Genomic DNA, 57,671 nt, shown 5'->3' with positions numbered 1-57,671 from the left:
ATCTACTTGAAGATATTACTACAAAAACTTTAATTGAAGACTTAGCGACTGCTATGAAAACGAATTCATCCGGTGGAACTAGGGTTTATGATATAAATTTAGGTATAATAGAAGCCATATCAAACTATGAGGATGGTGCTAATGGTCGATTATATTGCGAGACTGATTATTCAACTACTTTTGCAGAACTAAAAACCCAAATTAATGGTAGATTTCCGTTTTTAGTTACTGTCTTAAACTGTACTGCAACTTCTCCAGCTTATCCTGATGGATTTGGAAATCATACTATGGCTTGTGTCGGATATAATATCAGTGGAACCAGTTCCTATATGGTTGTTCATGATACAAGTGTTGGTGGTAATGTTTATGTTAACTATGATGGTTCAGTAGTAGGAATTGTAACAGGGACATATGTTAGACCAGGCAAGACTAGCCAAGGATAAATGCCATAGTTACCATTTGTTTGGCATGATTTTATTATGATAAATTAGCAATTGTCTTAGTTTCAAAAATAACCTGAAGCAGCCACCCGAGGGGGATTTTGCATTTCAAGCAAGTTCTTACCTCAGATGGCTGTAATTAATAAATAATATTTTCAAAAAAGGGGTAGGGCCAACGAAATGACGTAAAACCCCACACTAAGACAACAATAAGCTGATTTTTCTAACCCTTCATAGAGTACGGGTTGTTCTGGTATATAGGCATAGTTTTTACTCTCTCCTGTGAATTCGACCTTACCATCCATCACTGGCAACAACCCCATGATCGCCTTAATCGTAGTGCTTTTCCCAGCTTCGGTAGGACCAATCAGTCCAACCAGTTCACCAGATTTTACTAACAAAGCCACGTTTTTGACGATATCCATGTTGTTGTCAGAATGCCCTGCGTGGTTAATTATATACACTAAGTAATTCCATCAATTTCATCACTTCTTTTTATTTTATCTGTCCTCGATTTGGAATTTCTAAGCAACGAATTGTCTCAGCAAACTCAATTCGACAGCTATGAATAATTTACCTTTTTAAAATTTGTGTCCTATAATGAGAATTACGTACATTTGCGACAATACCATTTCCTCGTTTTTAGTCAAATTTCTCCTTGACAGCCGATTTACATATTTTCGTTTTCTACAAATTTATATCCTAACAAGCGTGTTTTCACTTTAAGGATCAAAGTCCATTTCCTCTCACTAGCTTTGATTTACTAGGGTGTTCGTTTCAGTTTTTTTTGTTCGGATCATTCTCTATCCTTGAGCTATGGACTATTATCCAGGTTACGACTTGAGCGACGTTGGGGTGTATTGTATTTATTTTTTAACAATAAAGATGGTTTGCCTTAGAATGGGGAAAACTGGCTTCTTTTTGTTAAATATTGTCTTGCGAGTGTTTCGCGTCATTTGGTTGGCAGTACCCAAAAAGGTATAGTGAAAAGAAAGGAATTATTTTAAATCCCTTTCTTTTGCTTCGTATTCAGCTACTCTTCTATAAAATGTATTCCTCTTCATGCCGAGTAGCTCCAAGAATGTACAAAAGAAGTCCTCGGCTGGCTCTGCTGGGAATAAGTTCGGAAGGAGAAAAAACAATGAACGAATACCTTGTACATAGAGCAAAGGAACAGAATGAGGACTTGCAGACAGATAGGATAAGAAATGATTTAAAGGTCAGTCTTACTGATAAAGAGTATAGCAGTTTAAAACTACTGGCTTACAAAGCGGGATTCAAGAGTGCTGGAGAGCTTTTATCGTCTTTCGTTGGCGACTTAACTGATTGGCATACTAACGGATCTGATGAGAGTGACCTTGCCAGTGAGTGGTATGAGAGAGCCTTTGGTATGAGTGAATACTATACCAACTTTATTCACTACCTCTATAACAATGACTATACACTGGAAGACATTGCCGACATTCACGAAGATGAGGATTATTTTGAGGATGTATATGAAAGATACATCAATGAGGATGCGGGTAAGACAAACCAGACCAGGGAAGAGTGCATGAACATTATGAAAGAGCTGATAGCCAAGGCCTAAAGTGAAACGGGCTAAGTCCAAAACTGAGTCTATGAAAGCTATAAAAGAGAAGAAACCAGAACAGGGGTCAGAAGAATATGTGAAGGTCAATGAGACAACAAAATTAGGAACATCCAGCGCGTGCTGGGGAGAATTGAAATGTTCATCAAGTGTTATCTTACGCCCATCCGCCATGTTTACTGGTAGTAAAGGCCAGCTAGAGAGTACTGAGCGTATTTGTGGTTTTTAGCGACGGCCATCTCAAACCAATCCGCTGCTTCTTCGTAATTCTGAGGTGTTCCTAAAAGAAGAATTAGATAAAGTTAGAAAAAAATAAAACTACCACCCAAATGGGCAAGGTAGTTTTTTGTTTTTATATTCGACATTAATTATTACATTTCGACTGTGGGTGACATCTTGAAAAGACTTTGGGATATTGTAAATAAGGAAAATGTCAAAATTAGGTATAAGGACTTTTCGCAGTTACCAGAGAATATTCATGGTCTTTACCTTTACGATCACAGGCTCGGCCCAATAATTGTCCTGGATAAACAGCTCCTTCATACGCACCGGTTACACAAGTGCGTATTAGCAGAAGAGATAGGACACTTTTACACAGCAGCACGCACGAACCTTCTCTCGGTACATACTTCGGCCAATTTACAGACCATGGAGGCTCAAGATGAAAGGAAAGCTGCTCAATGGGCTACAGACTTCCTGATTCCCAACTGCGAACTTGTAAAGGCATTAGAATCTGGCATCTGCAGCTGCTTCGAATTAGCGGAACATTTTGATGTTACTGAATGGTTTATGTATCGTAAACTCGGTCTGCTAAAAATGGTTTTCGACAGACAGACTTTAAGTAAAGGGACAGGATTTATTTGATATTTGTATAAACCATGTCATTTTAGTCAGATATCCATATGTACTATTTAGTAACATACGAAGGAGGAATACAATTAATGACATCATTTAGGGAAGAACAAGAAACCTGGGAAAGAGATAATTTATGTGCAGCCGCCAAAAGGTCTTCGGATTCTAGGCGCTGGAAAGTTGAAGAACCAGATCCTTATAGAACTGAATATCAACGTGATATCGGTAGAATCTTATACTCAAATTGTTTCCGTCGGCTAAGAATGAAAACCCAGATTTTTAAAGCAAGTGGATCTGATCAACACAATAGGACTCGTTTAACTCATTCTTTAGAAGTCTCCCAAATTTCTAGATCTATTTCACGACCTTTAAAATTAAATGTAGATCTTACTGAAGCTATTGCTTTGGGGCATGATTTAGGACATACCCCTTACGGCCACGCTGGGGAAAAGGCTCTTCAGGATTGTCTAACAACTATGTCTTTTAACCACAATGTTCAAAGTGCCTGGATATTGCGTAATACTTTGTGTAATCGCCTTGATTTAAATGGAAAACCTTATCCTGGTTTTAACCTAACATATGATGTTGTTGAAGGAGTTCTGAAACATACGAAATGCAAAGTGCTTTTTAATGAGCTTCCAAGAATTGAACTTTTTAATTTAGATGAGCCCTCATCTCTTGAAGGACAAGTTGTAGACATTGCCGATGGAATTGCATACTTAAAGCATGATATTGATGACGGCATAAGGAATGATCTTATAACGGAATACGAATTTAGAAAATTATGGGACGACAACACTGATCTTCCCTTTAATAACAATTGGATTGATCACTTAATCCTCGACGTAATAAACTCTAGCAAAGACAAACACCAAATTACATTTAGTCCAGATTTTGAAAAGCTTCATGATAAGATCAAAAATTTTATTTTGAAGAATATCATACTTTCTCCAATGGTTCAGTCTAGAGATAAGGAAGGTATTGAAAAAATAAATGCCATATTCCATTTCTGCATGCAGAATCCTGAATTTATATTAAAAAGAAATTCGAAAGTTAATCAATATAAATTGGAGCACCATGGCTTAGAACGAGTGATCGTTGACTATATCCAATGGCTTGGCGATGAAAACGCTGACATGACTTATAAGAGTATAAAAGATAATATATACCATGATGATCAAATAAACGAATTAGATGATTACTTTGAAGAAAAATCAGCTATGTAAAAACCTATACTAAAACTAAATATTTATTAAGAACCTTAAATGATAAGCAACAGATGAAAAAGGTGATGGTTCGTGAACAAAATTCGTATCCGTGCAGCTCTCTATGCACGCTATAGCTCGGATAATCAGCGTGAAGAATCCACGATAGCCCAACTTCGAGCAGGACGGGAACATGCTAAGAAAAAAGGCTATTTGATTGTCGCAGAATATAAAGATGAAGAACTAACAGGTAGAAATGATCGAAGAGATGATTTTCAAAGGATGATTCGTGACGCAAAGCGTGGTCTTTTTGATGTAATTATCATACATAAATTTAATCGCTTTGCCCGCAATAGGTATGACTCAGCTATCTATAAGCGCATGCTAAAAAAGGCCGGAGTTCGCGTAGAAAGCGTACTCCAGCCTTTAGATGATTCCCCTGAATCAATCTTATTAGAAGCCCTACTGGAAGGAATGGATGAATACTATAGTTTAGACCTTGCTCGAGAAGTTATGAAAGGTATGTTTGAAAATGCGGACCAAGGAATACATACTGGAGGGCGACCTCCTTATGGACTCAAAGTTAATCCAGAAACCCGTAGATATGAGCTTGATGAGACTAGATATAAAGCTGTCCAAATCTATTTTGAAGGACGGAGAGACGGGATATCACGTAAGAACATTGCTGAAATGCTTAACAATTTAGGGTATAGGACACAAACCGGAAAAAAATTTACTAGAGACAGCTTTTATGGCTGGGATACTAATAGAAAATATAATGGGGACTACGTGTTTAATGTGGCAAGTTCTAAAGATGTCGACGGCCGGCGTAATACTAGCAAAAAGAAACCCATCGAAGAACAAGTTATCAAAGAGGGAATTATCCCTAAAGTTCTTAACTCTAACCTTTTTGGGGAAGTGAATGAATTGATAAACAAGAAGAAATATAAGCCCGGCCGAATGAAAGCTAAAGTAAACTATTTACTTACCGGAAAAGTCTTCTGCGGAAAATGTGGAGCTCCTTATAATGGGAACTCTTATAGGAATTCTAAAAGCAAAGAGAATACCCTTTTGTGTTATTACAAATGTTCCGGAAAATGCAAAAATTCTAGTATGCGGAAGGAGGATCTTGAACGCATAGTAATCGAGCAACTTGCCTTTCATTGTTTCTCACAAGTGGCCATGGATAGCATTGTCATAAGGGTCAAAGAACTTTATCAGGAGCGAAGAAAAGAAACTCAGGATGATATCGGCCCGATCAAGAAGGAGATAAAAGAGCTTGAGTCTACTATTGAAAATTGGATGCAGGCATTAGGTAAAGGTATAAAAGGGCTTGAGGAAAGAATTGTGGAAGCCCAAAATAAAGTTGAACTTCTTCGAGAAGAACTGGATCATATAAATATACTCCAAAAGGAAACAGAAATTAATGATAAAGCAATTTATAATTTATTAAAAGAAAAAAAGGATGCTCTCTATTCGAATGATGAAAACGAAAAGAAGAGAATCCTTCAAGAATATGTAGATAAGGTTATCGTTAACCCTTCAGATAATATTAACACTCTTGACGTAGAAATAACCTACAGGGTTTTTAATGGTGGAGGCGAGGGGACTTGCACCCCTGTATCGAAGAGCTGCCACATAAGCGTCTACGCGTGTGTCCTTTAATTTAAATTTCGCCAGTCTTGACTCCTAAAGGCAAGGATTCAGTTCAGGCTAGCTCGATAATCTTAGCTAATGTCTCCGAGCATTGACATTAGAGCGTCCTACTTAATTGACACCCTGGTTCTTCATCGTAGGTTCTGAAGGCAGGATGCTAGCGGCACTTAAGCAGCTAGAGCGTAATTATTTTCGTTAACTATTAGGTCCACCGTTTAACGAGACCAGGTGGAATCTCGACGCGCAACCTATGCCACCGCTTCCCCGAGCGAGTCTAAAACGCCCCCATGTAAAAGTTCCATATGCATAGTATAACACATTTAAGCATAAAGCAAAGCGAATATCCATGGAATCTTTACATTATTATGGAAAGATGCTCATTTAAGAATGCCTACATTCTTTTAGTTCAATCTTTCCCGCATTATCTTTTTTTGTTTGAACTAAATTTCATTTCTAGTAAGCTTTATTACGATCCCTTAGTGCCCGCTCAATGTCACGTTTACCTTCTCGTTCAGCAAGAGCCTGCCGTTTATCGTAATTTTTCTTTCCTTGACCAACCGCTAATTCTACTTTTGCCATACCCTTCTTTAAATATATTTTAATGGGGATCAGGGTTAGCCCTTGTTGCTGAATTTTGCCAATCAGTTTATTAATTTCGGCACGATGAAGTAAAAGTTTTCGCGGTCTAAGTGGATCATGATTATATCTGTTTCCCTGTTCATAAGGGCTAATATGCATCTGGTGAACCCAAACTTCGCCATTGTCCAAACGTGCATAACTATCTTTTAAATTTACCCGTCCGCTACGAATAGATTTAATTTCTGTTCCAGTAAGAATGATCCCGGCCTCCACTCGGTCTTCGATATGATAATCGTGGAAAGCCTTTCTATTGTCGGCAACAACTTTAATTCCTTCGGAAGGCATACTACTCCTCCTCTCATCTAGTATTTCAGTATATCACAAATTACCTATTTTAACCAAATAATGTTATTCTAGAATACTTGGGGTCCTCATGAATTATAGTTCCAAGGCCTCTGATATCCCCTGCATTGCTTCTAAGCCAAATCCCAAGAACTCTTCCAATGAAAGCCCTAGCTCACTACAGGTGAGAATCTGTTCCCGATTTGCTCCCTTCGCAAATGCTTTTTGATCGAATTTCTTACGAAGAAAGGGAACATCCACCCCCGAAAGCTTCTTATCTGGTCGAATTAGTGCTCCAGCGACAATGAGACCTGTCATAGGGTCAGTTGCGTAGAGGGCCTTATCTAATAAGGAGTTACGCAGGAGTCCGTGCCTCTCATTGTGAACTTTCACTGCATACACCAGCTCTTCCGAAAAACCCATATTCTCTAATATTTCTGCTCCTTTAAGGGAGTGTTCTTCCGGCAGTTCCTTTGTGTCCTCATAATCGATATCATGGAGAAGGCCCGCCATGCCCCACAAATCGGGGTCTTGATCAAAAAGCTTAGCCAAACGGATAAGGACTGCTTCTGTTGAGATCATATGTTTTAGTAAGTTTTTATTGTCAACATACTTCGTTAATTCCATATAAGCTTCTTCACGCGTCATCATATCCATCTCCAGCTCACTTTCCAAATCAAAATTATTTCCTTACTATAAGGACCTATTTCCCAATTATGTACCCTTTAACGGTAGCTATTATTGGGTTACACAATTACATCAGTTTATGTCTTTCAAAAATATCCGCTCATGACTGTTGTGATTCCTTCTTCTCGACAAACCTCTGAATAAATTCATGAACCTTTAGTACAACCTCATCTCGTTCCTGCCCAAGTGTTAAAATATGTCCGGATTTTTCCCAATAAATCACGCCTGGGTTAACCTGCTGAATTTTCTTCCTAATGATTTCAACACTGATAGGGTTAACTGTTAAATCTCTTGTACTTTGCATTAATAAAGCCGGGCACTTAATTGTATGAAGTTTACTGCGCACCTGGCGAATCCCTCTATTCAAAGAAATCAGGGCATCCACCGGAATCCGTTCATAGACAAAACGCTCCGCTTTTGGTTCCGTTACTGATGAGGCTGTTTTTGATTTAGCTACGGTTGCAACTGGTTTTGATTTTGGTTTTTCAACATACGTCATAAATGGTCTAACGAACCGGACGAAACGAGTTCTCCGGTCAGCAAGTATCATTGGAGCATTCATAGTAATCAGACCATCGATTATGCCTAGAGTCCCTAAATGAAGTGCTAACAATCCTCCCATCGACAGTCCTACTCCGATGACAATATCACAAGACTCCCTCAGCTTTCTAACCCCAACTTCTGCGTCTTTAGCCCAGTCCTCCCAGTTCGTTTTTGCCATCTCCTCAGGGCTTGTTCCATGCCCTGAAAGTTTCACTCCAAGGACTGACCATCCAAACTTAGTTAAACGTTCACCCATTAAACGCATTTCTGAAGGAGATCCCGAAAAGCCATGAATGAGCAAGCAGCCTACACGGTTTCCTAGGAAATAAAAGGGCTCTACTAAGCGTCTTTGTGGTTCCACCAAAGCACCTCCTTAGTCGATGTGCGATACCCGAATATCCGACCGGACTACTATTATTTTGTGTAAAAACTCGAGCAAACTCATTTAAACTCTCGGTTAAAGCTGAACATCGATGCGTCAATAACGCAGAATCAAATAAATGAATTTGCTAGAAGGATCTATGTGTTAGAGAAGCTATATCCTTCACCGCTAAGTTTTCTATGGATAGGCCTTGGCGATAACCTCCATTGGAGATCATCCTTACTTAAAACTATCCTTATTTAAGAAGTTCGAAACACATATTTTTATAGAAAAAATATTATCCGCAAGTGGATAAAGAATAGCACAGAAGGGCACCTCATACGAAGTGCCCCTCATTGATTTTGGTACAGTATAAAGAAGCAATCTAACCTCTTAGACTTAAGCAATAATAGCTAGGCCTAAAGAACTTAGTAAGAAGACACCCGCTAAAACTCCCGTGAGTTTGGCGAATAATTCATCCATACCTTTCTTCTTACCAAAGATAGCTTCGCCGGCGCCAGTAATAGTTCCTGATAATCCTGCACTTCTTCCAGACTGAAGCAGTACTGCTGCAATCAGTCCTATCGAACTGAGGATTAAAAGAATTATCAAAGCAATTTGCAAAATAATTCACCCCCCTAAGATAACCCTTTGTTATATATCACTACAACTTTGTAAATTATCAATAGGCTCATTTTAGCACAAGCGCCTGCAAAACTCAATCAATCCATGCATAGGGGGGTTGAATTGGGGTATGTATTTGCTTTCTGCTAACTTGCCTAGCTATTATCTCGCTAAAGCTTTGCGACCGCGATACACAGCGCTTTCTCCAAGTTCCTCTTCGATTCGGAGGAGCTCATTGTATTTGGCAACCCGTTCTGTCCGAGCAGGAGCCCCTGTTTTAATCATGCCCGCATTCACAGCCACGGCGATATGCGCTAGGGTAACGTCTTCAGTCTCACCGGAACGGTGTGAAACTACTGACGTATATCCTGCCCGTTTGGCCATTTCGATGGCATCCAAGGTTTCCGTCAGGGTTCCGATTTGGTTAAGCTTAATAAGAATCGAGTTGGCACACTTCTCTTCAATCCCACGGGCCAAGCGTTTTGGATTGGTAACAAACAAATCGTCACCGATAAGCTGCACCTTGTCTCCCAAGCGCTTAGTCAGGTTGTGCCAGCCTTCCCAATCCTCTTCATCCAGGCCGTCTTCAATGGAAAGAATCGGATAGCGCTCGATCAGACCCTCATAATAATCAATCATCTCGTCCGATGTCTTCTTAACCCCTTCCCCGGCTAAATTATAGATTCCATTTTCGTAAAGTTCTGTTGCTGCCACATCAAGGGCTAAAGCAACGTCTTCACCCGGCTGATACCCTGCTCTCTGAATGGCATCAACTATGCATAACAACGCATCTTCGTTGGACTCTAGACTAGGTGCAAAACCGCCTTCATCCCCAATTGCGGTGGCAAGAGATTTCTCCTTGAGAACCGCTTTAAGACTGTGGTACACTTCTGTCCCCATGCGAAGGGCCTCGGCAAAGCTTGACGCTCCGACGGGCATTATCATGAATTCTTGAATGTCCACATTATTATCAGCATGTTTACCACCGTTCAAGATGTTCATCAAAGGCACGGGCAGTTCTTTAGCATTTACCCCTCCTAAATATTGATAGAGAGGTATTCCTAACGACTCTGCTGCAGCTTTAGCTGCCGCTAAGGATACTCCGAGAATTGCATTGGCTCCAAAATTCCCTTTATTTTCAGTTCCGTCAAGTTCAATTAACACTCGATCTAAGCCGGGTTGGTCAAATGGATTTAGTCCCTCTACTTCTGGGGCGATTGTCAGATTAACATTCTCAACCGCCTTCAATACTCCTTTACCCATGTAACGGGTATCATCTTCATCCCTAAGTTCAACAGCTTCAAAAGCCCCTGTTGAAGCACCTGATGGAACCGCTGCACGACCTATAATTCCATCTGTGAGAACGACATCGACTTCTACTGTTGGATTCCCCCGTGAATCCAGAATCTCGCGTGCATAGACATCTGTAATAAAGCTCATTGATCAATGTCCCCCTTTTTTATTAGAAATCCCAACTGAGGAGTTTCTAGCTTAATTAAAATATAAGAAAAACTTAGCTAGCGAAAACCCAGGCGCAAGCGGCAGCCTTAGTTGCACTTATACGTTGGCCATGACTCGAACTTAATGTTCGGGATTAAAGGGCCGCAACGATGGCAAGGCGCCGTGATGGCTGAGTGCTTCTAGCGCCATTGAATGGATAGAACATATCTGCCTATGTCTTAAGCCTCGTGAATTCCAAGGCTAGTAAATAGCTTAAGATTCGAGCAATGGCTTTCCTGTCATTTCCTTAGGAATGGGAATCTGAAGTAGTTTTAAGATAGTGGGAGCCACATCGCACAATGCTCCACCCTTGCGCAGTGCTTGTCCTTTAACCCTTTCATCAACAAGAATAAACGGTACACAGTTAGTGGAGTGGGCAGTTATGGGGAACAATGTCTTAGGATCCACTTTTTCTTCAGCGTTCCCATGATCCGCAGTCACGAGGAGGGTAGCATTCATTTTTATAAGTTCCTCATAAATTTGGCCCAAACATTGGTCGACCACCTCTACTGCTTTGACTGTTGCCTCAAACATCCCCGTATGTCCCACCATATCGGGGTTAGCAAAATTCAGAATGACCACATCATACGTCGATTCCCGCAGCTGTTTAAGGACAGCTTGAGTTATTTCCGTGGCGCTCATCTCAGGCTGCAGGTTATAAGTAGCGACTTTTGGCGAAGGAATAAGGATTCTGTCTTCGCTTGGATAAGGTTCTTCGAGCCCGCCATTGAAGAAGAAGGTTACATGGGCATATTTTTCTGTCTCTGCAATTCTTAACTGCTTTAGCCCTTGATCTGAAAGCACTTCTCCTAAAGTGTTGTCCAAGTTCTGTTGAGGAAATGCTACAGGCGCAGGAATCGTCTCATCATACTGAGTCATACATACAAAGTGGACATGGGGGCGATTGGGTCGTTCAAATCCTGAAAACTCTTCATCTACAAAAGCACGTGTGATTTCACGAGCTCGGTCCGAACGGAAGTTATAGAAAAGGACACTGTCACCCTCTTGAACTCGGCCCACCGGGTTCCCTTCCTGATCGTCGATTACCGTAGGCAACACAAATTCATCGGTGACACGGGTATCATAGGAAAATTCCACTGCTGACAGGGCCCCTGCGGCGTGCTTCCCTTCCCCGTAAACTATCGCCCGATATCCTTTTTCTAGGCGTTCCCAACGCTCATCCCGGTCCATTACGTAGTAACGACCGCTTACTGATGCTATCTTTCCCACTTCCAGTTCTTTAATCTTCTCCTCGAGTTGGACAATATAGTCTTTGGCACTCTGAGGTAAGACGTCCCGGCCATCGAGAATAACGTGGATATACACCTTTTTTAAGTCCTTTTTCTTAGCCATCTCCAGCAGTGCGAATAAGTGATCAATATGAGAATGAACCCCGCCATCGGAGAGCAGGCCCATTAGATGAAGTCCCTTGTTATGTACTCGGGCCTGATCCATGGCCTCGAGCAGGACGGAATTCTCAAATAATGTTCCATCCTGAATCCCTTTGAAAATACGAGTTAACTCCTGATAGACGACCCGTCCTGCCCCCATGTTCAAGTGACCAACTTCAGAATTCCCCATCTGTCCGCCCGGCAGTCCTACGGCCTCTTCAGATGCCTGAAGGGTAGTATAAGGATAGTTACTTTCCAGATGTTTGAAATTAGGAATATTCGCCTGGGCAATAGCATTGCCTTCAACAGCGTCTCGGCAACCCCAGCCATCTAGAATCATGAGAAAAAGTGGTTTGGCAACTTCCATTACTATATTCCTTCCATGCGGGCCACGAGAGGACCTGCGTTTTTGATAAGCTTGGCAAAACTAAGCGGATCAAGACTTGCCCCACCGACTAGAGCCCCGTCGACATCAGGCTCTTTCATCAGTTCCCCTATATTTTCAGCCTTGACACTTCCGCCATAGAGAATAGGCACTTTCTCCGCGGTTCGTCCCATAAGTTCAGTCAGAGTGGCACGAATCGCGGCACACATTTCTTGGGCGTCTTGACTCGACGCTGTCTTCCCAGTGCCAATCGCCCAGATAGGCTCATATGCAACTATTATACGACTCAAATCTTCAATTGATAAGCCGGAAAGAGCGCGAGACACTTGACCTTGTACCCGCTCGACTGCCTGCCCTTCTTCACGAAGGTTCAAATTCTCTCCACAACAAAGAATGGGAGTTAATCCTACCGCTAAAGCTTGCTGCACTTTCTTAGCAATTTCCTGATCCGTTTCTCCGAACATTTCCCGCCGTTCCGAGTGGCCGAGTATGACATATGTACATGCTACATCAAGCAACATCTGAGCTGAGATTTCTCCAGTATAAGCACCCTGGTCTGCCCAGGCCATGTTTTGAGCACCTATGTGGACAATACTTTCTTCCAGTTCATTTTTAAGGGCATGAAGGGCTGTAAACGGAGCACAAAGGACTATATCCAGATCAGTAACATCCTTAACCTCATCCAAGAACTTTACTGCATAGTCCCCTGCTTCACTTATAGTTTTGAACATCTTCCAGTTGCCGGCAATAACCGGACGTCGATTAGCCACTTTGTTTGATACCTCCATCTTAATAGTAATTTGTATCTTTTGCATTTTAATTATGTAAATATGCTCAGTTCGATAACGGTTCTTCCCACTCTATGCACGAGGTGCAACAAAAGATCTCCATTCATATAATTAAACTTCAGATTATTCTTTGTCCTGCAGAGCTGCGACACCCGGCAACACTTTCCCTTCTAGAAACTCAAGTGAAGCTCCGCCCCCTGTAGAAATATGGGTCATGCGATCCGCTACTTTCATTTTCTCTACAGCTGCCACCGAATCTCCTCCGCCAACAATCGTGATCCCGCCGCAAGTTGCAACCGCTTGAGCGACTCGCTCAGTTCCTTTAGCGAAGGCCTCCATTTCAAAAACACCCATCGGGCCGTTCCAAATCACCGTTTTAGCCGTCGAAATGCGGGCCTCAAATTTCTCAGCACTGGCCGAACCTATATCTAGGGCCATTTCATCTTCCCCAATTTCAGACACTTTCACCGTACGATGAGGGGCATCCGCTTGAAAAGCAAGAGCTGCGACCACATCAATCGGTAGTTCCAATTCAATCCCTTTAGCCTTGGCCTTCTCAATGAGTTGCTTTGCCAACTCCACTTTTTCCTCTTCAAGAAGGGATTTTCCCACGTTAAATCCTTGAGCCTTAAGGAAGGTATTTGCCATCCCCCCACCGATGATCAGTGCGTCAACCTTTTCCAGAAGATTTTCAATGACGCCGATCTTGTCGCTTACTTTGGCACCGCCGATAATGGCTACAAAGGGACGTTCCGGCCGTTCCAGAGCATTGCCCATGAAGTCAACTTCTTTTTGCATCAGTAAACCGCAAACGGCTGGTATATAGTGCGTAACCCCTTCGGTTGAAGCATGGGCACGATGAGCGGTTCCAAAGGCATCATTGACAAACAACTCTGCCAACCCAGCTAATTCTTTCGCAAATGCAGGATCATTTTTCTCTTCTTCTGCATGGAAACGGACATTTTCTAGTAAGAGGACTTCCCCGTCTTGCAACGTACTGACAGCTTCCATCGCTACATCCCCAATACAGTCTTTAGCAAAGGGCACTGCTTGAGCCAGCTGTTCGCTTAAATGCTCAGCAACAGGCGCTAAAGAATACTTTGGATTAACTTGTCCTTTAGGGCGCCCCAAGTGAGAGGCAAGAATGACACGTGCTCCTTCTCTTACCAGATACAAAATAGTAGGGAGTGAGGCTTGTATTCGTTTATCATTAGTAATTTGTCCTTGCTCATTTAAAGGGACATTAAAGTCTACTCGAACAAGTACTCGTTTTCCACGTACCTCTACATCTTTTACACTCTTTTTGTTCATACAAAAATCCCCTTTCACCTTGATCCAAGGGTTCAGAATAAAGATAAAGAAAACTTGACTAACGCTAAGCCGTCAGGCGATGACCAAGGATTGCTACTTTACCCCAAGATTCATACTTTCTGACAGTACAAAAATATACCTTAGTATACCGTAGAAAGACCCTTCTTACTCCCCCGGGGAATTAATAATTCCAATTAACCCAACTTATACTAATTCTACACCAAGTTGCCGTTTCCTGCCCAGCAAGGACTAATCATACAGTTCTTCCTGCTCTGCACTGCTTTTAGCCGCCTTAGCGTGTGGATCATTTCACAATATTATAAAATACTAACCGTTCCCTCGTAAATAACCCCTGAAAGGGCATCTACTGTGATTCTTTGTCTCTCAGAAATCTTAGTCAGAGCATCTTGAATGCCTATAATGGCTGGAATACCGTATTCTAAAGCAGCAATAGCCGCATGTGAGGTCAAACCAGACTCTTTGATTACTAAGGCCCCTGCCTGAGCAATTAGCGGAATAAATCGAGCATCGGTAGAGCCAGCAACAAGAATGTCGCCCTTTTCAAAGGTATCCTGCTCAGGCTGATGGACTATCCGAGCAGTACCCATATATGATTTTCTGCCTATGCCAGTTCCTTTCGCCAAGATTCCACCTACCACTTGGACTTTAATCATATTAGTTGTGCCAACCTTACCTACCGGAACCCCTGCCGTAATCACGACAATATCCCCAGTTTTAATGTACTGTTGTTCAATCGCGGCAGTTACTGCCACTGACAATAATTGATCTGTCCCAGAACTTTCCTGAACCACTAACGGTTCTACTCCCCACTGCAAAGTGAGTTTTCGGGCGACCTCAGGAAAGGGAGTGGCCGCTACTATAAGGGCCTTTGGACGATATTTAGAAATCATCCTTGCAGTTAATCCAGATTGTGTCGGGGTTAGAATCGCGGTTGCATTAAGATCTCTGGCAATACTATAGCTGGCGCAACTAATAGATTCAGCTACATTAAGATGGGAATAGCGAGTTGTCTTATTGGCTAAAAGCGCCGTTTCTGTGCGTTTGGCAATCTTGTCCATCATAATTACTGCCTCAACCGGAAATTGTCCGGCAGCGGTTTCACCTGACAACATAATGGCATCTGCCCCGTCCAGGATAGCATTCGCCACATCGCTGGCCTCCGCTCTTGTTGGACGTGGTTGACGAATCATGGAATCAAGCATTTGAGTTGCTACAATAACTGGCTTACCGAGTAGATTACATTTACGAATCATCTCTTTTTGATAAACAGGGACTTCCTCTACCGGCACCTCAACTCCTAAGTCTCCGCGAGCAACCATCACCCCATCAACTACATCCAGAATTAAATCCAGATTATCTATTCCTTCCTGGCTTTCTATCTTAGCAATAATTTGAACAGTTGCTCCCATTTCCTCTACAATCTGGCGTACAGCCAAAATATCGCTTGCTTTTCTCGTAAATGAAGCAGCTATGAAGTCAATTCCCTGAGTAACACCAAAACGAATGTCGTCAATATCTTTTTCCGTAACACCAGGCAATTTAATCGATACTCCCGGGACATTGACACCCTTTTGTGATTTTAGAATCCCCCCATTACGCACTATGGTCTTAATCTCTTCTTGTTGTACCGCCAGAACTTCTAGATCCAACTGTCCGTCATCAATTAGAATATGGGTCCCCGGAACAACATCTAGCCATAATCTTTTATAAGTAATTCCTACTCTTTCCGATGAGCCAAGAGCAGTTTTCGTATCCAAAATAAACTCTGTACCTTTTTTAAGCGTAATTCCTGACTCAGAAACCCTACCTGTACGGATTTCCGGCCCTTTAGTATCAAGCAAGATTCCTAAATGTTTCCCCGCCTTTAACGCTTCCTCTTTTAAAACAGATATTCGCGAACCATGTTCTTCATGTGTTCCATGAGAAAAATTCAATCGTGCAACATTCATGCCTGCCGTAAATAAACGTTGGATTTTTTCTCTAGATTCGCAGGCCGGACCAATCGTACAAATAATTTTTGTCCTTCTCATTACAGTACCTTTCTTATACCATCCATATTATCCTTAGTGGGCAAGCTCAAAACATTCTATCGACAAAAGCCCACGGCCCTGTACGAAATACCATCGACCGAGAATTGATTTCGTCGAAGTTGCGAGGAACTTACCCGATTTTTTTAAGTAAAGTGGGAGAGCTCTTAATAGTCCATATCCCATAAATGCCGCAAACTGGTAGATACAGCATCAATCCCCTTTGACAAGGCAAGCCTTACGTCTTCTTCAGTTTTCAATAGACCTCCTCCGAGAACCGGGATACCCAGAGCATCCTTCATATCTTGAATTACAAAGCGCGGGACGGTTGCTGGTAAGATTTCAACCGCGTTCGGTTTCACTGTGGATGCCATCTTGATACCTGTTTTAACAGACTCTGAATCCAATACAAACAAGCGTTGTATTACTGTCATCCCTTCTGCGCTGGCAAATTTGACTAAGTTCGGTTTAGTCGTAACAAGCCCTCGCAGGCCCATTCTCGCAAGTAAGTGTATCCCTGCTTTATCCTTACCCACTCCTTCGAGCATATCGAGATGCACCATTAAAATCTTATTATCCGCTTGAATCTTTTTTATTATTGAGGGTAGTACATTAATGTCTGCACCCAAAAGAAATATTGTACCAATATTGGGGTGGTGAATTGCCTCATTCAGATCCTCTATTTTTCGAATCGTTGCGCCAATTTTCTTATCTAACATAATGGTTTTCAAAAAATCCATTTTGCCATCCCCCTAGCACTCAAATAAAGCTTCAATAACATAAGCTTTTCCGTACCTATCATGCAGAAACCCTTCGGAACGTCTTAGAACATTTTTCAAAAGGATACATACCCTAAAAACGCACTTTCTACTGGTAAATTCCGCAGGAACTATCTCCTTTGTATCTATTGTGCAGAATGGTTTACCCGCTAGCCTTTCGCGACAATCAGCTTGACTAAATCCAAAATGCGGTTCGAATAACCCCATTCATTATCATACCATGCCAACACTTTAACCATGCGTTCCCCAATCATCATCGTGGATAATCCATCGATGATTGAGCTGGCCGGGTTACCATTAAAGTCACGGGATACGAGGGGTAATTCCGTGTACTCGAGATATCCTTTTAATTTGCCCTCTGACGCTTCTCGTAAGGTTGAGTTTACTTCTTCTTTGCTTGTTGACTTGGATAAATTTGCGACGAAATCAACTAAAGAAACATTCGGTGTTGGAACTCTGACAGCTAATCCATTCATTTTGCCTGTTAATTCCGGAATGACTAACGTAACTGCTTTGGCCGCACCCGTGGTCGTCGGAATCATAGATTGATAAGCCGCTCGAGATCTGCGCCAATCTGAGTGTTCCAGGTCTAAAATTCGTTGATCATTGGTAACTGAATGAGTTGTAGTCATCATTCCTTGTTCGATCCCAAAAGCATCCAGTAGAACTTTGGCCACGGGCGCGAGACAATTTGTAGTACAAGAAGCATTAGAAATAATATGGTGGTTCAGTGGATCATAGTTATCATCGTTAACTCCCATGACAACAGTAATATCTTCGTTTTTGCCGGGAGCAGAAATAACAACTTTTTTAGCGCCGGCTGTTAAATGTTGAGCGGCAGCATCGCGCTTCGTGAAACGTCCGGTCGACTCAATGACAATATCTACTCCCAGCTTACGCCATGGTAAATCCAAAGGGTTTCTCTCAGCCAAAATTTCGATACTTTTCCCATCTACAATCATCCTGTTTTTATCAAGCTCCACCGAATTCGGAAGAACTCCGTGAACTGAATCATACTTGAACAAATGAGCTAATAAATCTGGACTTCCTAAATCATTAATCGCCACCACTTCAAACGGAAGGGATTTATTCAGGGCGGCTCGCAATGTAAGCCTACCAATTCTGCCAAAACCATTAATTGCTACTCGTACACTCATTTAAATAACCTCCTATTAATTTCAAACTTATTTTTCCATCACAACGATATATTCGTCTTTAATCTATCAGACGATATGCTTTAGCCAGGATGTGTACCGGATGCTCAGTAGGAATTCCAGTACCATGCACAATTTGCACTTTACACACACCACATTCTGTCGTCATACTTTGGAAATCGCCGTGTTGCGAACCTACATTTATTGCCTCAAAAAGGCTGCTTCCTATTTTCATAGCTTTTTTATATTTTTCAGCCTTAAAACCGTAGCTGCCCGATAAACCACAACACCCTGCATCGAGATTACGGATTTTCACTCCCGGGATTAACCCCAAAATCCGCAACGCTGGCGTTCCGATCCCTTGTGCCTTTAAGTGGCAGGGGGGGTGGTAACCGTAGGAAGCCCGGACCTCCTGAAAGTCAAGGGGCAGTTCCCCTTTTTCATGGAGTTGCCACAGGAATTCAAACAAATCATAGGCCTGCGCTCCAATGAGCTGAGCAGAACTTGTCTCCAATTTTGGATAATCTTCTTTCAGTGTTAAACCGCAACTCGTACAGGATGTAATAACCGGTATGCCTGCTTCTAGATAGGGCCGCATTAACTCTAAATTATAACGACCATTTTTGTCGGCCTTTCCAAACTGGCCGTTAGCCTCTAAGGGTAAACCACAACAATGGAAATCAGGAACTGTCGTTTTATATCCCAGATGCTCTAAGAGCCGAATTAGGATACGCCCTGTATCCCCTTCATTAAATCGCGTATAACAACCAGGGAAATAAACAACCTGTTTGTTGGTATTTGTACCAATTCCGACTTTATCCGGCTGTATTTTTAGTGGCTTTCCGTACGCAGGTAAAGGTCCATTCTTGCTGATAGACAGTGTTTTATCGAGAGCTAAACGCACTAATTTAATCTTTAAAACTTGATTAGTCAGAGTGGGCCATATAACTCCAAGCTTGCCAAGGTATTCATTCCGACCCAAAATATACCCTCTTAGGCCCAACCTTAATCCCATTGTATTTTTATGCCGTGCTTTACTAGCAGCTCTTCTTGCCCCGAGAATCATCTCCGTTATTTTGACGCCGGAAGGGCACGTTAACTCACAGGTCTTACAATTACTGCAATCATCCAACATTGTTTCATCTAGATTGATTTGACCCCTGCGAAAACGTTCCATATCCGGGCCTAAACCTTTTGGCCCAATGAAACGCGGGTTAACTTTAGCCACCGGGCATTGAGCAGTACACATATTACATTTTTGACAAGCATCCAGTCGAGCTGCCAATTCATCTCTTGAATCCACAGTCAAGGATCCCCCTTTCCTTTTAAATGCTTCGTCAAACTAAACTAATTCAGCTGCAACGTAACCAGATGTGACCGATACCCCTCCGCCACATCTTTGGGTCCAAGGATCCCAGTGGGCAAGCATTCTTCCGACGACATGGACATTATCCCACACCACTTCTCCACGTGCGGGATCAAGCGGACGCATTAATTCATCTGTTTCTACGCCGATCTGGGCAAACGGTTGAGAAGCAAAGAACTGGGGCTCACTCCATTCTTTCGGTACAAATAGAGGCAGATCAAAAACCCCTTCGTGTATCGATTTTCTTGCCATACCAACTTTGATTCCCCCTCCTAAGAGCCCGCCTGTAGCTAGGATAAACTTCTTGCCTTTTAAACAAAGCGATTTACCCTTGCTATTCACTATAACTTCCTGACACGTCCTAGCCTTATTTTCCGACGGTGACTCTTGGTTCAAAGATACTGCACGAGCCCCGATCATTAATTCACCGCCTAAATCAGTGAACCTATGCTTCAGATATTCAGCAAAATAACGGCCATGCGGACTAGGCACAAATGAACTCATTTCCAAGACCGGCAGAGAAAATTCCTCTATACAAGGTTTTGTGCGAGAAAAATCAACGTACTCCTTTACCAAACTAGGCAACACCACGACGATTTTCTCCTGCGGCTTGTTCCCAACTTGATACTGTCTTTTAATCTCTTCAATTTCATGGGCGAGAACTCTTTGACCCTCTTCTGACCTCCAGATAGCCGAATAATCTATGCTTGATACACTTTTACCCAGTTTGACCCACTCCGCAAGGGCATCCACTCGCATCCTCTTTGCACTTACCTGCCAACCCGGGAATTCTCTAGCCATGTTAGCAATAACAACCTCTGGAAAGAAATCTTTCAATCCTTCGGGCACTAAGAGTACGAACCTCCCCTGCTCCTGTCGATCCGGAAGAATCATGTTGCGAGGCATGAGATCGCCTTGACGCACGGTACCTAAGACAGTGAAGGCAGACTGTGGTGTTTCATTTATAATATACTCCGGACAGATTTCTTGAACGAAGTGTTGTCCCTGAGCAATTGCCTCTGAATTAAATAATGTATAGGGATGTTTGGGCAAATGACGCAAACCCTCGATATCTCCATAATCAAAAATCCCCGAGAAATAAAAGAGCGTTCCGACCCCTTCCGTGACTAAAAGCACCTTTTTACCCCGTTGGGCGGCTCGTATCCCTGCTATCCAACCGGCTAAGCCGCCCCCCACCACTACGGCATCCCACATCTCATTCACCCCTCACTCTCTTCAGCTTTTAGATCCAGAACGTTTAAAAATAAGGCACGTGCTAATTCACTTTCACGAAGTTGCTCACCCCAAAGTACTGGAGTAATCCCTCGCCAACGTTCTGCCAATAGAAGCCGATATTCTTTTACGGTTCTCTCCCACCCGCCGAAGGCTTCATGAATCATAGGGGTCGCTCTATAGGAGCAGTAGGCACCTTGACACGTTCCCATTCCCAATCTGGTCTGACGCCGAAGATCATCAAGCGAGTTAACTGCAGGATCTTGTAAGGCATGAATAACTTCCGCTTGAGTGACCATTTCACATTCGCAGACAAACTGCCCAAGCAGCGGTTGACGAGCTATCGCTTCAACGACGGCTCCAGCTTGTTCATTTAACCGTTCCATCATTTTGTCTGCAGCGGCAACCCCTATTAATTGACGAGCTTTATCCCAAACTTCTGCAGATTGTTCATTGAGCAAGGGTTCTTCTGCGGTTCGGCATGCTGTATGCACCCCTAATTTAGCGGCAACCCAATCTGAAACTTTCTCAGCCATCAAACGATAAGTCGTTAATTTACCACCTAGAATACTAACGAGCCCCTGAACTCCATCCATCTTTTGGTGATCTATGATTACAAAATTACGGCTAACCCCTCGCCCTTCCTGATCTTGGTCTTCAACACTTTCATACAAAGGGCGAATACCAGCGAACGACCGAACAATACGCTGTCGTTCAATCCCTTCCAACAAGTTTTGGCCCAATTCGATCAAATACGTTATATCTTGCTCATCGACCTGATGATCATCCGGCAATTCCACCGTATGTGAAGTCGTCCCAAAAACAGTCACCGTTTGATGTGGTACAAAAATATCACCATCACCCGGTACCCGCAAACGGTTAATCACTCGATTAAACAAGCGTTGGTTAAACACAAGCAGAGACCCTTTATCTTTTAGAACATCAACATTAAAACCTGACATTGCTGCGATTTCAGCAGACCAAGGACCCGCAGCATTTACTACAATTTCGCTGCGCACTCTCAGCGTTTCACCGGTGATGAGATCTTCGGCATAGACTCCAATCACTCGCCCATTTTCTAACCAAAGCGATTGAACTTTACAGTACGTTTGATACGTTCCTCCATATTTTTCTGCAGATTTCACGTTTGACCATAGCAATTTAAAACCATCAACAGTAGCATCGGGCACTTCGAAAATCCGTGCTGCCTTTCTTGTTAACAAAGGTTCCAGACGAAACCCCTCTTCAAGCGGAACCTCCCTAACAGGTATTCCCACTTGATCACACCCTTGAAGCCAAAGCTCCAAATAGTTTGGATCATCTCCCTTTAAAAATACAAACCAACCATAGGTATCTTCAATGCAGTGTGCTGCAATGGTTTTCAATATTATATTTTCCTCAATACACTCTTGAGCTGCTTTATCATCTTTGACTGCATAACGCCCGCCACTATGCAAAAGACCGTGAAATCGCGAACTCGTCCCATGTGCCAAGTCTCCTTGTTCTAACAAGAGCGCTGGTATTCCACGCATACTTAGGTCTCTCAATATACCAACCCCTGTTGCTCCTCCTCCGATTACTACAACTTGAGTACTGATCTCACGCATCCCTATTTCCTCCTTTGCTCGAAATTAAGAAGCACCAAAGAAACCGTTGTATCTCAATGGTTTCTTTGGTGGCTTCACTTATTCTCCGAGCCGCCTTATACAATTTTTTTCACTAACCTCAGATCTCTTGCCATCGCTTCAGCGTCAGAGTCTGCGTTTAGTGCTTAGTCATCTTCCCAATCCTTAGTTCGCTCAACTGCCTTCAGCCAGCCCTTATAGAGTTTCGCCTTCTTCTCTTCTTCCATATCAGGTTCAAAGCGCCTATCAAGTAACCAACGGCTCGCCAGCTCTTCTTTGCTCTTCCAGAAGCCAACGGCTAAACCGGCTAAATAGGCTGCTCCCAAGGCTGTTGTCTCAATGATTTCCGGTCTGTCCACTCGAGTTCCTAAAATATCTGCTTGGAACTGCATGAGCAGATTGTTGGCGACTGCGCCTCCATCGACTCTTAAGGACTTTAAGGATATTCCTGAATCGGCCTCCATGGAACCCAAGACATCTTTGGTTTGATAAGCCAAGGAATCCAAGGCCGCACGAATAATATGGTATTTTGTAGTTCCGCGAGTCAGTCCAAAAATACCTCCTCGAGCGCGCATATCCCAATAAGGAGCGCCCAGGCCAACAAACGCTGGAACAAAATAAACTCCATCTGAATCTTTAACTTTTTTAGCATAATACTCGGAATCTGGTGCAACATCAATTACTTTCAACCCATCGCGCAACCACTGGATCGCGGCACCGGCAATAAAGGTACTGCCCTCTAAGGCATATTCTACCTTACCATCAATGCCCCAAGCAATAGTGGTCAATAAGCCATGTTTCGAGGTGTAAATTTTACTTCCCGTATTCATGAGCATAAAGCAACCTGTGCCATAGGTATTCTTGGCATCCCCTGGCTCATAACACGCTTGCCCAAACAATGCCGCTTGTTGGTCACCGGCAACCCCTGCGATGGGAACCTCAAAACCCAAGAATACCCCTGCATCTGTATTACCATAGACTTCACTGGAATTATGAACCTCAGGCAAGATTTCCTGTGGCACATCAAGCATTTCCAACAGTTCTTTATCCCAATCCAACTCTCGGATGTTAAACATCATGGTTCGGGAGGCATTCGAATAATCTGTGACATGCACTTTTCCACCGGTAAGTTTCCAGATTAACCATGTATCCGTTGTACCAAACAGCAACTCGCCTTTCTCTGCTTTGACACGAGCTCCTTCAACATTATCTAAAATCCATTTTACCTTTGTTCCAGAAAAATAGGCGTCAACAACAAGACCTGTCTTTTCTCGAACCATATCTTCATAACCCTTATTTTTTAAATCATCGCAAATGGCCGTTATCCTTCGACACTGCCACACGATGGCGTTATAGACTGGTTTTCCCGTATTTTTATCCCAGACCACCGTCGTTTCACGTTGATTTGTGATCCCGATTGAAGCAATCTCATCGACTTTAATGCCAGTTTTTGCAATAAGTTCAGCAATAACTCCATACTGTGTGCTCCAAATTTCATCAGCATCATGCTCAACCCAACCTGCCTTAGGGTAGATCTGAGTGAACTCCTTTTGAGTCACTCCCACAATCTTACTTTCTTTGTCAAAAAGGATTGCTCGGCAACTAGTGGTTCCTTGATCAAGAGCCATAACATACTTTTTCATGGTGAATCCTCCTTGTTTAATTATATTGAAGGTTTTCAAGAGTTACTAGCCCAAGTACACTATTTTGTATAGAAAAGCGCCAAGCACTCCACCGATGACCGGACCGACAACAGGCACCCACGAGTATGCCCAATCCGATTTTCCTTTTCCCGCTATTGGCAATAAGAAGTGGGCAATTCTGGGTCCTAAATCACGAGCCGGATTGATTGCATAGCCCGTAGGCCCACCAAAGGATACCCCAAGTCCCCATACCAAGAATCCCCACAAAAGTGGATTAAGTCCTGTAGCCGTGGCTGTTTCAGAAATCCCAATAGCAAGTCCTACAAAAACCAAGATAAAAGTACCTATCATTTCAGTCAACAAGTTCGCAGGATAATTTCTGATTTGTGGTGCCGTACTAAAAACGCCCAATTTCAGGCCAGGATCTTCAGTTGCTTCCCATTGGTTCAGATAAGCTAAGTAAACTAACACTGCGCCGATAAATGCCCCCAAGAACTGAGCCGCAATATAGATTGGCACCTCTGCCCAAGGAAATTGCCCAATTGACGCTAAGGCAATCGTTACGGCCGGGTTTAAGTGTGCTCCACTGATTGGAGCTGTGGCATAAATCCCTAAAAGAACTCCGACTGCCCACCCTAAGGTAATCATAAATGCGCCGCCGTTATTTCCATTAGTCTTGTTTAATAAAACGTTAGCAACTACCCCCGAACCAAATAAAAGGATAATCATAGTACCTATCATCTCAGCTATAAATTTTGCTTCCATCTCAACATTCCTCCTCAATTTCAATTTTCGTCGGAATTTTAATTAATTTTTCCTCTAATTCCCCTTTTTTTAGAGCTTTGTTTTTAAATTATCTCCCCCTTCATCACGATTGGTACATCCTGGTTAAATAAGGATAAATCGTCCTAACCTAAGTCAACTGCTAGCAATACCGTTAGTTAGAAAAAATAAAAGCCGAATTATACTAGTCATTCGTCATTCGAATTTCTAGTATAATCCGGCTTCTCTAATACTCTAGCCTTAATATATAATTATATGAATTATATGAATTATTCTCTGGTCTTTAACGCTTGTATGACCGTCTCTAATATCAGTATATTCTATCTTTTCCTCTATTTCAATACCCTAACAACAAAAATTTCGGAAAATTTGCATTCCTTATTTTTCCTTAATTGAAGCCGTCTAATTATCCCTTGCCTAATCCTAATACCTCTTCCTGACCGTCGTCGCTGCAATTCCTAACTCATCACGGTACTTTGCAACTGTCCGTCTAGAAATCTCCATATCTCTAGCCTTTAGGAGGTCTGCTAATTTCTGATCAGAGTAAGGGCATTTAGGATTTTCTGAGGCGATAATGTCACGCAGAACTAATTTAATAACATCAGTAGTTACGCCTGAGTCATTTTGAGTACCACGCCCCATACTATTAGCAAAGAAGAATTTGAATTCGAAAATCCCACGGGGAGTTTGAACGTATTTATGGGCAGTTGCTCGGCTGACCGTCGACTCATGAACTCCAATTTCTTCTGCGATATCTCTTAAGGTAAGCGGTTTTAGATGACGAATTCCACTGCGGAGGAATTCATTTTGCCACTTTACAATAGCATCCGCTACTTTATAAAGAGTTAGACGTCGTTGCTCGATGCTTCGTATGAGCCAGGCAGCCGCGTTTAATTTCTGTTCGACAAATTTGCGAGTGTCAGTTCCCTCATCCTGGCTCAAGGCATCACGGTATGCCTTATTGACTCCTAAGCGCGGAACAGTAATATCATTAACAAGAATAATGAATTGGCCTTCAATCTCTTCAATAACTACATCAGGGACTATATAACGAACTTCCCCCGGGCCAGAAAAACGGAGACCCGGTTTAGGGTCGAGCTTCCTTATTGAGTCAGCCAATTCTTGAACTCGACTTAGGGAAACTTTCAAAGCGTGGGCAATCCGTTGCAACCGTCCTGCTGCCAAGTCTTCCAAATGCTTTAAAAACTCTGGTAATTCAGGAGGGCAATTTATCAGGAGAGGTAATTGCAACGATAGGCATTCCTCTAAATTCCGGGCCCCAACACCCAATGGGTCCAGACTCTGGACTGCTGTCAACGCGTCTTCGACCTCTGCGAGGGAAACATTCATTTCCCGAACAATATCGTCTAACGACAATGTAAGATATCCTTTGTCATTCAGATTCCCGATAATATATTCAGCGATATCTAAAGAACAGGTGACTCTTTGAACATGGAGTTGTTCTAGTAAATGTTCCTGAAGCGTCGGGGCAGCCGCAATAAAGGGATCAAACCGTTGTTTGTCTTCTGTAATCACTCGTTCTTGGCGAACCCGATTTTCATCCTGATCATGAAAATAATCCTGCCAGTCAACTTCCCATTTGTCAATGGGCGGACTTTCCTCCACCACAGGGGGCTCTGCTTCTACCTTACTGTCCGTACTCTCTTCAAGATTTTCCAGTAAAGGATTCTCCAAAAGCTGTTCCTCAACATACGTGGAAAGGTCAAGTGCGGACAACTGCAAAATCGTAATTGCCTGGCGCAATTCTGGGGTCATAATTAGTTTTTGGGTTTGCTCGAGACTCAGACCATATCCTAACCGCACCTTATTCCCCCCTATATCTATATTTATTCTATCCTTCCATTTTTTAAGTTCCCATCTTCTGGTTCCTGATTCGATCTGCTAACTCATCGATTTTTCTCATTCGATGATTGACTCCAGATTTCCCTACCTTAGGTCGCAACATTTCTCCAAGTTCTTTTAAACTGGCTTCCGAGTAAGCTAACCGCAACTCAGCTATCTCTCGCAAGGTGGGTGGCAAAGACTGAAGCCCAATCGTATCAGCTATAAATTGAATGTTCTCCAATTGGCGTACAGCAGCATCAACAATTTTATCAAGATTAGCAGTCTCGCAATTAACTAGGCGATTTACTTGATTACGCACGTCTTTAAGAACTCGAACATTTTCAAATTCTAGTAAAGCATGATGAGCTCCAATGAAACCAAGAAAATCCACAATGTGTTCACTCTCTTTGAGATATACCACATACCAATGCTTGCGCATGCTCACCTTGGCACCTAGTTTAAATCTATTGATTAATTGACATAACTCTTTGGCATGTTGTTCATCATTACTGACAATTTCAAGATGATAGGTACCTTCCGGATTGTTGATCGAACCCCCGGCTAAGAAAGCTCCTCTCAAATAGGCCTTTTGATCACAACGCTTTTTAATAAGACCCGGTGCAATTCCCAAGTAAATTTGGCCCTTACTATCAACCAGACCTAAGCTCTGTAAGTCCTCTAATCCGCGGGGATGGATTCTAACCAGGTATGAATTGTTTTTGCGAAGTCTCAGCTTGCGTCGTACCACAATATCCACCTGGCGCTTTAGAACATCTTTGGCTAAACGATAAATCTTACGAGCAACAGGTGCACTCTCTGTGATCACATTCAAAGTATATTGTTGATTTCCACTAATTTGCAGTGTTCCATCCATACGGACCAAAGCCGCCAATTCTACTAAATCACAACAGGGTCTCTGACTGTCTAAGCGGGCAAGTTCTTCTTTCGTAACAGCACTAAAGGACAATTCTCCAGCCCCCCTTTGATCGTGGTCGATGTTCAAATTCGCAGTTCGCCTAAGAATTCCGAGTATCGATTATCACACCAGAATTTATCCTATCTGTGTTCAACAAATCTACAGGTGCCTAAACTAAGTTCCTAATCTAACGGTTAATTTACGAATTTTTACGAAGTTTCCGAGTGAGCAAATAGGCATCGACTAAAGCAATACGCTCTCCTATTGGTTTTAAACGAAAAAGTAACCGAATGAGTTCCTTCGCTAGTCGATCCGAATCGTGACGTACGACATTCCTCTCCTGGACTAAATTCGCTTCAAAATACTTCGCCCCTAAATGCTGAACCATTTTAGGATCAGTAACCACCGGAACAGCTTCTTCCTTACTGTAGCGTTTTAAAAGCGGAGCAGTAATTTCACCACGAGAGGCAAGCACTGCATCTACAAAGCCTGCACCACAGTGATCCAGAATCGCTTGCAGGTGATCGGAGACTTTATAGCCATCTGTTTCCCCTTTTTCTGTCATAACATTACATACATAAACACAGGGAGCGCTGGCTTCTCGAATCTTTTCTCTAAGCCCTAGGACCAATAAATTTGGCAAAACACTGGTATAGAGACTTCCTGGCCCTAAAACTATAAGATCTGCTTCTTCAATTGCCTGTATGGCTTCTGGTAAAGGGGTACAATCACTAGGCTCCAGATATACTCTCTTAATTTTACCCTCAGTGACTCGAATCGAAGTTTCCCCAACTACACGGGTTCCGTCTTCTAAATCTGCCATAAGGACTACTTGATCCAAGGTAGTAGGAAACACCTTGCCACGGAGTGCAAACACTTTGCCGACCTGTTCAATTCCCTTTTGAAAATCACCAAAGGTATCGGTTAATCCTGCTAAAAGTAAGTTCCCCAAACTATGTCCTTCGAGTGCTCCACTTTCAAAGCGATAAGAAAAGAGAGTATCCATGATTTCCTCTGTCTCAGCCAATGCGACCATGCAATTGCGCACATCTCCGGGTGGTTGTATGCCCAATTCATCACGCAGTTTTCCAGAACTTCCTCCATCATCCGAAACTGTCACAATGGCAGTAAGATTACAGGTGTATTCCTTAAGACCACGCAAAAGGGCAGAAAGTCCTGTCCCTCCGCCAACCACTACAATCTTCGGTCCCCTTTTCAAATGATGGCGGGAATAGATCCTATCCACAATTCTCACTTCATTTTCCGGGAGCACAGAAGAAATAATCGAATAAAGCATGCGTTTAAAACCAACGATAATTGCAAAAATTCCCAGGGCGCTAATAATTGCGCCAGTCGGAACGGCAATATGCTTAGTACTTCCCGTCAATCGGTAAATAACCTCTCGGAATTGCAACTCCGCATAGCCGATAGCCACCCCATCATTCATGACGGAAAATCCTGTTGCAAAAAGGAAGATTCCCAGAACGGCGAGGATAAACCACCTTTTTACTTTCAAATCGGGGTAAAGCCATTTTAGATATCGATAAAAGGGTTCGTATCTTTTTGGGTTCATCGCGTTATTCCACGCTTTTGGTTTTTTATGGCATCCCTATGCTTAACAGTGATGGCATAATCACGTTCTATTAAAAAACTCCCTACTCTTTCTGCAATAGCAACGGAGCGATGTTGTCCACCCGTACAGCCAATCCCAATAACCAAGTGAGTTTTTCCTTCTCTAATATAATTGGGAAGGATGAACTCCAATAAATTCAAGTATTTTTCCATAAATTCCTGGGCCATTTGATTGCCAAAGACATAGTCTCTGACCAATTCATGTTCCCCAGTTAGAGGACGTAATGATTCCACGTAAAAAGGGTTCGGGAGAAACCGTACATCCATAACCAAGTCTGCATCCATGGGCATTCCATATTTAAAGCCAAAGGATATCACTGAAACAGCCATTTGGCCTAACCCCTGAGCTTTGCAAAAAAGCTCCGCTACTTGACTGCGAAGTTGCTGGGAACTCAAGTTGGAAGTATCTATAATGTTATCTGCCCGAATTCTAAGTTCTTCCAGTTGTTGCCGTTCAGCCTGAATTCCATCTAATACTCGCCCCTGAGGAGAGAGTGGGTGCCTGCGTCTTGATTCTTTATAACGACGAATTAAGGTTTCATCCGATGCATCTAGAAAGAGCACTTCCAGACGGAAGCCTTCCTTCTCCAGATTGTTTAAAGCTTCACTGAGCGAGGAAAAGAATTCCCCACCTCGCAGATCACAAACAATAGCTGCTTTAGAAACCTTGCCTCTGGACTGAGCGCAAAGCTCAGCAAATTTGACCAGAAACGTTGGGGGTAAATTATCTACACAGAAAAACCCTTGGTCTTCAAGGCTTTGCATTGCCTGAGTTCTTCCAGCTCCTGATAAGCCGGTAATAACAATAAGTTCTAATCCTTGTTTATTCATTTTTTCACCTCCTCTTATTATATTATGGCTGCCCCTTAACCGATAAAACTTTTCCAGCTTGCTCTTGGGCATTATTTAGCGCATCCTCAGGAGTGGCATTCCCTGCCAAGACATTACTCCATGCTTCATTTTGCAAGGGAATCAACTTCCATTCCTGTCCGTTCCCCTCCAAAACCCAGGCTTTGGTCAGAGCAATATTTGCCTGAGGAAAAACGCCTTTCTGAGCTTCTGGACGTCCATAATAACTCATATTAGCTGGAAGAAGACTTCCAGCAGTCTGCATCGCTGCTTCAACTTCTGGTGAGAGCAATGCCTTTTCAACCGTTTGAATAGCATCCAGCATCGCTGGAGTGGTTTTAATTGCAGAATTAGCAATTCCTAACGTTGTCCCTATAAGCGCTTGCCCTTGTCCACCCAACAAATCGGAAAGAGGCATGCTTCCCCAAGGGACATTTAATTGTGTCAAATGTTTTGCGGTACTGGCTCCTGCGATAACATAGGGTGTTTGACCATTAGCAAACGCGGTCAGAGCGGCCGGATCAATACGAAGGACATTCGTACTCCGCCAAGTTAAGATTTGTTGAAGAAACGCCAAATTGTTTGGTTCATTAAAACTAATGTTTCCGGCATTCATCAACCGCCCACCCTGCCCATTCCACCATGCTGAAAGTGTGGCGGTATCTGGAGAGGCAATAGAAATCCCATTGACTGAAAACAGCTCCGCCAGACTGGCAGGCACTGAAGCAGTATCCGTTCTAAAATAGAGCAAAGGAATATCCGTCATCCAAGGAAGTGCATAATCCACCTCTCCAAATCGAAAGGCGGCTAATGTTGCAGGAAATGCCTCTTTATCGTTATGCGCGGCAGGGGCCAATGCTCCTTGCCCATAAAGCTCATGGATAATATCTCTTGAAGCTATAAAAATCTCCGGGCCTTCCCCGCCTGCTTCTGCTTGGTAGGAAAAGGCGGCAAAGTTCTGAGCCGGCACATAGTTAAGTTTAACGATAACCTCAGGATTTGTCTTTACAATCGTTTGAACCTGACCCTCTAAGGCATCCGCCTCTGCCCCTTGCAAAGAATGCCAGATGTCCACAACTGAGGGGGCCGGTCCACCTGGTTGTCCCGTCTGAGGGGCAGACGAACACCCCGTGACAAGAATGAAACTGACTAGTATATAGAAAACTTGGCTGACGCCAAGCCGCCAGGCACTGTCCATGACTCGAACCGCACTCCATTCATGATTCTTCATATCGGTAGGCCTTCACTTTCCCCTGTTGATAGTGAAAAAGATACCAACAAGGTCTGTTGGATTCTTGCAATAAATCCGACGTAAAATATGCAATCGCTGTATTGCGATTCCACTGCCGCCGGTCCATTTTTTTAACCTCTGGAATTATTATCTCCCAATAAGCATCCTTGCGGATCTTATCCTGCATTGTCTTCCACTGATCTGTTCTCTTCTCCAGCTCCAGGCTGTTTTCATCTTCTAAATAGTCAGGGATGATATTCGGACGTTCCCACATGTAATAATCAAACCTCAGGGCGTCACGGATTATATTCCAACGAATGATGTCCATCCCTTCCCTTTTTTCGGCATCCTGTACGTCTTGGAGAAATTCCCACAGTTTATCAAAGAGGGCTTTGCCTTGCCACTGGCGAGAAAACCAATCCTTCTTGTGCCAAAGCTCTGCAAACTTATGATAAAAATCAAAGGGGGTCGGAAAGAGTTTGAGGACATATCGCAAGGCGTGCTCAAACTTCCCTGAATTATAATATTTATCTAAAATACTTTCCATGCGTTGCAATTGAAGTATTTCATTATGTGATAAGTCCTTAGTCTCTAAAATTGTATAGGGTGGGTCAGGTACAAACAAGAGTCCATAGCGACTGCTTTGCAGACGCAAACCAGATCCTTTAAGGACTTTGAGAAAGCCTAGCTGAAGCATATCCGGATCTGTCTCATATACCTCATTAAATGATGTCCGAAAGTTTAGCCAGTTTTCCTCAGGTAATCCAGCGATCAGGTCTAAGTGAAGCGGTATTCCAAAGCACCGCATTTCAGATATATATTTCTTCCACTCTTTAAACCTTTGTGGACGTGAAACTATCTTCAGAGTTGGCTGGTGTGTAGATTGTACTCCTATTTCTAATTGAACTAATCCCCGTGGATAATTTCTGAAGTAGTCCATCCATTCCGCATCTAATAAATCTCCTGCCATTTCGCAGTGAACTCGAATCGACTTGGCATCAGAGTGCAGCTCACTTTCCTCTCGTACAATGTCTAAAATTCCAAGAGCATGCCGTTTATTGGCATTGAAGGTTCGGTCCACAAACTTTATGGTTCGGGCACCATTTTTCAACAACTGACGGAACATCATTCGAAACCTCTCAGGCTCCAAAAAACGGACTCCTTGAAAAGTAGAGGATAAGCAATACTGACAGTTAAAAGGGCATCCCCTAGTCGTCTCAACATAGACCAACCGTCCTGTGAAGTCTTCGTCTTCAGTATAAGGAAACGGCAGATCGTTCATGCTAAGAGGGCTGACTGGAGCGGGATTAACCATAATTTTCCCGTCCTTTGTCCAAGCAATGCCTTGGACATGAGAGGGATCATGACCATCCTGCCACGTCTTTAACAGCTCTAAAAAGGTTTTTTCCCCTTCGCCAATAACAAGAGCATCTACTTCAGGATGCTCCAGAAGAAACTCCTCAGACTCGAAGGATACTTCCGGGCCCCCTAAAACAAATCGAATATTCGGACAGACCGGGTGAAGCTGTCTAATCACCTCCACGGTCTCTTTTAGGTTCCAAATATAACATGAAAAACCAACGACATCGGCCTTGGCTTCATAAATCTCCCCTGCAATCCGATCCAGGTGATCGTTAATGCTAAATTCTTTAAGCAAAACATCCGGGTATAACGTACGAACTCCCTCTCGCAAATAGCGAAGGGCTAAATTCGTATGAATATATTTCGCATTGAGGGCAACCAAAAGAATACGCAAAATCGCAACCCCCTTCGCCTTAAGTATAGCGGTTTAATGCTCCCAATGCAATTGTTATGCCAGATTGATAAGGCATAGCGAGACAACAATAAGGTCTTCAGAAAGATTAATTATTCTAGAACACGAGGCTGATTGTCCAATTATTTAGAATTAAGATACACACGCTTTGTACATTTCCCATTTCCGATCTTAATTCAATCCAGGATGTTAATTAGGGCTTGCTAACCAAACCCCTTTTTTTCTCTTAAGCAACCAGAATCTTGCGATTTTGGAGACAAGCCCGGCCGGGTCTGGCGATAACTATTTGGTTTACGATACATCGTTTTTAACCCCATGTGCACGGTTTGACGCCAAAGGCTGTTTTTTCATGCACATATATTACGCAGAACTACCCGTAAATCCGTGCAAAATCTAGACTCTTCGATAAATTAGCAAACCCTAATTATACGATTAAATCATTAGCAAACTAACTTCAAGGTTAGAACACCGTCACAACTTAAACAAGGATGGTGAAATGAAAACAAAAAAGGTGCCTATCAATAAATTGATACAGGCACCTTTTTCGTTCTCTTTATTGGCAAGTCGCAACTGCTAATTTTAGCTGTTAAATCCACCTGGAAAGAGAATTGGAGCAACTTTCGGCGTAATCTTACCGAAGGAGTATCCTTGTTCTTTTAAGAAATGAACAATCATCGGAAGCGCCTCAATGGTTGTAGTTTTACTTTTCGAATCATGCATTAAAATGATGACTCTTGTTTTGCCAGGCACTTGGGCCTCAATGTTTTTGACAAGTTGCTCGGTTAAAACAAGCGGTGCCGCCGCATCCCCACTGCTGACATTCCAATCATAAACCAAGTAGTCTTCAGCATCTAATGTATTGTAATAGTTTACATTGAAATGCCCCTGAGTACCTCCAGGCGCCCTTACCATTCGGGGGCGGATTCCAATAACCTTAAAAATGACTTCTTCAGCTTGTTTAATCTCTGCTAAAAAAGTCTCCGGACTATGATAAACCGAACTGTAATCGTGTGAATAGCTGTGGTTTCCAATCCCGTGTCCCTGTACATATTCGTCTTTCAGAAGTTCCGGATAACGCTCAGCCTGTCGCCCCAAAACGAAAAATGTTGCTTTAACACCTTCTTGTTGAAGAATTTTAAGAAGGTGAGGGGTCGTTTCCGGATAAGGACCATCATCAAATGTAAGGTAAGCAATTTTTTCAGGCTCTATAGCAAACTCTCTCTTCCGCATGGCAAGTCCTGGTGCACTCGGCGGAGTTCCGTCTAAACTATAAAATGGATGGATTGGAGTATCGGGAGGGGATTTTTCCGGCAAAGGGATGACGGGTTTTGCTTCAACTTTTTGATTGGGAACCGGCTTAGCAATTGGTTCAGGACCGGATTCTGTCTTTGGCTTATCTTGTGTATCTTGCGTTTTGGGGATAGAATTATCGTCCTCTTCACTAACTATGTCTGGCTGGGCGGATTCGATCGCTCCTGAGGAGGTAACGGATGCTTTGGGCAACTTATCTGATTGACATCCGCCTAGATATACACTCGTTAGAAGTATCAAAACTGCTAACGCTGCATTCCACATTCGGCAATGTTTTGTCCACATTATGTCTGTCCCACTTTCACGAGGTTCGATTTAGGTATTTTTGGCGCTAACTTAATTAGGTGGAGTTTTTTAATCTCCACCTAAATTAAGTTTTTTAAACTTAATTTTTCTCGATTTAAACTCGAAATAGTAATTTCTTTGATAACTAACTCGTAAAAGTTTTCCTTTTAAAAAAACACATCCATATCAATATTTTCAAGTGTTTGGCAGCCAGTCAGAACCATAGCCTGTTTTAGTTCATTCGTCATTCTCCTTATCGCTAAGGCAACTCCTTCTGCGCCTCCACCGTAACCAGCGATAATAAGGGGTCTCCCGATCATAACAGCATCTGCCCCTAAAGCTAACATCTTCAGAACATCAACTCCCGTACGGACTCCACCGTCAACAATCACCGGGATGCGTCCATCTACAGCCGCAGCGATTTCCGGCAAGACCTCCGCCGTTCCTGGAGTGTAATCAAGTACTCTTCCACCGTGGTTTGAAACGACAATTGCGGCAGCACCAACTTCAACAGCTATTTCGGCTTCCTCAACTGTCATGATTCCTTTAATAATGAAGGGTAATGACGTATTATCAATGATCGTTTTCAGATCTTCCTTGGTTTTTGGGCTGACAGGGATGGTAACTAAGCCTGCTGCATCTACATCCATACCCACTGCAAGAACTCCTGCTTCTTCTGCCAGACGCAGATAATCAAATACTTCCGGCAATTCCCGCGGTTTCATAAACGGAATACCTAAACCCTGGGCTTTCGCAACCACACCAAGACCTGCCTTATACATTGCGGGGTCAGGCGCATCACCTGTAGATCCCATGGCCCCTGAAGATAGGCAACCTTGAATCATAGCCTCAGCCCATTCTTCTTCATTCAAAGCCCCGCCCATATTGAAGTTATTACCGGTAATCGGAGCGCCAAAGATTGGGGTTTTTAATTCTTGACCAAAAAGTTTGATCTGTGTATTGGGCTTTTTAACGCCGTGCAATGTCCTCAAATTAATACGATAGGCTGCTAACGCTTCGACATTGTTTTTAAACGATGTCCCTGTGCCCATCCCCCCCATACCTGGAACTTCTCCTGCACAAGCCTTACCATTACACTCTGGACAGACTCTACAAAAACCCTTAAGTTTTTCTCGTGCAGTTTGGCGAACTGTTTGGATGTTCATTTTTTTATTTTCACTCATTTTTTAGCCTCCACTCAAATGCTTTTTCTCATTTGCGGTTCAAAACTAGGGTTCACGCTAAATCTTACATCCGATAATTATTTCCATTGCAAATGTTATCCTAGCAAAACATATTGTTCGATAGCCTCTGCCACTCCGTCTTCCTCATTTGTGAGTGTCACGATATCTGCCTGTTGCTTTATTTCTTTGCGGGCATTTCCCATGGCTACTCCAACCCCGGCATATTGAATCATCTCTAAATCGTTAAAACTATCCCCTATTGCCATTACGTCTTGTCGGGATATTCCCAAGCGCTCTGCCAAAGCAGCCAGAGCTACTCCTTTATTTACAGTGCCCTCTATTATCTCCAAAAAATGGGGTTTTGATTTTGTAATATGCACTTTTTTTCCATAGCGTTGATTTAACAGAGGGACCAATTGATCTAGGTCAGACTCTTCCCCGATAACGAGGATTTTCTCAACCCCTTCCGGTTCTTGGGCAAGAATGCCTGGAAGGTCGGCTTCTTCGATGTGAACACTCGCGATCCGCGCATATTCCTCGGACCATTCATTAAGTGTCTGGGCGATAACGCGATCCTTGAGATAGATCTGCGCATAATTCCCCCTTCCCCCTACATCTTGAACAATCTCAGAGGCTAAAGCGCTGGGAATTGGGCGCCGGAATAGTATATCTCCACTGATAGCCTGTTGGATCATCGCCCCATGATACGTAATCACAGGAACATCCAGCCCCAGCTGCTTTGCATAAGGACGTGTCGAGATAGGCATACGTCCTGTGGCAATCGTCATTTTTACTCCCTGCATCTGGGCCTTTTGTATTGCTTTTACCACTCGAGGTGAAATTGTGCAATCATCTCTAAGCAATGTATCATCGAGATCCATGGCTACTAAACGAATCGTCAATTTTTTCTCACTCCTCTATCCGAGTCACAAGTACGAGGCTCGATGTTAAAATCGTTGTTTAGACTTTCGGCCAAACTTATCGAGGTCGTGCTTCTGGTTAGCTCCAATCTATTGATGCCTCTTTATGAATTAGCAAATAGTTTTACCCTATTGAGACTTTAGGTTAAATAGCGTTTTAAATACTGCCCGGTATAGGATGCCGGGAAAGACGAAACTTCCTCGGGCTTCCCAGCGATCAGCACTTCTCCGCCCCGATTCCCTCCCTCCGGACCCAGGTCAATCAGCCAGTCTGCAGTTTTGATAACATCCAGATTATGCTCAATGACAAGTACGGTATCTCCCCCGTCCACTAAGCGGTGAAGAACATGGAGGAGTTTATCAATATCTGCCGTGTGTAGGCCTGTTGTCGGTTCATCAAGAATATAGATTGTTCTCCCCGTACTGCGTCGGCTTAATTCAGTAGCAAGCTTAATGCGTTGGGCTTCTCCTCCAGATAAGGTGGTTGCAGGTTGCCCCAGGCGAATATAGCCGAGCCCCACGTCTTGGAGTGTCTGGAGTTTTCGAGCAATCTTCTGGACTACTTGGAAAAACTCCACCGCTTCATCAACTGTCATATCGAGAATTTGCGCAATGGTTTTACCTTTATACCGTACTTCCAAGGTCTCCCGGTTATAGCGTTTTCCCTCGCAGACTTCACAGGGAACATAGACATCAGGCAGGAAATGCATCTCAATCTTAATGATTCCATCTCCACGGCAAGCCTCGCAACGGCCCCCCTTAACGTTAAAGCTAAACCGACCTTGTTTGTACCCTCGCATCTTTGCTTCTGGAGTTATAGAGAAAAGCTCACGAATAAAATCGAAAACACCGGTATAGGTAGCAGGGTTTGAACGGGGCGTCCGACCGATTGGAGACTGGTCAATATCAACGACCTTTTCCAGATGCTCCAAACCTTTTAATTGATCGTGCGCTCCTGGGCGAACCCGAGCTCGACTGAGTCTGGATGCTAATCCCTTATAGATAATCTCATTGACCAAAGTGCTTTTTCCCGAGCCCGAGACTCCAGTCACACATGTAAACAAGCCCAAGGGAATACGCGCATGGACATTCTTCAGGTTGTTCTCTCGAGCACCTAACACCTCTAGCCACTTTCCGTTCGGTTGACGTCGCTCCACCGGCACGCTGATTTTCTTGGCACCACTCAAATACTGCCCGGTCATCGATTCTTTATTGGCCTTAATTTCCTCAATAGGGCCTTCAGCCACTACTCGCCCGCCATGGGCCCCAGCTCCGGGACCGATATCAATTATATGATCTGCGACAACCATCGTATCTTCATCATGCTCGACCACAATCAAGGTATTTCCGAGATCACGTAACCGTTTAAGGGTCTCCAACAATCTGGCATTATCTCTTTGGTGGAGGCCAATGCTCGGTTCATCTAAAACATAAAGCACACCCATTAAACTTGACCCAATCTGAGTCGCCAAGCGAATCCGTTGTGCTTCTCCACCGGAGAGCGAACCTGCAGCACGGGACATGGTCAGGTAATCCAGTCCTACATTCATTAAGAAACCCAGTCTTTCCTTGATTTCTTTCAAAATCTGGTGGGCAATGGTCTCCTCTTTGGGGGTGAGATCGAGAGTATTTACAAAGCTAATCGCTTCGGTAATTGAAAGACGAGACAAATCGTCAATTGAGATCCCACCTACCTTCACCGCTAACGCTTCTGGTTTCAGTCGCTTCCCTTGGCACTCTGGGCAAGGGTTTTCGCTCATATACCCTTCAATTTCAGCACGTACCATATCCGAGGTCGACTCGCGATAACGACGCCCAAATAAGGGAACCAGCCCTTCAAACGTGGTGTTGTAGGTTTTCAATTGATCAAAAATATTTTGATACTGAAAGGTTATGGGAGTATCCGTCCCATAGAGCAACCCCTTCCATTGGTCTTCACTCAAGTCTTTTAAAGGGGTATCTATCCCAAATTTGAGGTTTTGGGCTACGGCCTCCATCATTTTTGGGTAATAACTTGAGGTTGATTTAGCCCAAGGCGCTATTGCTCCTGTTGCCAGGGACAGGGAACGATTGGGAATGAGCAGGTCAATATCAACGACAAGGTTTGCTCCTAGTCCGGTGCACGCTGGGCAGGCTCCATAGGGACTGTTAAAAGAAAAAAGACGTGGAGAGATTTCCTCGAGCGCAATCCCGCAATCCGGACAGGCAAAGTTTTCACTGAAACGTAACTCTTCTCCCTCAATGATGTCTGCAATGACGTTTCCCTCTCCCAGTTTAAGAGCTGTTTCAAGAGAATCTGCCAGACGTTCAGCACTTTCGGGTTTCAATGAAATGCGATCTATCACGACTTCAATAGAATGCTTTTTGTTTTTTGCCAGTTCAATTTCTTCACTGAGGTCCCTAGCCTCCCCGTCTACTCTTACCCGAACATACCCTGCCTTTCGAGCGTCTTCTAAGACCTTGTGGTGTTCCCCTTTTTTTCCTTTTACGAGTGGGGCTAAGATTTGCACTCTTGTCCGTTCTGGGAGATTCATCAGCAGATCCACCATTTGTTGGACCGTCTGCTGGGAAATAGCTCGGCCACACTTTGGGCAATGCGGATGACCGATCCGAGCATACAACAAGCGGAGGTAATCAGAGACTTCTGTTGCAGTCCCCACCGTCGAGCGGGGGTTACGGTTAGTCGTCTTCTGGTCAATGGAAATTGCAGGAGAAAGCCCTTCGATGGAATCTACATCAGGCTTGTCCATCTGCCCCAAGAACTGCCGTGCATAGGCAGAAAGGGATTCTACATACCGCCTTTGTCCCTCGGCATAAATTGTATCAAAGGCTAGGGAAGATTTTCCCGAGCCTGACAGCCCTGTGATTACTACAAGTTTATTGCGTGGAATATCGATATCGATGTTTTTCAAATTATGAGCGCGTGCACCGCGCACGCGTAGGTACTCTTGGGTCATGGTTTTCCTCCTAAGTGATGAGTTGGGAAGAGACATTTGATGTTCGCCCAAACAAACTTTCGATTCAAATCGAACATATACGAACTTATTATAAAGTATCCAATATCATTATACAACCGTTCCGATTCAAATTCACCGATAAACAACGCACTGTCCTCTCGCTTTGCTCTTCCTATTTTTTACTTTTTCGAGAAGACCCCTTTTTCTGTGCTTTATGGTCATACCGAGTATTTCTTTTGCTCCCGCCTTGTTGACTCGTCATTTTATATTTGTTTTCTTCCCCTTTTAAATCAATCATAGCATCTCGAATTTCAGCTGCCCGCTCAAAATCTAAGTCTCTTGCCGCTAGCCTCATTTCAGCTTCCAGGCTCTTAATAAGTTGTGCCAGCTCGTCAGGAGGAAGCTTTGTCCCATAAGCCTTTTTGAGTTCCGCGACTTTCATTGCCTCTGGAGCATCATGAACTGCCTTGCGTATGGTTTGAGGAGTAATTCCCGACTTTTCGTTCCAGGCCATTTGAATTTCACGGCGTCGGTTCGTTTCATCCAAGGCGTTCTGCATCGAGCGGGTAATTTTATCTCCATACATAATAACTTTACCTTCAGCGTTACGGGCTGCACGACCTATGGTTTGAATGAGTGAGCGATCCGATCTAAGAAACCCTTCTTTGTCTGCGTCGAGAATTGCTACGAGGGAAACTTCCGGCAAGTCCAGGCCTTCCCGTAAAAGGTTAATACCTACGACTACGTCGATCTCGCCCAGGCGAAGTTCTCGAAGAATTTCCACTCGTTCGAGGGTCTTAATATCTGAATGCAAATACTTTACCTTGATTTCTAAATTTATAAAGTAATCCGTCAAATCCTCTGCCATTCTTTTTGTCAAGGTTGTCACGAGGACTCGTTCATCTTTCGCAATCCGTCTTCTCATTTCTCCTAGCAAATCATCGATCTGACCTTTGGTAGGACGGACGATAACCATTGGATCTAATAACCCGGTGGGGCGAATAATTTGCTCTGTAACCGTCGGGCAATGTGCTAATTCATAGGGTCCAGGTGTTGCACTGACATAGACACTTTGCTTGATCGTTCGTTCAAACTCGACAAAGGTCAGTGGTCGGTTATCCAGAGCGGAAGGCAGACGAAAGCCGTAGTTTACTAAGGTAGTCTTACGTGACCGGTCTCCCTCATACATTCCTCTCACCTGTGGAAGGGAAACGTGAGATTCATCAACAAAAAGGAGAAAGTCATCTGGAAAGTAATCTAGTAAGGTGTAAGGAGTCTCTCCTGGCTCACGAAATGTTAAGTGACGAGAATAATTTTCTATTCCATTACAAAATCCCATCTCTCTGAGCATTTCCAGATCATAGCGAGTTCGTTGCTCAAGACGTTGTGCCTCAAGCAACTTATTTTCGGAATTTAATAGATTCAGTCGCTCTTCCAGCTCTATTTCAATATTTTCTGCTGCCTGCATAACTTTTTCTTGGGCAGTTACATAGTGCGAGTTCGGAAAAATTGAGACATGATGCCGCTCCCCTAAAATCTCCCCCGTCAACATATTAATTTCATAGATGTGCTCAATTTCATCTCCAAACATATCAACCCGAATCACTTGTTCACTAGAGGAAGCCGGATAAATCTCTACAATATCTCCACGCACACGGAAAGTTCCCCGAGTAAACGCTATATCATTACGGTCGTATTGAATTGCTATCAGCTTGCGCAAAATTTCATTACGATCGACCACTTGCCCCTGTCGCAGGGAAAGGACAAGATCACGGTAATCTTCTGGTGAACCTAAACCATAAATACACGAAACACTAGCCACTACAATCACATCGCGACGCTCCAATAAAGCAGCGGTTGCCGAGTGTCGCAGCTTCTCGATCTCTTCATTTATCGATGCGTCCTTTTCGATAAATGTATCACTCGAAGGCACATAAGCCTCTGGTTGGTAATAATCATAGTAACTCACAAAGTACTCCACGGCATTCTCTGGAAAATACTCTTTAAATTCACTGTAAAGTTGGGCGGCCAAGGTTTTGTTATGCGCCAATATCAGAGTTGGTCTTTGAACTTTCATGATGATATTGGCCATAGTGAAGGTCTTCCCCGATCCCGTGACCCCCAGCAACGTCTGGTGGTTTAAGCCTTCATTCAGACCTGCAGCCAGCGCATCGATAGCCTGGGGTTGGTCTCCGCCAGGTTGGTATGGGGCATGTATACGAAATTCCATGCGCCACTCTTCCTTTCGATTATATAATAAGTTGCTCTACTCTGTATTTTACATCTACCCTGGTGCTTATACAAATCGAAGCACAAGAATAATTACCCTGCAATGTCTGTTTACAACACAATATATATTTGGTTGAATTTCCAAGAATTTTAGTTTCTGGAGCTTTTGTCCGATAACAAAGAGACAGGATGTTATTTTACCAAACAACAAATCTGTCTCCTTATTTTGTACTTCGTTTTTACTTTTCCTCTTTTTTCGAATCATCCTTCGCCTGATCTCCCTCAGCTTTTTCAGCATCTTTTGGTTGTTCTGCTTGTTGCTTTAACATCTCTGGCGGAACTGTTTTCACCTGTTCATTAACGGTTTTTTCTGTGCCTATTACTTTCCCTTCAGCATTAAGATAATCTCGTGTTGTTTCCGTTTTTACTCGTTCTGTAACTTTCTCAACACCTGGAGGAACAGAATTTTGCTTATCACCGGACTGCCCTTCTTCTTTCTTATCGGCTGCTTGATCTTTCTCTTGATCTTTTCCTTGGTCCTTCTTTTGATCCTTTTCTTCCTTCCCTTTGGACTCCGCTTGCTCTTTTTGCTTTTTATCTTTTTCCGCAGTTTGCATAGTTGTAGTATAACTTTTTTGAATGACCGCTAAATTAGATGAAGTTACTGCCTTCACCGCTATAACTTTAGCAGGTATTTCCCCTTGCTCGCTGGTAATTGAATTATTAACTTCTAGAGGTTCTTTCTTAATTATTTTCTGAGCCCATTGATAGGCATTGGCACCCTGTAGATAAGGAGAGGTATCAATATCTCCGATTTGAGAACCCTTAGCCATCCTCTCTAAGGATGGAATACTAGCTTGTCCACCAATCAAACTAATTTTTTTGTCTAACTGAGTTTGTTTGAGAACTTCGCTCGCCTGTACCGCCAAGCTTTCATTATGGGCTAAAATCCCTTGCACATTATCAGGGTTCTTTTGAAGAAAGTCGACTAAGCCTATCCTGGCTACTGATTCAGATCCTTTAGGACTTGAAATGGTATGTATGGTAATCTTAGGATACTTGCTAAGAATAGCCTTATTTCCTGCTAAAAGTTCTTGGGACCCACTTTCATTAGGATCTCCTTGCAGTATAACCAATTGACCCTCAGTAACTTTTCCCACTAAAGTCTGGGCCATAAGCTCTCCGGCTTTTTCCTGATCAGGGATAATTATACCTTCAGGTTTTATTCCTGACGGAAGTTGGGTTAAAGCTAAGATTGGAATTTCTTCAGATTGAGATTCTTGTAAAATGCTCTCATCTCCTCCTTGATAAATTAGGATCTTAGCATCTTTTAAAGGAGACTCTTCTTTTGATTCACTATTTATATACTTTACCTTTACATCTTCTTTCTTGGCCAGATCTTCGATTCCTTTTGAAATAAGCAGTTTGTTAGGGTCTTGCTCATTCAATGAAACTGCTATAATTGGTTCACTTTCCTTTTTTGCAGAAGTTTTATTTTTATTTTTCCCTAAAAGATCTTGTAGACTGCAGCCAGTTATGGTTAAACTAAGACATACTGCAATTAAGACAACCAAGAATCGCAATCTTTTTGACATGTTACGCACTCCTTTCGGGGTTCTCAAGCAATTCTTTAAATTAGTTTCCCCTAGTCGTCATAAAAAATCCCTGTGAAAAACTTCCTTTGAATATCTGCAAAAATTAAGGAGGGCCTATAGTTGACTATTAAATTGGAACATGTCTTAAAGCGCGTACAAGCTCTTCCGCCCCTGCCCACATCTGCTTTGCGCGTTATTGCCTTAACCAAAAACCCCGCAACAACCGTTAAAGAGCTAGAAACTGTTATCGGCCAAGACCCTTCACTCACAGCTGGTATCTTACGACAAGCCAATTCTGCGTATTATGGGTACGCCAGACGAATCTCCTCTCTCCAAGAAGCTATCGTCATGCTTGGTTTTCAGGTGACACAAGGGCTAGCAATGGCTTCCGCAGTTGCCCCTTTATTGAAAAATAATCTTATAGGTTACGAGATTGAGCAAGAGGGCCTTTGGAAGCATTCTATGCTTACCGCTATGACAGCGAAACGTCTTTGTCAATATCATAAACTCCCTTTTGGAGATGTTGCCTTTACTGCAGGCTTGCTTCATGATATCGGAAAACTAGTTATCTCTATTTATGTACAGGAAGTGGGGCCTTTTCTTGTCGAGAAAGTAAAAGAGGTAAAACTATCCTATTCCGAACTTGAGGAAAAAGTCATAGGGTATAATCATGCAACTGTTGGTGGGTTCTTGGCCAGGACTTGGTTTTTGCCGGAAGATCTGGTATCTGCAATTTCCTATCATCATTCTCCGTCACAAGCGCCAAGCTACCCCGAACTCGCCTGCGTAATTCATGTTGCTAACGGGCTTGCAAGTTTGCTCGGTATTGGCGGCGGTGTGGACAGTTTATTAAATCCGATACAACAGGAAGCGCTCGATAAACTATGGCTTAAAGAGTCAGACCTTGAGCTTTTGATGGCAGATCTTGGGGAATTCCTTATAGACCCAACCCTATTCAGCTAATGTAATTATTCTAGATTAACTTTTGCTATTTAAATCACATAAAATCTGGTTCAATATGGTTTCACGACAACTGTCTACTTGATCAAAATTAACCGCCTCCATGTAGATAGCCTTAAGCTGTGCCCTATTGATTTGCCATGATGCTAAGGTTTCTATTAACGTTTTGCTTAAAGGACGTTCTAATCCTTGGTCTTGCAAATTTTCCGGATTACCTTGCCAGATCGCTAAACGCCTCTCTGGAAAGACTATCCCGATGACTTCATCTGGATTGAGAGGGTGCAAGACAATTTCAATTAATTGCCCTAATTGTTGAGCCTCACGAAGCACCCAATCTAAGGCATCTAGAGTTTCGTCTCCTTCCAACCGAATCTGATCAAAATCCGTCAAGAAATGCGGGGACAGATTAAGCCATCCTTCCGCAGTTAGGCCGTGCAGGAAAAACGGATTTACAACACTTTTTTGCAGTAATTTAAGAGCATTTTCCGCTAGTGGCCAAGGACCTGTATTCTCTTTTTTAACTTTCAGCTGAGCTGAGTTCCCGAGAATCCAAGAAATGTTCCCTTTATCTAATGGAGGCTTTGTCGTCCTGGACCCTATTAACGACCCTAGTTCAGAAGCCAGCTCTTCTTCCAAAGTCATTTGCAGTTCTTGAAGCCGTTTTTCAATCTCAATTATTGAAGACCTTTGCTTCTCCAACTTCACTTCATCACAGAACAGACTGAAATCAGTGAATTTCTCAACAACACCCGGGGCTTGCCAACGAAGTGGAGAAACCTCCATGGCATCTAACATACCTAACCCCATCCGAGGCATAATAAACCCTGCCATCGAATCCGGATCACGTACCGACCGTAGAAAATCAATGTCATATCCTCGATCCAACAATTCTAAACCAACAATCTTTATCAACGTTGATTTACCGGTCCCAGGGCCTCCTAACAAGATATAGGCACGTTTCCAACTTGGCATCATGTTTGGCAATAAAGATATGTAACCCCTGGTGGTCAGTCCCTCGGCAAAGTAATGTCGCACACCAGTCTTATTTCTCATGCTTCTTACCCCCGTCGTTTTTTTCGGTCAGCGTAGTCTATGCAAGAAGGGGTACGAAGGTGAAATTGAGGTTCGGCCGATAAAAAAGACACGCTCTGGCGTGTCTTTTTTATTAATTCATTTTTTTACTTTAGTTTCCCTTGCAGTGTTTGCAACGCTTTCTGAAGTTGAGCATCAAAGTTGGTGTCTTGAGGGGTTATGGTAGCTTGTTGTCCTTTCCCTAATTCTACCACAACATCGGGCTCGATTCCCTTCTTATGAATATCCAACTTATTAGGCGTTAAGTATTTTGCAGTAGTTAGTTTAACGCTAGTTCCTCCGTCCAAAGGGAAGATTGTTTGAACAATCCCTTTTCCGAAGGTTTTTACTCCCACCAAACTTGCTGTTTCTTTATCCTTAATCGCGCCTGCAACGATTTCAGCCGCTGAAGCACTTTCTTCATTCACAAGGACCACCATCGGCATCCCCAGATATGTACCTGTTGACATCTTAGTGTCAACGTTCTCTTGCTTATCTACTATATAAACAACCGGACCTTCTGGAATGAAGTAGCTGGCAACTTGTACCGCAGCATTGAGCTCGCCGCCGTGGTTATACCTCAAATCCAGAATAAGTCCTTTGAATTTAGTAATGTTCATGGTATTAAAGGTGTCCTTAAGTTCTGTCCCTGTATCTGAGCCAAACTGAGTTATGCTGACATAGGCAATATCAGGGTGCCCAGGCAATGCTTGCCCATCAACGGTTGGAACAGTTATGTTTTCCCTCGTTAGACTCACAGTAAAGGTCTTGTTACTACTCTCTCGATATAGAGCTATATCCACTTTTGTTCCGGGCTCTCCCCGCATCAACCCCACCGCTTTATCCTGCTCCATACCTAAAGTATCCGCATCATTAATCTTACTGATAACATCACCCGATTGAATTCCAGCCCTGCTTGCCGGGGAATTTTTGATTGGACGCAGTACTACGAGCTTTTTAGGATCCTTGAGACTCAGGACAATTCCTATCCCGCCAAATTTTCCTTCAAGCATTTGAAACAGTTCTTGGTTCTCCTGAGCATTCATGTACGTTGAATACGGGTCTCCTAAGATTTCTACGATACCTTTAGTTGCGCCTTCTACAAGCTGAACAGTCGATACATTTTCTAAGTAGTCATTTCGAATAAGTTGTACTACATGCACAAGCCGTCCTACGTTATTGACATTGGCAATTACTACCCCGCTCACTAACGTGGTTACCAATACAGAAAAAACCAGGAAGATGACTCCGACGTTTTTGGCTATTCGTTTCATGTTCCACTCTTGCAATCCAGTAAACCCCTTCCCTTTCTTGCACTAGTCAGAAAGTATAACTTTCTGAATGTCCCTTTTTGCCATCCATGGCGTCGCTCTAACCTCGAACACCAGGTTCGAGGTTAGACCAGCGCATTTAGTGCAACTAGGCGATCGCTGACCAAGGATGGCGAAAAAGTGACGCCTTTCAAGGCTTAGCACCAGCCAAGTTTTCTTTAGACTTGCTCTATTATATGCTTATCCTTGCGTAGAAATACTGCTTATCCATTTTAGTTAGGGAAATACTGTAAAGGATCGGTAGGGTTTCCACCTACCCTAACTTCAAAATGCAAGTGTGCTCCTGTACTCCACCCTGTTGAGCCGACAGCCCCAATGACTTGATTAGCTTCAACGGATTGCCCTTCGCTGACATCCAAGCGCGACTGATGCCCGTAGAGCGTCGATATCCCACTGCCATGGTCAATAATTGTCATATTTCCATAGGCCGTGTTCCAACCCGCCATTATAACTACCCCTGCTCCTGCAGCATGAAGTTTAGTCCCCGTTGGAGCGCCAACATCCGTTCCGGTATGCATACTTCGTTTTTTCGTAATAGGATGAGTCCTCCAGCCGAAGGGGCTAGTTATCTCATAATAGCCAGGTACCGGCCAAGTGGAAATTGTTCCATTGCCTGACGGAGATCCTTTTCCTGCCTGTGTTGCCTGTAATTTACGAATTTTCTCCGTCAATGCCTTTGACTCGGCTTCCAATCGGTCAATTTCATCAAAAGCAGCTTGCTGGGCTTTCTGATTCTGTTCTAAAGCATTACTTTGCAGAGATTTTTTCTTCTCAAGGTCTGCGGTAACTAACGCAGATTCTTTTTCAAGCTTTGCTGCTTGATCCCTTTTGGCCTGTAATTCGCTCTTTTTCTTGGAAATTTGTGCTTTCTGGGATTCAATATCCTCAAGCAGTTGACGATCATTGTCCACTAACTTAGAAAAATACTCCATTCGCGTAATGAAATCACTGAGATCTGTAGACTGAAAGAGAAGTTCCAAATGGCTAATCTGACCACTTTCATAAATTCCACGTGCACGTTTTCCCAGTGCTACACGTCGGTCATCAAGTTCTTTTTGTTTTTGATCCAATTCCTTTTGTGCAACGGTAACTTGGGTTTGCGCTTGCACATAGGCAACCTTATTTTGATTCAAAGCGGTCTGAGCCGCAGCAACTTGGGTTTCTAATTGAGCCAGTTGAGTCTTCATCTTTTCCGATGTATAGGTAAGCTTATTTAGTTGTCCACGAGCTTGATCTTTTTGACTTTGAATATCATTTTTCTGTTGAATACTTTCCCCCAGTTGATCAGCCCGGGTAGGCAATGCCGACGTCCCAAGCAAAAGAAGACTTACTAGCACAGTTGGTATGACTTTCTTCCCGAACAAACAACCCCACCGTCCTTAAATAAAACTTTATCATAGAAATGCTTAGTGACATTTGCACTTCAATATGCCCAAGCAACGGCACAGTACGTGCCTAGTGTCGAATATACTGCATATGTATACTGGAGTTGTCTACTCAAACAAGGATGTTTGATATTAGAACACCAGCCTATATGGCAAGGTGTCATGATGGTGAAAGGGCAAGACGAGCAACGAAACTTTACATGTAGACGACAGTGTCCTGCAGACACTGTCGCTGAGTGTGCAGGCCCCACAGAGTAAGACACTTCCGATCCCTATGCACGCAGGAATTTCTGCAAAGAAAATAAACTTCCCAGAGCTCCCATCACCATACCCCCGAGTAATAGACCTATAGAAACCTGACGAAAGAGAAGTTCATTTTGAACCACTGGCAAAAAAGTCAGTGTTGATTGAACATACACTGTAATCCAATTATAGCCAAGTCCAACAATGACAGCTGCTAATGTCCCTCCAGCGAGGCCTAAGGCTAACCCTTCAATAAGAAAAGGCCAACGAATAAAACTATTACTGGCGCCAACTAATTTCATAATCTGAATTTCTCGGCGACGAGAAAAAACATTCATTTTAACATTAATAGAAATTAGCACAACAGCTGCGACGCCGAAGGCGGCGACTACACCAAAGCCAATCCATCTCAACCATTGTGTGAATTTAAGAAGCTGATCCACAAAGTCCTGTCCATAACGTACTTTGTATAACCCTGGGTTGCTCTCCAACGAGCTAGCCAAAGCTTTAACGTTCTGTGGATCGGTAACTTTGACTGTCAACTTGTCTGGAAAAGGATTGGTTCCTCCTACATCAGAAACAATATTACCTTGTGATCCCCCTATTGTTTTTCCAAATTCTTCCAGAGCCTGTTCCTTTGTTACCAAGGTCACTGACTCTACTCCCGGCATCTGTTCAATCTGGCTTTTCAAGTCCTGTACTTCTTCTGGCGTGTATTCAATTTGCACAAATGCACCAATCTCTAACTCAGATTCAAAGGATTTAGCCATATTAGCGGCATTAGCTAAGAAAAAAATCGAGTAACCCAAGATCACTAGAGAAACCATGACCGTTACGACGGATGCCAGGCTAAGCCACGGATTTCGTTTCATAGAGTTAATCGTCTCTCTAAAAATATAACCAGAGGAATTAAGCATCGTAGCCATATCCCCCTTTTTCTTCATCACGCGCTACTCGGCCGTTTTCTATAGCAATGACACGCTTTTGCATCTTATTTACAATAGCCCTGGCGTGAGTAGCCATCACGATGGTCGTACCACGTTTATTGATATCATAAAGTAACTCCATAATATCCCATGCAGTATCTGGGTCGAGATTGCCGGTTGGTTCATCTGCCACCAAGAGTGCAGGATTATTAATAATTGCCCGGGCTACGCAGACCCGCTGTTGTTCACCGCCAGACAGTTCATGGGGGTATGCGGTCTCCTTTGCCTTAAGCCCAACAAGTTCTAATGTCGCCAAGGTACGGTTTCGAACCTCACTCTTGGCAACTCCGATTACTTCAAGTGCAAATGCAACGTTTTCAAAAACCGTTTTGTTAGGCAATAGCTTGAAATCTTGAAAAATCACCCCGATATTACGCCTTAGATAAGGCACTTCCCGGTCTTTCATTCTAACTAAATTTTTGCTGTTGATCTGAACCTGCCCACGGGTCGGAGTCTCTTCACGATATAATAACTTGATTAACGTCGATTTACCTGCCCCACTAGGACCTACCAGAAAAACAAAGCTCCCTTTGCCAATTTTTAGATTGACATCGACAAGGGCTCTGGCACCATTGAGATAAATCTTGGACACATTTGTTAACTGAATCATACAGTCCTCCTTGATTTTGTACGCAGCGCCCCTTTTTTCTCTATAACTCTTATTTTATTCGACACCAGCCGTGGATTTCCTGTTTCTAATTCCAAAACATTCTTATGTTTTGTTCTTAGTCAGTAACCGCTTAACACTCAAGAGTACCAAAAAAAGGAACTCACTTAGGTGAACTGCTACTCTGCCTAAAGTGAGTTCCTGGGGCTTACGTCACATATCGACCCTATTCGAGGGTTATTATCGGTTATCCATCGGTAGAACAGAAAAAGAGACCAGCACTTCAGTATTGCTGGTCCCATTTTAAATAATTAGATCCACTTTAGAAAATAGGTTTTGCCTTAAATTACTTTTGCTTTTTTGCAAGAACCTCATGAACAGCTTTGATCAACGCCGCTTTAGTCAAACCGTACTTTTCGAGAAGTTCCACGGGTTTCCCTGATTCCCCAAAGGTGTCTTTTAGTCCGACGCGAACTATAGGCGTAGGTTGCCTTTCAGCAAGCACTTCTGAGATCGCGCTTCCCAACCCGCCGATAATGTTGTGTTCCTCTGCTGTCACAACAGCTTTAGTGGTATTAGCAACACGTACAATCGTGTCTTCATCTAACGGCTTTACAGAAGCAACGTTAACCACACTCACCTTAATCCCCTCGGCGGCTAGATCAGAGGCCGCTTCCAGGGCCATAGAGACCATAATACCATTAGCCATGATGGCAACATCTGTTCCTTCTTTAAGGACATTTGCCTTCCCAATTTCAAAATGATAATCCTCGTCAAAAAGCAGGGGAACATCCAGACGACCCATCCTTATGTAAACAGGTCCATAATATTTAGCAGAGGCTAAAATCACTTGGCGTGTTTCCTCTCCATCAGCAGGGACTAAAACAACCATATTGGGAACAGCGCGCATGATCGCCACGTCTTCGATGGCCTGATGGGATCCGCCGTCTTCCCCAACCGTAATTCCTGAATGTGTAGCTGCAATTTTTACATTTAGCTTCGGATAAGCAATAGAATTGCGAATCTGTTCAAATGCCCGTCCAACTGCAAAAATTGCAAAGGTGCTGGCAAATGGGATCTTACCAGCTGCAGCTAGGCCAGCAGCCGTTCCCAGCAGGTTTGACTCAGCAATCCCCATATTAAAGAAACGTTCTGGATATTTTTTACCAAAGTCAGCAGTCTTAGTTGACTTTGATAAATCCGCATCTAAAACTACGACGTTTGGATTTTCCGCCCCTAAAATCAGGAGAGCTTTACCATATGCTTCACGTGTCGCTTGTTTATCAGCCAAGGTTCGCCGCCTCCTCCCGCAGTTCTTTGAGGGCCTGTTCGCCTTGCTCAACTGAAGGCGCATTACCATGCCAACCTGCTTGGTCTTCCATAAAGGAAACCCCTTTACCCTTCACTGTCTTGGCAATGATCATAGTTGGCTTTCCTTTGACCGTTTTTGCCTCAGCAAAGGCTGCTAGCAACGCATCAATATCGTGCCCGTCTACTTCAATCACGTGCCAGCAAAATGCCTGCCACTTCTCTAAAAGCGGAGACGAACACATGACACTGTCTGTTTTGCCATCAATCTGCAACCCGTTATAATCTATGATAGCTGTTACATTATCCAGTTTGTAATGGGCAGAAGCCATCGCTGCTTCCCAAACTTGTCCCTCTGCCATCTCACCATCGCCCAATAAAGCATACACTCGGTAATCCTTGCCATCCAACTTTCCTGCGAGGGCCATTCCATTGGCTGCCGAAAGTCCTTGCCCTAAGGAGCCTGTAGACATATCCACACCGGGAGTCTTTTTCATATCAGGATGTCCCTGTAACATATGCCCTGTTTGACGAAGCCCCTTTAACTCTTCCTTGGAAAAATAGCCTTTTTCCGCCAGAGCAGAATACAGCACGGGAGCTGCATGCCCTTTTGAAAGGACAAAGCGGTCTCGATCCGCCCATTTTGGATCCTTGGGATTAATTCGCATTTCGTTGAAGAATAACGTTGCCACGATATCCGCAGCGGATAGGCTTCCGCCAGGATGCCCAGATTTCGCAGTAACAAGCATGGATATAATGTCTTGCCGAATAACATTTGCGACTCGCTTTAATTCAATTGTGGTCACTCGATTCCCTCCTTTAGCACATCTTCTAAATCTGCAGGCTGTCACTTTGTGGGTTATTGCACAGTTTTAGTCTTCTGAAGAAACGCCGCAATAAATGCATCGATTTCCCCGTCCATTACTGCTGAAACATTTCCAGTTTCCACATTCGTACGATGGTCTTTAACCATGCTATAGGGATGGAAGACATAGGAACGTATTTGACTGCCCCAAGCATTTTCTTGTTGCTCGCCTCGAATTTCGGAAATCTCCGCTTCTTGCTCTTTACGTTTAAGTTCCAATAATTTTGCCTGTAAAACCCGCATGGCTGCAGCTTTATTTTGGGTTTGAGAACGTTCACTCTGGCACTGAACTACGATCCCGGACGGCAAATGCGTAATTCTGATAGCAGAATCCGTCTTGTTAACGTGTTGTCCGCCTGCTCCGCCGGATCGATATGTATCAATCCTTAAATCCTCAGTATCAATATTTATTTCGCTGTTATCCTCAGCGACTTCCGGTATTACATCTACAGAAGCAAATGAAGTATGTCGACGCCCTGATGCATCAAATGGCGAAATCCTTACTAATCGATGTACACCCTTTTCAGACTTAGCATATCCATACGCGTTTTCCCCACTGAAGGACAGGGTTGCACTTTTGATGCCTGCCTCCTCCCCATGTAAAAAGTCCAGGGTTTCCACCTTATATCCATGACGCTCGCCCCAACGAATATAAAGTCGATAAAGCATTTGAACCCAATCTTGTGCTTCTGTCCCGCCGGCGCCAGCATGGAGAGTTAAAATGGCATTGTTTCGATCGTACTGGCCTGAAAGCAATAACTCTATTTCCAAGGCCTCAAACCTTTGATTAAGCGTTGTTATACCCTGCGCAATCTCGGGTTCCAAGCTCACATCGTCTTCCTCCGCAGCTAATTGCCAGAGAGTCGAAGTCTCCTCAAGTTCCCGCTCAAGCTCCTCATAAATTTTAACTTTGCCTTGATGCAAGGCCAGCTCCTGCATGATTTTCTGAGCATAGACCGGGTCATCCCATAGATCCGGTCTATGGAATTCCGTCTCTAAAGCACTAATTTTATCAATACGCTTAGCGACGTCAAAGGGAAACCCTCAAATCTGCCAAAGACAATGATAATGTTTCAAGATCCTTTTTCCAATCAGAAAGCACTCATATTCACCCTTTCTAAATCCATTTGCTTTCTAAGAAACAATGCGCTAATGGCATCCCTAGCAATTAGACCTACGCTCCTGGACGTTGCTTTTTCTTTGCCCCGCAACACTTCTTATATTTCAATCCGCTTCCACATGGGCAAAGATCATTGCGTCCAATTTGGTCTCCTGTGTGAACTGGTTTACTCGGTTCACCTTCATAGCGGTTTTCTGTTACATTACGAGGCTGCTCTGCAACTTCTTCCCGGACCTGCGGTGTCACCCGCATAACATAACGGACAATATCATCCTGAATGGAGTCGATCATCGCTTGGAACATTTCGTACCCTTCACGCTTATATTCTACGAGTGGATTCTTCTGACCATAGGCACGTAACCCAATCCCCTCTCGCAACATATCCATAGCATCAAGATGATCCATCCACTTGCTGTCTACCACTTGAAGCATTACTGCTCGCTCAACTTCACGCATTAGGTCAGCACCAAATAACTCTTCGCGGCTCTTATAAAGTGCTTTCGCTTTTTCAATCAGCATTGCTTCAATTTCTTCAGCTGAAAGCTCTGCTAACTCTTCGGGTGATAAATGGATTCCAGGCAGAAAAAATCCTTCTACATAATCAGCTAAGCTAGACAAATCCCATTCTTCCGGAAACGTGCTTTCCCCACTAAACATGCTAATACTGTTTGTGGCTGCCTTTTCTATCATGTCCATGATATTATCATGCAGATTTTCTCCCATGAGAACTGCACGCCGCTGAGCATAAATAACCTCACGTTGCAGGTTCATGACATCATCATAATCAAGTACATGTTTACGAATTTCAAAGTTGCGGTTCTCAACTCGTCGTTGGGCGGTTTCAATAGAACGGGAAATCATTTTAGAGGTAATAGGTATAGAGTCATCCATCCCTAATTTATCCATGATGCCCATAATATTATCGGCACCAAACAAACGCATTAGATCGTCCTCTAACGAAATAAAGAATTGAGTTGATCCGGGGTCACCTTGACGTCCCGCACGCCCTCTCAATTGGTTATCAATTCGTCTGGACTCATGTCGCTCTGTCCCAATAATATGTAACCCGCCTATTTCAGCCACGCCGTCACCGAGAATAATATCTGTTCCTCGACCAGCCATGTTTGTGGCAATTGTAACCATGCCGTGTTGTCCGGCTTGAGCAACAATTTCAGCTTCTTTTTCATGGAATTTGGCATTTAGGACTTGGTGTGGAACCCCTCGCCTTTCTAACAAAGTACTTAAGTGTTCCGATCTTTCGACGGAAACCGTTCCTACCAGAAGCGGTTGCCCTTTGCTATGTCGTTCAATGACACTATCCACAACCGCTAAGAACTTACCTTCCTCTGTACGATAAATAATGTCCGGCTCATCTTTACGCAACAAAGGCTTGTTGGTTGGAATTTCTACAACGTCCAGTTTATAAATCTTGCGAAATTCTGGTTCTTCCGTCATAGCCGTTCCGGTCATGCCCGAGAGCTTTTCATACATTCTAAAGTAATTTTGAAAGGTAATCGTGGCTAACGTTTGTGATTCTTTTTCAATCTTGACGCCCTCTTTAGCCTCTATGGCTTGATGTAATCCTTCACTGTAGCGACGCCCAAACATCAGACGTCCAGTAAACTCGTCAACTATAATTACTTCCCCGTCTTTAACCACATAGTCGCGGTCACGTCTGAAAAGGGTTTGCGCTTTCAAGGCTTGGTTAACATGATGTGCGAGCTCGCTATGAATATCTTCATAAAGATTGTCAACACCTAGCATGCTCTCCACTCGACTTACGCCTTTTTCTGTAAGGGTGACGACACGTTCTTTTTCAATGACCTTATAATCCTCTTCGGTTTTTAGGCGCGGAATAATCATAGCCACCCTGAAATATAACTCAGTAGGCTTGTCCGCTTCACCAGAAATAATCAGTGGTGTGCGTGCCTCGTCAACGAGGATCGAGTCTACTTCGTCCACGATAGCATAATGCAACTCACGTTGAACCAAGGCCTCAGGTCTTGTAACCATATTATCCCTGAGGTAGTCAAAACCAAATTCATTGTTTGTACCATAAACAATATCTGAAGCATAACTGTTTCGGCGTTGCTCATAGTTCAACCCATGAACAACTAAGCCCACGGAGAGACCAAGAAATTGATGAATACGTCCCATCCATTCACTGTCGCGACGAGCTAAGTAATCGTTGACCGTTATGACATGAACCCCTTTTCCTGATAAGGCATTCAAATAGGCCGGCAAAGTGGCTACAAGAGTTTTTCCCTCCCCTGTACGCATCTCGGCAATCCGGCCGTCATGAAGGACCATCCCTCCAATTAACTGTACATCATAGTGTCGTTGGTCAAGCACCCTTCGGCCAGCCTCTCGTACAACTGCAAAAGCCTCCGGAAGCACACTCTCCAGACTTTCTCCCTGCTCCAAACGTCCTCGAAATTCAGCAGTCTTACCACGCAATTCGTCATCATTCAAAGCCTGGATCGTCGGTTCAAAGCTATTAATCACTGCAACGCGTTTTTGATATTTTCGTATTTCGCGTGCATTATCATCGAATAAATCTAAAAACCCCATTATGTCCACCTTTCTCAATCTTTGTATATTCCTTAATTCTAACATCCTTGAGATACGACTGCAACCAAGCCTCATGATTAACTCATGGGATATTTTTGTCATTTACGTTCGAACCAAAATAAAACCTGCTGTTCTTTCAATATATATGCAGAAAGGCCCGCATATGCGGGCCTTTCGCTCAATTATTAGCGGCAGATCAGTCCGATTACACCACGCGATTTGCTCGAACTCTGGCTGATTACGTCTGAGGTTGCAATAACCCATAGTCTCCATTATTGCGCAGATAGACTACATTCATTTCTTGGCTTTCAGCATTTGTAAACACAAAGAATGTATGGCCTACTAAATTCATCTGCATAATCGCCTCTTCTACGGACATTGGCTTAGCAGAAAACTTCTTATTTCGAACAATCTCCTCACTCGGTTCATCGCTCATTGCAACTTGTTGCTTAGGATCATGATCCTTCAGGACCTTAGAGCGCATCCGTTTATTAATACGCGTCCGATATTTATCAATTTGGCGTTCTAATTTCTCAACGACCATGTCAATTGACGAATACATATCTTCGGTTTCTTCTTCGCCACGCAAAATCATACCATTGAGTGGAGCAGTAACCTCCACCCGATGCCGGTCACGCTCGACAAGCAAGGTTACTTGAACGTCCATAAACTCGTCAGAGTATTTAGCTAACTTACCCACTCGTTTCATAACATACTCTTTAAGGGCGTCTGTAAGTTCGATATGTTTACCACGAATATTAATGTTCATAAATTCAACCCCCTTCTATGCTGGTATATAAGTAATATTCCCGATTTACACAAAAAATCCTGCCTATTTAATATAATGTTTTTAGAAATGATATTTCTCAACTAAATTCCTAAAGAGAGAATCGCTGACATTATATCAACGATTCTCTCTTAACAAATTATACTTTCTTAGGATTAACGGACCATTACATTGGATGCCTGTTCCCCACGTGGGCCTTGAATGACATCAAACTCAACATTCTGTCCCTCTTCCAGGGTACGGAATCCATCCCCCATGACCGATTGAAAATGTACAAAGATATCTTGCCCATTTTCTTGCTCGATAAATCCGTAACCCTTCTGTTTGCTAAACCATTTGACTTTGCCTACCACGTAAAAAAACCCTCCTTGAATTGTCGAATTCCTAAAGCTTACGCTTCAACTCGACTAATACTAAGGAGGATACCCAACATTTAGGAAATTTAAACCTTAAACGAGTCATAATTACACTCCCAAATATAATGCACTAAAATTAAAGATCCTAAATCCTCAACACGATTTCGAATCCAAGAAACACGCTAAATCAAAACGACCACTATTTCGTCCAAAAACCACCCCCAAAGAGCGGTTTCTAATAAGCAGAAAGCACACCGACGGTTCACAACCCCGTAGCGCACTGCAGGCCTTGCCTCGACTCGAACAGGACGCGGATGGCTAGAGATGCCGTTGGCTGATAGCGCGGTGCCAGGGAGTGGTAAGGAACGGCACAGATGCAACAGAACCGGACGTTCCTAATTCGTTGCGCTAAGGATGGAATAGCATAAGGCCTTCCATCCCTAAGGTTCGGACGCCGCTAGCGAACCCTC

The 57,671-nt window shown here is 43.3% G+C and carries 45 protein-coding genes, 1 other RNA gene and 1 pseudogene (1 of these 47 cut by a window edge); 6 read left to right on the top strand and 41 right to left on the bottom strand.

Annotated features, from left to right (window positions below; all coding sequences use genetic code 11):
• Positions 1–443 carry the 3' portion of a C39 family peptidase gene (locus tag M8E35_RS09585; protein ID WP_252468619.1) on the top strand. It extends 112 nt beyond the left edge of the window, so the window shows 443 of its 555 coding nt (coding positions 113–555); the start codon falls outside the window, past its left edge; the stop codon is at positions 441–443.
• A 152-nt stretch (positions 444–595) separates the two neighbouring features.
• On the opposite strand, the gene M8E35_RS09580 is transcribed toward M8E35_RS09585, so the two are convergent.
• Complete coding sequence (locus tag M8E35_RS09580) at positions 596–904, bottom strand: ATP-binding cassette domain-containing protein (protein ID WP_252468618.1); 309 nt, start codon at positions 902–904, stop codon at positions 596–598.
• A gap of 677 nt (positions 905–1,581) precedes the next feature.
• Between M8E35_RS09580 and M8E35_RS09575 the strand changes: the two genes are divergently transcribed.
• The 4 genes and pseudogenes from M8E35_RS09575 to M8E35_RS09560 all read left to right on the top strand — a co-directional run.
• Positions 1,582–2,028, top strand: coding sequence for a hypothetical protein (locus M8E35_RS09575; protein ID WP_252468617.1), 447 nt, complete (start codon positions 1,582–1,584; stop codon positions 2,026–2,028).
• A 396-nt stretch (positions 2,029–2,424) separates the two neighbouring features.
• Complete coding sequence (locus M8E35_RS09570) at positions 2,425–2,892, top strand: ImmA/IrrE family metallo-endopeptidase (RefSeq protein ID WP_252468615.1); 468 nt, start codon at positions 2,425–2,427, stop codon at positions 2,890–2,892.
• Positions 2,893–2,969: 77 nt separating this feature from the next.
• On the top strand, positions 2,970–4,106 hold the full coding sequence (gene dgt / locus M8E35_RS09565; RefSeq protein ID WP_252468614.1) for a dGTP triphosphohydrolase: 1,137 nt from the start codon (positions 2,970–2,972) through the stop codon (positions 4,104–4,106).
• A 72-nt stretch (positions 4,107–4,178) separates the two neighbouring features.
• Positions 4,179–5,180: pseudogene (locus M8E35_RS09560) on the top strand (recombinase family protein); the annotation flags it as partial.
• A gap of 497 nt (positions 5,181–5,677) precedes the next feature.
• Here M8E35_RS09560 and ssrA read toward each other — a convergent pair.
• The 29 genes from ssrA to M8E35_RS09415 form a co-directional block, all read right to left on the bottom strand.
• Positions 5,678–6,028, bottom strand: a transfer-messenger RNA (tmRNA) gene (gene ssrA, locus M8E35_RS09555).
• A 166-nt stretch (positions 6,029–6,194) separates the two neighbouring features.
• Entirely contained in the window at positions 6,195–6,665 is a 471-nt protein-coding gene (gene smpB, locus M8E35_RS09550; protein WP_073027613.1) for an SsrA-binding protein SmpB, read from the bottom strand.
• Between the two features lie 93 nt (positions 6,666–6,758).
• Positions 6,759–7,310 carry an HDIG domain-containing metalloprotein gene (locus M8E35_RS09545; protein ID WP_252468650.1) on the bottom strand — a complete coding sequence of 184 codons (552 nt, stop codon included), beginning with the start codon at positions 7,308–7,310 and terminating at the stop codon, positions 6,759–6,761.
• Positions 7,311–7,449: 139 nt separating this feature from the next.
• Positions 7,450–8,253 (bottom strand): alpha/beta hydrolase, encoded by an 804-nt coding sequence (locus M8E35_RS09540; RefSeq protein ID WP_252468613.1) that lies wholly within the window; start codon positions 8,251–8,253, stop codon positions 7,450–7,452.
• Between the two features lie 399 nt (positions 8,254–8,652).
• Positions 8,653–8,877: a preprotein translocase subunit SecG gene (secG, locus tag M8E35_RS09535; protein WP_073027610.1), complete on the bottom strand. Its 225-nt coding sequence runs from the start codon at positions 8,875–8,877 to the stop codon at positions 8,653–8,655.
• A gap of 162 nt (positions 8,878–9,039) precedes the next feature.
• On the bottom strand, positions 9,040–10,317 hold the full coding sequence (eno, locus tag M8E35_RS09530; protein WP_073027608.1) for a phosphopyruvate hydratase: 1,278 nt from the start codon (positions 10,315–10,317) through the stop codon (positions 9,040–9,042).
• Between the two features lie 273 nt (positions 10,318–10,590).
• Complete coding sequence (gene gpmI / locus M8E35_RS09525; RefSeq protein ID WP_252468612.1) at positions 10,591–12,135, bottom strand: 2,3-bisphosphoglycerate-independent phosphoglycerate mutase; 1,545 nt, start codon at positions 12,133–12,135, stop codon at positions 10,591–10,593.
• Between the two features lie 2 nt (positions 12,136–12,137).
• Complete coding sequence (gene tpiA, locus M8E35_RS09520; RefSeq protein ID WP_252468611.1) at positions 12,138–12,923, bottom strand: triose-phosphate isomerase; 786 nt, start codon at positions 12,921–12,923, stop codon at positions 12,138–12,140.
• A gap of 141 nt (positions 12,924–13,064) precedes the next feature.
• On the bottom strand, positions 13,065–14,252 hold the full coding sequence (locus M8E35_RS09515) for a phosphoglycerate kinase (protein ID WP_252468610.1): 1,188 nt from the start codon (positions 14,250–14,252) through the stop codon (positions 13,065–13,067).
• A 317-nt stretch (positions 14,253–14,569) separates the two neighbouring features.
• Positions 14,570–16,303: a pyruvate kinase gene (gene pyk / locus M8E35_RS09510; RefSeq protein ID WP_252468609.1), complete on the bottom strand. Its 1,734-nt coding sequence runs from the start codon at positions 16,301–16,303 to the stop codon at positions 14,570–14,572.
• A 164-nt stretch (positions 16,304–16,467) separates the two neighbouring features.
• The gene (locus tag M8E35_RS09505; RefSeq protein WP_252468608.1) at positions 16,468–17,040 is read right to left on the bottom strand and encodes a glycerol-3-phosphate responsive antiterminator; all 573 of its coding nucleotides are present in this window, start codon (positions 17,038–17,040) and stop codon (positions 16,468–16,470) included.
• Positions 17,041–17,228: 188 nt separating this feature from the next.
• Positions 17,229–18,236 carry a type I glyceraldehyde-3-phosphate dehydrogenase gene (gene gap, locus M8E35_RS09500; RefSeq protein ID WP_252468607.1) on the bottom strand — a complete coding sequence of 336 codons (1,008 nt, stop codon included), beginning with the start codon at positions 18,234–18,236 and terminating at the stop codon, positions 17,229–17,231.
• A gap of 58 nt (positions 18,237–18,294) precedes the next feature.
• A complete protein-coding gene (locus M8E35_RS09495) occupies positions 18,295–19,536 on the bottom strand; it encodes an anaerobic glycerol-3-phosphate dehydrogenase subunit C (RefSeq protein ID WP_252468606.1) in 1,242 nt (413 codons plus the stop codon).
• Positions 19,537–19,575: 39 nt separating this feature from the next.
• Entirely contained in the window at positions 19,576–20,814 is a 1,239-nt protein-coding gene (locus M8E35_RS09490; RefSeq protein ID WP_252468649.1) for an FAD-binding protein, read from the bottom strand.
• 5 nt (positions 20,815–20,819) lie between these two features.
• On the bottom strand, positions 20,820–22,439 hold the full coding sequence (gene glpA / locus M8E35_RS09485) for an anaerobic glycerol-3-phosphate dehydrogenase subunit GlpA (protein WP_252468604.1): 1,620 nt from the start codon (positions 22,437–22,439) through the stop codon (positions 20,820–20,822).
• A 164-nt stretch (positions 22,440–22,603) separates the two neighbouring features.
• Positions 22,604–24,100 carry a glycerol kinase GlpK gene (gene glpK, locus M8E35_RS09480; protein WP_252468602.1) on the bottom strand — a complete coding sequence of 499 codons (1,497 nt, stop codon included), beginning with the start codon at positions 24,098–24,100 and terminating at the stop codon, positions 22,604–22,606.
• A 45-nt stretch (positions 24,101–24,145) separates the two neighbouring features.
• A complete protein-coding gene (locus tag M8E35_RS09475) occupies positions 24,146–24,865 on the bottom strand; it encodes an MIP/aquaporin family protein (protein WP_252468601.1) in 720 nt (239 codons plus the stop codon).
• Positions 24,866–25,306: 441 nt separating this feature from the next.
• Positions 25,307–26,707 (bottom strand): RNA polymerase factor sigma-54, encoded by a 1,401-nt coding sequence (rpoN, locus tag M8E35_RS09470; RefSeq protein ID WP_252468600.1) that lies wholly within the window; start codon positions 26,705–26,707, stop codon positions 25,307–25,309.
• A gap of 43 nt (positions 26,708–26,750) precedes the next feature.
• Entirely contained in the window at positions 26,751–27,695 is a 945-nt protein-coding gene (gene whiA, locus M8E35_RS09465) for a DNA-binding protein WhiA (RefSeq protein WP_252468599.1), read from the bottom strand.
• 148 nt (positions 27,696–27,843) lie between these two features.
• Complete coding sequence (locus tag M8E35_RS09460) at positions 27,844–29,217, bottom strand: gluconeogenesis factor YvcK family protein (protein WP_252468598.1); 1,374 nt, start codon at positions 29,215–29,217, stop codon at positions 27,844–27,846.
• On the bottom strand, positions 29,214–30,107 hold the full coding sequence (rapZ, locus tag M8E35_RS09455; protein ID WP_252468597.1) for an RNase adapter RapZ: 894 nt from the start codon (positions 30,105–30,107) through the stop codon (positions 29,214–29,216). Before rapZ ends, M8E35_RS09460 begins: the two co-directional genes overlap by 4 nt.
• A gap of 22 nt (positions 30,108–30,129) precedes the next feature.
• The gene (locus M8E35_RS09450) at positions 30,130–31,356 is read right to left on the bottom strand and encodes an extracellular solute-binding protein (protein ID WP_252468596.1); all 1,227 of its coding nucleotides are present in this window, start codon (positions 31,354–31,356) and stop codon (positions 30,130–30,132) included.
• Positions 31,343–33,112, bottom strand: coding sequence for a B12-binding domain-containing radical SAM protein (locus M8E35_RS09445; protein WP_252468595.1), 1,770 nt, complete (start codon positions 33,110–33,112; stop codon positions 31,343–31,345). Before M8E35_RS09445 ends, M8E35_RS09450 begins: the two co-directional genes overlap by 14 nt.
• 597 nt (positions 33,113–33,709) lie before the next feature.
• A complete protein-coding gene (locus M8E35_RS09440) occupies positions 33,710–34,726 on the bottom strand; it encodes a polysaccharide deacetylase family protein (RefSeq protein WP_252468594.1) in 1,017 nt (338 codons plus the stop codon).
• Between the two features lie 167 nt (positions 34,727–34,893).
• On the bottom strand, positions 34,894–35,892 hold the full coding sequence (locus tag M8E35_RS09435; protein ID WP_252468647.1) for an alpha-hydroxy-acid oxidizing protein: 999 nt from the start codon (positions 35,890–35,892) through the stop codon (positions 34,894–34,896).
• A 113-nt stretch (positions 35,893–36,005) separates the two neighbouring features.
• Positions 36,006–36,812, bottom strand: a complete 807-nt coding sequence (locus M8E35_RS09430; RefSeq protein ID WP_252468593.1) for a Cof-type HAD-IIB family hydrolase — start codon at positions 36,810–36,812, stop codon at positions 36,006–36,008.
• A 158-nt stretch (positions 36,813–36,970) separates the two neighbouring features.
• The gene (gene uvrA / locus M8E35_RS09425) at positions 36,971–39,787 is read right to left on the bottom strand and encodes an excinuclease ABC subunit UvrA (RefSeq protein ID WP_252468592.1); all 2,817 of its coding nucleotides are present in this window, start codon (positions 39,785–39,787) and stop codon (positions 36,971–36,973) included.
• Between the two features lie 172 nt (positions 39,788–39,959).
• On the bottom strand, positions 39,960–42,017 hold the full coding sequence (uvrB, locus tag M8E35_RS09420) for an excinuclease ABC subunit UvrB (protein ID WP_252468591.1): 2,058 nt from the start codon (positions 42,015–42,017) through the stop codon (positions 39,960–39,962).
• Between the two features lie 238 nt (positions 42,018–42,255).
• Positions 42,256–43,611 carry a sugar ABC transporter substrate-binding protein gene (locus M8E35_RS09415; protein WP_252468590.1) on the bottom strand — a complete coding sequence of 452 codons (1,356 nt, stop codon included), beginning with the start codon at positions 43,609–43,611 and terminating at the stop codon, positions 42,256–42,258.
• A 120-nt stretch (positions 43,612–43,731) separates the two neighbouring features.
• Here M8E35_RS09415 and M8E35_RS09410 point away from each other — a divergent pair, with 120 nt between their 5' ends.
• Positions 43,732–44,574, top strand: a complete 843-nt coding sequence (locus M8E35_RS09410) for an HDOD domain-containing protein (RefSeq protein ID WP_252468588.1) — start codon at positions 43,732–43,734, stop codon at positions 44,572–44,574.
• A 15-nt stretch (positions 44,575–44,589) separates the two neighbouring features.
• Here M8E35_RS09410 and M8E35_RS09405 read toward each other — a convergent pair whose 3' ends face one another.
• From M8E35_RS09405 to M8E35_RS09355, 11 genes are all read right to left on the bottom strand, one after another.
• Positions 44,590–45,624, bottom strand: coding sequence for a hypothetical protein (locus M8E35_RS09405; RefSeq protein WP_252468587.1), 1,035 nt, complete (start codon positions 45,622–45,624; stop codon positions 44,590–44,592).
• Between the two features lie 125 nt (positions 45,625–45,749).
• Complete coding sequence (locus M8E35_RS09400; protein WP_252468586.1) at positions 45,750–46,931, bottom strand: S41 family peptidase; 1,182 nt, start codon at positions 46,929–46,931, stop codon at positions 45,750–45,752.
• 254 nt (positions 46,932–47,185) lie between these two features.
• Complete coding sequence (locus M8E35_RS09395; RefSeq protein ID WP_252468585.1) at positions 47,186–48,337, bottom strand: murein hydrolase activator EnvC family protein; 1,152 nt, start codon at positions 48,335–48,337, stop codon at positions 47,186–47,188.
• Between the two features lie 293 nt (positions 48,338–48,630).
• A complete protein-coding gene (ftsX, locus tag M8E35_RS09390) occupies positions 48,631–49,518 on the bottom strand; it encodes a permease-like cell division protein FtsX (RefSeq protein ID WP_252468645.1) in 888 nt (295 codons plus the stop codon).
• Entirely contained in the window at positions 49,511–50,197 is a 687-nt protein-coding gene (ftsE, locus tag M8E35_RS09385) for a cell division ATP-binding protein FtsE (RefSeq protein WP_252468584.1), read from the bottom strand. The genes ftsX and ftsE overlap by 8 nt, the downstream gene beginning before the upstream one ends.
• Before the next feature lie 343 nt (positions 50,198–50,540).
• Positions 50,541–51,485 (bottom strand): transketolase family protein, encoded by a 945-nt coding sequence (locus M8E35_RS09380; RefSeq protein WP_252468583.1) that lies wholly within the window; start codon positions 51,483–51,485, stop codon positions 50,541–50,543.
• Positions 51,478–52,308 carry a transketolase gene (locus M8E35_RS09375; RefSeq protein WP_252468582.1) on the bottom strand — a complete coding sequence of 277 codons (831 nt, stop codon included), beginning with the start codon at positions 52,306–52,308 and terminating at the stop codon, positions 51,478–51,480. The genes M8E35_RS09380 and M8E35_RS09375 overlap by 8 nt, the downstream gene beginning before the upstream one ends.
• 53 nt (positions 52,309–52,361) lie before the next feature.
• Positions 52,362–53,469 (bottom strand): peptide chain release factor 2 gene (gene prfB, locus M8E35_RS09370; protein ID WP_252468581.1). Its coding sequence is split into 2 segments (ribosomal slippage): positions 52,362–53,399 and positions 53,401–53,469, totalling 1,107 coding nucleotides; the frame shifts between segments, so codons are not numbered across the junction.
• Between the two features lie 72 nt (positions 53,470–53,541).
• Positions 53,542–56,058, bottom strand: coding sequence for a preprotein translocase subunit SecA (secA, locus tag M8E35_RS09365; RefSeq protein WP_289710748.1), 2,517 nt, complete (start codon positions 56,056–56,058; stop codon positions 53,542–53,544).
• Between the two features lie 238 nt (positions 56,059–56,296).
• Positions 56,297–56,827, bottom strand: coding sequence for a ribosome hibernation-promoting factor, HPF/YfiA family (hpf, locus tag M8E35_RS09360; protein WP_073027564.1), 531 nt, complete (start codon positions 56,825–56,827; stop codon positions 56,297–56,299).
• Positions 56,828–57,000: 173 nt separating this feature from the next.
• Complete coding sequence (locus tag M8E35_RS09355) at positions 57,001–57,198, bottom strand: cold shock domain-containing protein (protein WP_073027562.1); 198 nt, start codon at positions 57,196–57,198, stop codon at positions 57,001–57,003.
• Positions 57,199–57,671: the final 473 nt, after the last annotated feature.

The sequence above is a fragment of the Desulfosporosinus nitroreducens genome (genome assembly GCF_023897015.1).
Lineage (GTDB): Bacteria > Bacillota > Desulfitobacteriia > Desulfitobacteriales > Desulfitobacteriaceae > Desulfosporosinus > Desulfosporosinus nitroreducens.
The sequence above is the reverse complement of the archived record's forward strand: the minus strand, read 5'-3'. Positions and strand labels throughout refer to the sequence as shown.

What these genes read in the sequence shown, in the direction of transcription:
- M8E35_RS09450 (WP_252468596.1), bottom strand. Translation starts at nt 31,356, where the DNA reads ATGAAGAATCATGAATGGAGTGCGGTTCGAGTCATGGACAGTGCCTGG.
- M8E35_RS09505 (WP_252468608.1), bottom strand. Translation starts at nt 17,040, where the DNA reads ATGGATTTTTTGAAAACCATTATGTTAGATAAGAAAATTGGCGCAACG.
- gap (WP_252468607.1), bottom strand. Translation starts at nt 18,236, where the DNA reads ATGAGTGTACGAGTAGCAATTAATGGTTTTGGCAGAATTGGTAGGCTT.
- pyk (WP_252468609.1), bottom strand. Translation starts at nt 16,303, where the DNA reads ATGAGAAGGACAAAAATTATTTGTACGATTGGTCCGGCCTGCGAATCT.
- gpmI (WP_252468612.1), bottom strand. Translation starts at nt 12,135, where the DNA reads ATGGAAGTTGCCAAACCACTTTTTCTCATGATTCTAGATGGCTGGGGT.
- M8E35_RS09460 (WP_252468598.1), bottom strand. Translation starts at nt 29,217, where the DNA reads ATGAACCCAAAAAGATACGAACCCTTTTATCGATATCTAAAATGGCTT.
- uvrB (WP_252468591.1), bottom strand. Translation starts at nt 42,017, where the DNA reads ATGGAATTTCGTATACATGCCCCATACCAACCTGGCGGAGACCAACCC.
- M8E35_RS09545 (WP_252468650.1), bottom strand. Translation starts at nt 7,310, where the DNA reads ATGACGCGTGAAGAAGCTTATATGGAATTAACGAAGTATGTTGACAAT.
- rapZ (WP_252468597.1), bottom strand. Translation starts at nt 30,107, where the DNA reads ATGAATAAACAAGGATTAGAACTTATTGTTATTACCGGCTTATCAGGA.
- M8E35_RS09490 (WP_252468649.1), bottom strand. Translation starts at nt 20,814, where the DNA reads ATGTGGGATGCCGTAGTGGTGGGGGGCGGCTTAGCCGGTTGGATAGCA.
- dgt (WP_252468614.1), top strand. Translation starts at nt 2,970, where the DNA reads ATGACATCATTTAGGGAAGAACAAGAAACCTGGGAAAGAGATAATTTA.
- ftsX (WP_252468645.1), bottom strand. Translation starts at nt 49,518, where the DNA reads ATGCTTAATTCCTCTGGTTATATTTTTAGAGAGACGATTAACTCTATG.
- M8E35_RS09475 (WP_252468601.1), bottom strand. Translation starts at nt 24,865, where the DNA reads ATGGAAGCAAAATTTATAGCTGAGATGATAGGTACTATGATTATCCTT.
- M8E35_RS09440 (WP_252468594.1), bottom strand. Translation starts at nt 34,726, where the DNA reads ATGTGGACAAAACATTGCCGAATGTGGAATGCAGCGTTAGCAGTTTTG.
- smpB (WP_073027613.1), bottom strand. Translation starts at nt 6,665, where the DNA reads ATGCCTTCCGAAGGAATTAAAGTTGTTGCCGACAATAGAAAGGCTTTC.
- hpf (WP_073027564.1), bottom strand. Translation starts at nt 56,827, where the DNA reads ATGAACATTAATATTCGTGGTAAACATATCGAACTTACAGACGCCCTT.
- eno (WP_073027608.1), bottom strand. Translation starts at nt 10,317, where the DNA reads ATGAGCTTTATTACAGATGTCTATGCACGCGAGATTCTGGATTCACGG.
- M8E35_RS09515 (WP_252468610.1), bottom strand. Translation starts at nt 14,252, where the DNA reads ATGAACAAAAAGAGTGTAAAAGATGTAGAGGTACGTGGAAAACGAGTA.
- ftsE (WP_252468584.1), bottom strand. Translation starts at nt 50,197, where the DNA reads ATGATTCAGTTAACAAATGTGTCCAAGATTTATCTCAATGGTGCCAGA.
- M8E35_RS09435 (WP_252468647.1), bottom strand. Translation starts at nt 35,892, where the DNA reads ATGAACATCCAAACAGTTCGCCAAACTGCACGAGAAAAACTTAAGGGT.
- glpK (WP_252468602.1), bottom strand. Translation starts at nt 24,100, where the DNA reads ATGAAAAAGTATGTTATGGCTCTTGATCAAGGAACCACTAGTTGCCGA.
- glpA (WP_252468604.1), bottom strand. Translation starts at nt 22,439, where the DNA reads ATGCGTGAGATCAGTACTCAAGTTGTAGTAATCGGAGGAGGAGCAACA.
- M8E35_RS09405 (WP_252468587.1), bottom strand. Translation starts at nt 45,624, where the DNA reads ATGAGAAATAAGACTGGTGTGCGACATTACTTTGCCGAGGGACTGACC.
- secA (WP_289710748.1), bottom strand. Translation starts at nt 56,058, where the DNA reads ATGGGGTTTTTAGATTTATTCGATGATAATGCACGCGAAATACGAAAA.
- M8E35_RS09415 (WP_252468590.1), bottom strand. Translation starts at nt 43,611, where the DNA reads ATGTCAAAAAGATTGCGATTCTTGGTTGTCTTAATTGCAGTATGTCTT.
- uvrA (WP_252468592.1), bottom strand. Translation starts at nt 39,787, where the DNA reads ATGACCCAAGAGTACCTACGCGTGCGCGGTGCACGCGCTCATAATTTG.
- M8E35_RS09575 (WP_252468617.1), top strand. Translation starts at nt 1,582, where the DNA reads ATGAACGAATACCTTGTACATAGAGCAAAGGAACAGAATGAGGACTTG.